The organism is Cupriavidus sp. CPT47-8839-RL05A (assembly GCF_058792255.1).
Genome location: NZ_JBYTEG010000033.1, coordinates 1 through 53693, shown reverse-complemented (window position 1 = coordinate 53693; position 53693 = coordinate 1). Strand labels below are relative to the sequence as shown.

The following is a 53693-nucleotide window of genomic DNA, read 5'->3' as shown; positions in this document are numbered from 1 at the left end:
GTGGACGTGCTGACCGGCACCGCGGCGTTGTACAAGTCGCTCGGCGGCGGCTGGCCGTCGGTGCCGCAGGATGTGCGCGACGCGGGGATGCAGGGGGATGCGAAGGTGTTGAGGCGGTAGCAGGGGCGGCTGGCGCCTGCCAGCCGCATCGCACTTACCGCGCCGACCATTCCCCTTGCCGCACCCCCAGCGCCGTGACCACGCCATAGGCCGTAATCCCCAGCGCCACCCCCAGGAAGTGTCCGTCAAGCCCCATCCCGAACACGTTCGCCAGCAGCCAGCCCCCGCCCACCGCCAGCGCGATACGGCACAGCCCCGCGGCCACCGGCCAGCGCATGCGGCCCGCGCCCATCGAGGCAAAGTACAGCGCCATGCCCAGGCCGAAGCCGCCGAAGGCCGGCCCTACCCATGACAGCGCGCGCGCGGCGATGGTGATCACTTCGGCGTCATGGGTGAACAGGCCGGCAAAGCGCACCGGCGCCAGGCCCACGGCGGTGCCGGCGGTGCCGGCGATAGCCAGCGCCAGGAACGCGCCGACCCATGCCGTGCGGCGGGCGGTATGCCAGTCGCCGGCGCCCACGGCGCGGCCGACCAGCGCGGTCAGCGCCGAACCCACGCCAAAGGCCAGCGGGATCATCAGGAATTCCAGCCGCGCCGAGATGCCATAGGCCGCCACTGCCGCAGTGCCGTGGTGGCGCAATTGCGCGGTGACCAGGATGGTGGTCAGGTTGGCCACCGAGGCCAGCGCGCACGCCACCAGCCCGACCGACAGGATGCGCGCGAACAGCTCCCACGACGGCCGCACCCGCAGCACCGGCACGAAGCCCGCGCCGCCGCGCGCCACCACGATCGCCATGGCCAGCGCCGCGGCCCACGACACCGCCGCCAGCGCGGCGCCGATGCCGGCCAGCCCCATGCCGGCAGGCTCGGCCAGCAGCCACGACAGTGCGGGGAAAGCGACCCACATCAGCGCCAGCACGCGTGCGGCCAGCGCATGGCGGCCGCCGCCGCGCAGCACCGAGGCCAGCGTATTGGCCAGCCACGCCGGAATCGCGCCGGCACCGAACAACCAGATCGCATAGTTGGCAGCGGCCTCCGCCGCCGTGGCGCCGGCCACCGCGCCCAGCACGCTGCGCGGGAAGCCCGCCAGCACCACCGCAAAGGCCAGCCCGGCGGTCACTGCGATCAGCAGCGCGTGCATGACCAGCGAAGATGCTTCCTCGCGCTTGTTGGCGCCGAGCGCGCGGGCGATGGCCGCGACCACGCCGCCGCCCATCGCTCCGGTCGACATCTGCTGCAGCAGCAGCGCAAACGGCAGCACCACCGCCCAGCCGGCCAGCGCCGCCGTGCCCTGGCGCGCGGCCAGCCAGGTTTCGATCAACTGGGCCGCGGCCTGCAGCACGGCGATCAGCGCGGTCGGTCCGGCCAGCTTGCCGATGCGGCGCGCAATTTCAGTGGCCGGTACCGCCTCGGCGGGCAGGGCGCCCGCGGGCAATGCGCGCGTGTCAGTCATGGCGGGCCTCCCCTGGCTCGCCAACGGTCCCGGCCTCGCCAAAGCGCTGCCGCAGGAAGCGGCCGGCACCCGGGCCGGGCAGGACACGCACATCGTCCAGCGTGATCGCGCTGCCGTCGGCGCGCGCCAGCGCCGGCTCGGCAATCTCGGCGCCGGTGCGGCGGTCCTGCAGCAGCGTCAGCGGACCCTTTTCATCGGTCATCCAGCGGTCGGCCCAGGCCTTGAGCGCGACATAGGCCGGAAAGAAGTCGCGGCCCTTGTCGGTCAGCTGATAGATGTGGCGAGCACCGCCCTCGGGCGTGACGCGGGCCAGCAGCCCGTGCGCCACCAGCGTCTTCAGGCGCGCGCTGAGGATATTGGGGGCGATGCCAAGGTTGCGTTCGAACTCGTCGAAGCGCGTGCTGCCGTAGAAGGCCTCGCGCAGCACAAGGATGGCCCAGCGTTCGCCCAGCACGGCCATGGAGCGGGCCACGGGGCAGGGCATCGAGGTGAAATCGGTAGGGGGCATGGTCTCCGCCGTTCTGGTCCTGTCGGCTTGCTTGCAAAGTGCAAGTTTTCTGGAGCATAGCTTGCAAAACGAAAGTTTGCAGGGCGGGCTGCCACCCTAGGTCCGGAAAGCGTTCGTTCACCGGCCGGCGGTGCCGGCTACGCCACTGCGTCGCGGAACACCTCAAGCTTGTCCAGTTCCTCGCGCAGGAACCCGATCAGCGCGCGGGTGGCCATCGACGGGTGCAGGTTGGGCGTGGTGATGATGAAGAGCTTGTTGCCCAGCCCCTCCGGGCGCCAGTCGGGCAGCACCGGCACCAGCCGGCCGGCGCGCACTTCCTCCCAGCCGATGTAGACCGGCAGCATGCCGATGCCGTGGCCCTCGCGCACGGCGCGCGCCAGGAACAGGAAGTGTTCGGACTGCAGCTTTGGCGTCAGGGCCACGTCCACGCGCTGGCCGTCGCGGTACAGCGACAGCGGGAACTGGCGCGGCGGGTACGGCGGGCACAGGAAGTTGCAGCCGGTCAGGTCGGGCGGCGCTTTTACCGGCGGGATGCCTGCGAGGTACTCCGGTGATGCATACAGTTGCCAGCGGATGTCGCAGATTTCACGTGCCACGTGATCCAGCGGCGGCGCCGAGGTGACCTTCAGCGCAACATCGATCTCGGCCGCGATCAGGTCGTTGACGCGGTTGGCGAAGAACACGCGCAACGTAATGCCGGGGTGCTTCCGCGCAAACTGCAGCAGCAGCGGCGCGATATAGGCATCGCCCAGCCCGGTGGGCACGCTCACGCGCACATGGCCGCGCAGGGTCCGGCCCAGGCTGTCGATCTCGGCCTGCGCCGAGGCCACTTCCTGCAGGATGCGCACGCCATGCTGGTACAGCGCATGGCCGGGCCCGGTCAACTCCAGCCGGCGCGTGGTCCGGCGCAGCAGCTGGGCGCCGGCCTGGTGCTCCAGCTCACGCAGCTGGCGGCTGACCTGCGAGCGCGTCACGCCGCGGCGCCGGCCGGCTTCGGCCAGGTTGCCCGCGTCGACGATGTCGACGAAGGCCTGGATCAGGTTGAGGTCCATCGGGGATTGCCTGCAGGATTGTCGCGTCTGGTGCAACATTGTGATTCCGATGCGCGTGATTGTCGATGCACGGCTACGCCGATACAGTGGTCGGCTGACAGAACGGATCGCATACAGGAGACAACAGATGGCCACGGACCTCTGGTTTGAAGACATGCACCGCAGCGGCGAAGAACTGCTGGCGCGCGGCGCCCGCCTGGCCGGCGGCCTGCGCGCGCTGGGCGTGCAGGAGGGCGACGTGGTCGCCGTGCTGCTGCGCAACGATCCGGCCTATGCCGACGTGGTCCATGCCTGCCGCACCGCGGGCTGCTACTACTGCCCGATCAACTGGCACTTCACCGCCGAGGAGGTGCGCTTCCTGCTGACCGACAGCGGCGCCAGGGTGCTGCTGGTGCAGGCCGACCTGCTGCCCGTCGTGCGCGACGCCGTTCCGGCCGGCATGACGGTGTTGTCGGTGGGCGGCCCCGCCGAAGGCGCCATCGACTATGAAAGCTGGCTGGCGCAGCAGCCGGCCTACGACGGCCCGCGCGTGGCGCCGCGCGGCCATATGGCCTACACCTCCGGCACCACCGGCCGGCCCAAGGGCGTGGTGCGCCTACCGCTGCCGCTGGACCGGCTGGAGGAACAGCTCGCGCGCATGCGCTCGGTGGTGAGGCAAACCTATGGCATCGAGCCGGGCTGCCGCACGCTGATGTCGGCGCCGCTGTACCACAGCGCGCCGGGCTCGTTTATCCAGAACGCGCTGCAGATGGCCGAACGCCTGGTGCTCACGCCGCGCTTTGACGCCGAGCAGGTGCTGGCGCTGGTGGAAAAGCACCGCATCGACGTGCTCTACCTGGTGCCGATCATGTACGTGCGCCTGCTCAAGCTGCCGCCCGAGGTGCGCGCGAAGTACGACCTGTCTTCGATCCGCTTCGTCGCCTCCACCGGCTCGCCGTGCTCGCCCGAAGTAAAGCGCGCGATGCTGGAATGGCTGGGCCCGGTCATCCATGAAACCTACGCCTCCAGCGAAGCCGGCATGATCACCGTGGCCACGCCGGCCGATGCCGCCGCGCGCCCGGGGACCGCCGGCAAGCCGGTCGATGACGCCCAGTTGCGCATCCTCGACGAGAACGGCCGCCAGTGCGCGCCGGGCGAGGTCGGCCTGGTCTACGTGCGCCAGCCGGCTTACCCCGACTTCAGCTACCGCAACAATGACGCCGCGCGCGCCGCCATCGACCGCGACGGGCTGGTGACGCTGGGCGACATGGGCTATGTCGATGCCGACGGCTACCTGTTTATCTGCGACCGCGCCTCGGACATGGTGATCTCCGGCGGCGTGAACATCTACCCGGCCGAGATCGAGCATGAGCTGGTGCGCTACCCCGGCGTGGCCGACTGCGTGGTGTTCGGCATCCCCGACGACGAGTACGGCGAGCGCCTGCTGGGCATGGTGCAGCCGATGCCGGGCGTGGAGATCCGCGAGGCCGAGGTGATCGACTGGCTGCGCCAGCGGCTGTCCGGCTTCAAGGTGCCGCGCAGCATCGTGGTCGAGGCGCAGCTGCCGCGCGATGAAACCGGCAAGCTCGCCAAGCGCCGGCTGCGTGACCGATACTGGGAAGGCCGCCAGCGCCGCGTCTGAGCGCGTGCCCGGCCTGGATCGATCACGACCGATAACAACAGGAGGAGACGCGATGCAGAACAAACCAAGCGGACGGCGCGCCTGGCTCGCCGCGATGGCAGCCGGCGCGGGGTGCGCGCTGGCCATGTGGGGCGGGGCCGCGCAGGCCGCCTATCCCGATCGTCCGATCAAGCTGGTCGTGCCCTACACCCCCGGCGGCTCGACCGACCAGTTCGGCCGCGCGCTGGCCGACGGCATGTCGCGCCAGCTGGGCCAGACCGTGGTGGTGGAAAACCGCCCCGGCGCGGCCACCATGATCGGCACCACCAGCGTGGCGCGTGCGCCCGCAGACGGATACACCATGGTGCTGGCCACCAACGGCAGCATGGTGCTCAACCCGATGCTGTACAAGAAGATCAACTACGATCCGCCCAAGGACTTCAAGATCTTCAGCATCGGCGCCGAGGTGCCGCTGGTGGTGGTGACCAACAGCAAGGTGCCGGCCAGCAATATCCGCGAGTTCGCGGCCTACGCCAAGGCCGCGGGCGGCAAGCTCAACTATGGCTCGGTCGGCCTGGGCAACGCGCTCCAGCTGGCCACCGAAATGCTCAAGACCGAGCTGGGCATCAGCGTCACCCACGTGCCCTACAACGGCAGCGCCCCGGCGCTGTCGGCGCTGCTGGCCAACGACGTGCAGCTGATGGTGGATGTGGTCAGCACCTCGCTGCCGCATATCAAGGCAGGCAAGCTCAAGGCGCTGGCGGTCACCGGCCGCACCCGGCTGGACGTGCTGCCCGACGTGCCGACCGTGGCGGAAGGCGGCTATCCCAACTTCCAGGCCGCCACCTGGTTCGGCCTGGCCGTGCCCGCGCAGACGCCGCCCGATGCGGTGGCCAGGCTGCAGGCCGCCGCTGCCCACGTGCTCAAGGACGCGCAGTTCCGTTCCACCTTCAGCGCGCTGGGCTTGGTCGTGCAGGCCCCGCGCACGCAGGCCGAGATCGACCGATATATCGAAGCCGACCGCGAGCATTGGGGCAAGGTCATCAAGGCCAATAACATTTCGTTGGACTGACTGGAAGTGCGGGAGCCGCCAGGGCCATGGGGTAAGCTACTGCTCGCCCCTGGCCCGGCAGGCCGCCGGTGACTTTCCCGTCACCGCCCGCGCCCAGCAGGAACAACCCGGCCGGGGCGGGCTCCAACCCGGAGCCGTTCATCAGGAGTCCGATTTGAAATTCCCCGTTGCCGGGCTGGCGTTTGCCGGCCTGCTGGGCGCCGCTGCCGGCGCCATTGCCGCGCCCGCTTCCGCCCCTGCCGCCAAACCAGCCCCCGCACCGGCCAAGGCCCAGGCCAAGGTCGAGAACAGCGCGCTGTCGCCGCTGCTGGCCATGCTGGAAATCGGCAACCCGCTGCCGGCCTTGCCGGATTGCGCCGACAAGCGCACGCCCGATGGCCGCGACGTCACCGGATTCTGTGTCGAACTGAAGGGCGATGGCCTGATGCGCCAGGTCGGCGTGCCGCGCGCGCAGCGCCCGTCATTCATGGACGGCCCCTTTGTGCTGGCCTTTGTCGACCGCAATGCGCTGGTCGGCCTGGTAGTGCCGACCGCCGGCGCCAACTCGCAGCAGGCCGCGGCCGACAGCGTCAGCGCGCTGTACGGCAAGCCGTTCCGGCAGGAGCAGGTCGACATGCCCGACAAGGCTGGCAAGAGCGTCAAGACGCTGCACGCCGGCTGGATGCACAAGCCGCTGACGGTTGAGCTCTACGCCATGCCGGAGGACCCCAACACCGGCACCATCGAAATGCTGCTGCCGCAGGCGCGCGTGCTGATGGCGGACAAGGATGCCGAGGTGGACAAGCAGCTCAATCCGGCCTCGGCACCCGCGGCCAAGGGCGGCAAGGCTGCCGCCGCCAAGCCCGCGCCGAAGCCAGCCGCCAAGCCGGAGAAGCCTGGCAGCTGGTAACACCCGCAGCAGGCGGCCTGGCCGCCTGCGCACCTGGCCTCAGAGCCCTTCCATCACCTTGTCCAGCCCCCGCACCACGCCGCGCACGGTGTTGACCTTGCGGATCGCCAGCAGCGCGCCGGCGACATAGGGCGTGGAGCCGTCGCCGGCCTCGTGCTTCAGGTGCAGGCGCTGGCCGTCGGCGCCGAAGATCACTTCCACGCCAAGCTGGTAGCCCGGCAGCCGCACCGCGTGCACCTGCGTGCCCGACATGGTGGCGCCGCGGGTTTCCTTCGGGCCCTTGACCTGGTCGACCGGCACCGCCTGCGCGGCGGCCTTGACCTGGCCGAGCCGGTAGGCCAGCTCGCGCACGGTGCCGGAGGGCACGTCGATCTTGCCGGCCTTGGCGTAGTCGATGATCTCCCAGTGCTCCAGGTGGCGCGCGGCCATCTCGGCAAACTTCTGCAGCAGCACCACCGTGATGGCGAAATTGCCGCAGGCGAGCACGCCGCGGTCGGCCTGGCGCGCGGCCGCGTCGATCTCGGCATAGTCCTCGTCGGTCAGCCCCGAGGTGCCCACCACCACGTGCGCGCCGTGCGCCAGCGCCTGCAGGATGTTGTGCTTGGCGATGCCCGGCTTGGTGTATTCGACATAGACGTCGTAGGGCGTTTCCCCCAGGGCCTCGATGCTGGCGGCCGCCACGCCCGGCGTATCGGCATGGCCGGTCAGCTGCGCCAGAGGTTGCCCGGCGGCGCCGCGCGACAGGCCGGCCACCAGGGTCATGTCGGCCGCATGGGCCACGCCGCGCGCCAGTTCGCCGCCGGCCCAGCCGGTCACGCCGCCCACGGCGACACGGATCGGGTTGTTCATGTTCTGTTTCTCCGCAAAGGCTGATGGGTTTGGCAGCATACCGCGTCAGCCGGCGGCGCGCCGGCGGTCGAGCTTGCGCGCCAGCACGATCGAGGTGGTGGTGTGGTTGACGCCGTCGAGCATGCCGATCTCGTCGAGCAGCCGGTCCAGCCGGTCATGCGTGTCGCAGCGGATCGCCACCAGGTAGTCGACCGGGCCGCTGACGGAATTGACCTCTTCGATCTCGGGCAGGCGCTGCAGCGCGCGCAGGATGGCGGGCGCGGCCTTGGGCTGCACCGACAGGCCGCAGTAGGCCAGGATGGCGTTGTCTTCCATGCGCTGCCCCAGCCGCACGCCGTAGCCGGCGATCACCCCGCTGCGCTCCAGCCGCGCAATGCGCGCGACCACGGTGGTGCGGGCGATACCCAGGTGCCGGGCGAGGTTGGCGGCGCTTTCACGGGCATTGGCCTGCAGCAGCGACAGCAGGTGCCGGTCGGTGGTGTCGAGTTCGGTCATTGCGTCGGGATGATTCGTCGTTTCGTTCGATTATGGCGGTTTTTCGTCGTTATTGCGGCTTCATTGTGTCGCGCGCGCTATCCATACTCCAGTCAACGGGACAACCTTTTCTTGTGGACGGAGACACCATGCAAGCCTCGAACCTGGGCCGGCAGGCCCCGCGCGACCTGCCCAAGGCGACCCGCCCGCTGCACGTGGCGGTACTGGGCGCGGGCAAGATCGGGCGCACCATTGCCACCATGCTGCATGACAGCGGCGACTACCGCGTCAGCGTGGTCGACCATGACGCACGCCGCCTCGACGGCCTGCCGCGCGGCGTGCTGGCGCGCGCCGGCGACCCCACCGAGCCCGGCACCTGCGCCGCGCTGCTGGCCGGCGCCGATGCCGTGCTCAACGCGCTGCCGTTCCATGCCGCGATCAGCGTGGCTTCGGTGGCGGCGCGCCTGGGCGTGCATTACTTCGACCTGACCGAGGACGTGGCCGCGACCCAGGCCATCCGCCAGCTGGCGCAAAGCGCGCGCTCGGTGCTGATGCCGCAGTGCGGGCTGGCGCCGGGCTTTATCGGCGTGGTCGGGCATGACCTGGCGCAGCGCTTCCTGCGCGGCGGGGGGGAACTGCTGGACCTGCAGATGCGGGTCGGCGCGCTGCCGCGCTACCCCAGCAATGCGCTCAAGTACAACCTGACCTGGAGCACCGAGGGACTGATCAACGAGTACTGCAACCCGTGCGAGGCCATCGTCGATGGCCGTCGCGTGGAACTGACGGCGCTGGAGGGGCTGGAAAGCTTTGCGCTGGACGGCATCGAATACGAAGCCTTTAATACATCTGGCGGCCTGGGCACGCTGCCCGAGACGCTGGCCGGCCGCGCGCGCCATGTCGACTACAAGTCCATCCGCTATCCCGGCCATTGCGCGCTGATGAAACTGCTGCTCAACGACCTGCGCCTGCGCGAACGCCGCGAATGGCTGCGCGATATCTTTGATCGCGCCATTCCGGTGACCGACCAGGACGTGGTGATCGTGTTCGCCACCGCCACCGGCTACCCGGCCGGGGGCGAACGCGGGCGCGGGCCGCTGACGCAGGCTTCGTTCTCGGCGCGCATCGGCGGGGTGGATGGCAAGGGTGGCCATGTCAACGCGATCCAGCTGACCACTGCCGCGGGCATCTGCACCGCGCTGGACCTGGTGGCCACCGGCGCGCTGCCGCAATCCGGCTTCGTGCGGCAGGAGTCGATGCCGCTGGACGCCTTCCTTGCCAATCGCTTCGGCCGCCATTACACGCAGCATCCGCTCCAGGAGACCGTCATATGAAAGCGCAAGAGTTCGCTGCCTGCTGGGATTCGCTGGGTCTGCCGCGGCCGTGGCGGGAGGGCACGCCGGCCGGCGCCGTGACGGTCCGCTCGCCGGTCGATGGCGAGGCCATCGGCCATGTCCCGGCCTGCACGCCGGCGCAGGCCGATGCGCTGATCGCCCGCGCCCACGCGGCCCAGACAACCTGGGCGCTGCTGCCCGCGCCCGCGCGCGGCGAGATCGTGCGGCGCTTCGGCGAGGTGCTGCGCGAACACAAGCCGGCGCTGGGCCGGCTGGTCTCGCTGGAGTCCGGCAAGATCCTGCAGGAAGGCCTGGGCGAGGTGCAGGAGATGATCGACATCTGCGACTTCGCGGTCGGGCTGTCGCGCCAGCTGCACGGACTGACCATTGCCTCCGAGCGCCCGCAGCATGCGATGCGCGAGACCTGGCATCCGTATGGGCTGTGCGGCGTGATCTCGGCCTTCAACTTCCCGGTGGCGGTGTGGGCGTGGAATGCAGCGCTGGCGCTGGTGTGCGGCAACGGCGTGATCTGGAAACCCTCGGAAAAGGTCTCCCTGTGCGCGCTGGCCGCGCATAGTCTGCTGGAGCGCGTGCTGGCCGCGGCGGCGCCGCAGCACGCCGGCATCTCGGCGGTGCTGCCGGGCGGGCGCATGCTTGGCACCCACCTGGTGTCGCACCCGGCGGTGCGGCTGGTCAGCGCCACCGGCTCGACCCGCATGGGGCGCGAGGTCGGCATTGCCTGCGCCGGGCACTTCAAGCGCAGCATCCTGGAGCTGGGCGGCAACAATGCCGCCATCGTCGCACCCTCGGCCGACATCGAGCTGGCGGTGCGCGCCATCACCTTTGCCGCGGCCGGCACGGCGGGCCAGCGCTGCACCACGCTGCGTCGCTGCTTTATCCACGCCGACCTGATGGACACCATGGCGAGCCGGCTGATCACGGTGTTCGACCGCCTGCCCGTCGGCGACCCGCTCGCCGACGGCACCCTGGTCGGCCCGCTGATCGACACCGCCGCGGGCGATGCCATGGCCAATGCGCTGGCCGCCTGCCGCGCGCAGGGCAATATCGTCACCGGCGGCGAACGGCTGCTGGCCGACCGCTACCCGCATGCCTGTTACGTGCGGCCCGCGCTGGTGATGACCGACGCCCAGCACGACACCATGCTGACCGAGACCTTCGCGCCGATCCTGTACCTGATGCCGTACACCACGCTGGATGAGGCCATCGCGCTGAACAATGCCGCGGCGCACGGGCTATCGTCGTGCATCTTCACGGAATCGATGCGCGAGGCCGAGCGCTTCCTGTCCTCGGCAGGCAGCGACTGCGGCATTGCCAACGTCAACATCGGCACCAGCGGCGCGGAGATCGGCGGCGCCTTCGGCGGGGAAAAGGCAACCGGCGGGGGCCGCGAGTCGGGATCGGATGCGTGGAAGGGCTATATGCGCCGCGCCACCAACACCATCAACTATGGCGATTCGCTGCCGCTGGCGCAGGGGATACGGTTCGAGATCTGATGGCATCCCTGGATGTGTTACAGGGCGCGTAGGGAACGGTAACAAGCCTTACACGCCTTTGACGCCGTATTACGGCTTCTGCCCGTATAACGTCAGCAGGGCAGGCACATGCCCGTTCCGACCCAAGGACGAAAGATGAGAATGCTGACGATTGGACTGGCTGCCGCTGCGGCATCCGTCACCCTGCTGGGCGGCTGCGCCGTCTATCCCACGCCTGCCGGCCCCGCGGTCGGCCCTGCGCCGGTGTACGTGGCGCCCGCGCCGGTGGTGGTGGCGCCGCGGCCGTATTACTACGGTGGCTATGGCTATGGCTATTACGGGCGGGGCTATCGCCGCTGGTAATGAGCGCGGTTGGCACGACAATGCGGGAGGATGCCGGCGCGTAGAGAGAGGCCGCGCGCCGGCCGCAGTTCAGTTGCCGGCCGCGTCGCCGGTGCGGGTATTCAGCCCGCCCCAGCTGGGCGCGAGCGTCTGCCCGATCTCCGGCAAATCCACCAGGTCGAGCACGCGCCCGACCGTATGGTCGACCAGTTCGGCAATGCTTTGTGGCTTCTGGTAGAAGCCCGGCACCGGCGGGAACACGATCCCGCCCATTTCCGTCACCGCCGTCATATTGCGCAGGTGCGCAAGGTTCAGCGGCGTTTCCCGCACCATCAGCACCAGCTTGCGCCGCTCCTTGAGCGTGACGTCGGCGGCGCGCGTGATCAGGTTGTCGGACAGGCCGTGCGCAATCGCCGCCAGCGTGCGCATGGAGCAGGGGGCCACCACCATCGCCTGTGCGCGGAACGAGCCGCTGGCAATGGTCGCGCCGATGTCGCGCACGTTGTGCACGACGCCGGCGAGCGCCTCCACCTCGGCACGGCTGATGTCCAGCTCGTGCTGCAGGTTCATCACGCCGGCCGGCGAAATCAGCAGATGGGTTTCCACCGAGGGCGCCGCGCGCAGCACCTGCAGCAGGCGCACGCCGTAGATGGCGCCGGTGGCGCCCGTGATGGCGACGATCAGCCGTTTGGGTGTGCCGCCAGTCACGGACATACCGGAACTCAGCCCTTCAGCAGGGTTTGCAGTTCGCCGTTCTGGTACATCTCCATCATGATGTCCGAGCCGCCGATGAATTCGCCGTTCACGTAGAGCTGCGGGATGGTCGGCCAGTTGGCGTATTCCTTGATGCCCTGGCGGACGCCTTCGTCATCCAGCACGTTGACCGTGGTCGGCGCGTCCACGCCGCAGGCCTTCAGGATCTGGATGGCGCGGCCCGAGAAGCCGCACATCGGGAATTGCGCGGTGCCCTTCATGAACAGGACTACCGGGTTGCCCTTGACGATCTGATCGATCTTTTGCTGCACGTCGCTCATGGTTTGCTTTTCAGTGGGGCGATGCCGTGTCGCGGGCGCCGCCTGGGGAGAATGGGACACCACGCGGCCTGGCCGCGTGGCGGGGATCTGACGGCGATTTTACCGGAATCGCCGCCGGGCTTCAGTGGGCGGCAGTGGTGCCGCCGGGCCGGGCGCCTGGCCAGCGTCCGCCGGTGCAGCGTTCCAGGCCGGCCAGGTCGCGGGCGGTGAAGACCTCGGTGAAACCGGCGGCTTCCAGCAACTGGCGGGTGGCCTGCGCCTGGTCGTAGCCATGCTCCATCAGCAGCCAGCCGCCAGGCAGCAGCCGCGCGCCGGCACCGCCGACGATGGCCCGCAGGTCGGACAGGCCGTCGTCGTGGTCGGTCAGTGCGTCGATCGGTTCGAAGCGCAGGTCGCCTTCGGCCAGGTGCGGGTCGCCCGCGGCGATGTAGGGCGGATTGCTGACGACCAGGTGAAAGCGCAGGCCCGGCGGCAGCGCCGCGTACCAGTCAGACACCAGGAAGTGGATGCGGTCGGCGCCGAGCGCGCTGGCGTTGTCCTGCGCCACCATCAGCGCGCCGGGCGAGATGTCGGTGGCCCAGACTTGCGCATCCCGGCGCTCGCGCGCCAGCGTCACGGCCAGGATGCCCGAGCCCGTGCCCAGGTCCAGCACGTTCGGCTGCGGCACCTCGGCCAGCCGCGCCAGCGAGGCTTCGGCGGCGACCTCGGTATCGGGTCGCGGGATCAGCACATCAGGCGTGACCCGGAACTTGCGGCCGAAGAACTCGCGCTCGCCGATCAGGTAGGCCATCGGCTCGCCCGCCAGCCGCCGTGCCAGCAGCGTGGCATAGGCGTCGCGCTGGGCGATGGTGAGGGTGTCGGTGTCGCGCGTGATCAGCTGGGTGCGGCTCAGGCCGGTGACATGCGTCAGCAGCATGCGCACTTCCAGGGCAGGCAGCCCGGCCATGGCGGCGAGGGTCTGGGCTTCGCGCAGCGTGGGGGTCGCCGGCAGCGCGGCAGAGTTTGGGGAAGACATCGAAAGGGCGGGGACGGTTCTTTTGCCGGCTACAAAAAACCCCACCGGCGCAAAGGCCTGGCGGGGCTTTGGGGCGGGACTTCCAGCTTGCCGCCAGTGTACCGCTCATCGACAGCGGGCGGCGCAATGCCCCCGCCGGGACGATTACTTATTGACGGCGTCCTTGGCGGCCTGCTTGGCATTTGCCATGGCACTGGCGGCGTCTTCCTTGGCCTTGTCGGCGGCAGCCGAGACGTCGGCCGCAGCACCGCTGGCGGCGGACTTGGCGGCGTCTGCGGCGCTGCTGGCGGCAGCGGCGGCATCGCTCGCGGCGGCCTTGGCGGATTCAGCGGCGCTTTGCATGGCGCTCTCGGCGTTCGAGGCGGCAGGCGGGGCTTCTTCCTTCTTGCTGCACGCGGCCATGGCCGCGGTGATCATCAACAGCGCGAGCAGTTTTTTCATGATTTCGTCCTAGGTATGTTCTCGGGAGTGACTACCCGGCACCATTCTCCGTTTGCCGGTCGAAATCGATTATAGACAGCGGGCTTACCCCTACCAGTGCTGTTTCAAGCATTTACAAGAAATACAAAGATATCGGCGACTTTACGCGGTGTTCGGGGCGGAAGGCCGGCTGCATGACATTTTGTGGTGCTTACGACTCTTCGCCAAGTGCGGCAAGCTGATCAGCCTGGTGTTCTGAGGCCAGCGCCGACAGCAGCTCATCCATGTCGCCGTCCATGATCATGTCGATCTTGTACAGCGTCAGGTTGATGCGGTGGTCGGTGACCCGCCCTTGCGGGAAGTTGTAGGTGCGGATGCGGTCGCTGCGGTCCCCCGAGCCGATCAGGTTGCGCCGCGTGCTGGCCTCCTTGGCCTGGGCGGCGCGCGTCTGCATGTCCTTGATGCGGGCCGCCAGCACCTTCATCGCTTTGTCCTTGTTGCGGTGCTGGCTGCGGTCGTCCTGGCACTCGACCACGATGCCGGTCGGCAGGTGGGTCAGGCGCACCGCGGAATCGGTCTTGTTGACGTGCTGCCCGCCTGCGCCCGAGGCGCGGAAGGTGTCGATGCGCAGGTCGGCCGGGTTGATCTCGACCTCGCCCACTTCATCGGCTTCTGGCATCACCGCGACCGTGCAGGCCGAAGTGTGGATGCGCCCCTGTGCCTCGGTCGCCGGCACGCGCTGCACGCGGTGGCCGCCGGATTCGAACTTCAGCCTGGAAAATGCAGCATCGCCGGCGATGCGCACAATCACTTCCTTGTAGCCGCCCAGGTCTGATTCCGATTCGCTCATCACTTCGACCTGCCAGCGCTGGCGTTCGGCGTAGCGCGTGTACATGCGCAGCAGGTCGCCGGCGAACAGCGCGCTTTCCTCGCCGCCGGTGCCGGCACGGATTTCCAGCAGCAGGTTGCGGTCGTCGTTGGGGTCCTTGGGCAGCAGCAGGCGCTGCAGGCTGGCTTCCAGGGCTTCCAGCCGCGCGCGCGCGCTGGCGATCTCGTCGGCGGCAAAGTCCTTCATCTCCGGATCGTCCAGCAGCGCCTGCGCGGTGGCCAGGTCGTCCTGCGCCTGGCGGTACTGGCCGTACTGCTCGGCCACCGGCGACAACTCGGCATGTTCGCGGCTGAGCTTGCGGTACTGGTCGATCTTCGCGGTCGCGTCTTCGCGCGCGAGCAGGGCGTTGACTTCATCGAGTCGCTCGGCCAGTTGGTCGAGCTTGGCAAGCATGCTGGCTTTCATCGGGTGCGGGGGGAAAGAGGTGGGCCAGGGGCCGGGGCTACCCGCGGGCGGGCGGCGGCGTGCCGGCGCGGCAGGGCGCGCGCGGCGCAAGGGCAGAGCGGCTAGCGCTCGGAGTGGCTGCTGTGGCGGAACAGGCCCGGCACCAGGCGCAGCAGCGCCTCGCGGTCCTCGCCCTGGGTGTGGTTCAGTGCGTGGGTGGGGCCATGCAGGAACTTGCGGGTCAGCGCACCGGAGAGGGCCTCCAATACGGCTTCGGGGTCGTCGCCGCGTGCCAGCATGCGGCGCGCGCGTTCCAGTTCAGCCTGGCGGATGGCTTCGCCGCTGGTCTGCAGTTCGCGGATGACCGGCACCACGCTGCGGGTTTCCAGCCAGTGCATGAAGTTCTGCACCCGGCTTTCGATGATGGCCTCGGCCTGCGCCACCGCGGCCTGGCGCATCGCATTGCCTTCACGCACGATCGCGCCGAGATCGTCGACGGTGTACAGGAAGACGTCGTCCAGGCGCGCGACTTCGGGCTCGACGTCGCGCGGCACGGCCAGGTCGACCATCATGATGGGGCGGTGCTTGCGGCGCTTGACCGCGCGCTCCACCGCGCCCAGGCCGATGATCGGCAGCGAGCTGGCGGTGCAGGACACCACGATATCGAATTCATGCAGGCGCTCGCCCAGGTCGGTCAGGCGGATCGCGTTGGCGGTCAGGCCCTGGCCGGAGAGCTGCTCGGCGAGCTTTTCGCCGCGCTCGACGGTGCGGTTGGCCACCACGATCTGGCGCGGCTGCTGCGCGGCGAAGTGCGTGGCGCACAGTTCGATCATCTCGCCCGCGCCGATAAACAGCACGCGCTGGGTCGAGACGCTTTCAAAGATCCGCTGCGCCAGCCGCACCGCGGCCGCGGCCATCGATACGGAATGCGCGCCGATCTCGGTCTGGCCGCGCACTTCCTTGGCCACCGCGAAGGTGCGCTGGAACAGCTGGTTCAGGTACGTGCCCAGCGAGCCGGCCTCGCCGGCGGTGCGCACGGCGTCCTTGAGCTGGCCCAGGATCTGGGTCTCGCCCAGCACCATCGAATCCAGGCCGCTGGCCACGCGGAAGGCATGACGCACGGCTTCGGACTGCGGCAGCGCGTACAGGTGCGGCGCCAGTTCGCCGGCGGGCACGTTGTGGTGCTGCGACAGCCAGCGCAGGGTGTGCTCGAAACCATCCGTGCCCGGCGTCAGGACGTCGGTCGCGCAGTAGATCTCGGTGCGGTTGCAGGTGGACAGGATGGCGGCTTCGGTGCCGCTGCGCCCCGACAGGTGGGAGCGCAGCGCACCCAGCGCGGGCTTGATCTGCTCGAGCGGAAACGCCACCCGCTCGCGCAGCGAGACGGGTGCCGTTGTGTGATTGATGCCGATCGCGAGCAGTTGCATTTGTAGGGGACGGGTACGGTCCGGAGCGTGGCCGGACCGGATGCCATTATACCGCCGGGATCGCTAATTGCAGGGTGCTGGGCCATCCGGGCCGGGCGGGGGCATGGCAGCGGCCCCGGATTGCAGTATCGTTACGCCGCAGCCCTTGCGGCTGTGATGCTGACAACACAGGAGAAGCGGATGCTGGGCACCTTGATCGTGGGTTTGCTGGTGGGGCTGGCGGCGCGCCGGCTGCATCCGGCAGGGCGCGTGGTGACCCTGCCGGCCGCGCTGGTGCTGGGTGCGGCGGGTGCGGCGGGCGCTTTCTACGGCGGCCGGGCCTTGCACCTGTTTATCGACGGGCAGCTCAGCAGCTGGCTGGCGGTGATCGCCGGCTCGGCGCTGCTGGTGGGGGCCTGGGGCGCGCTGCGGCCGCGCGGGCGGTAAGAACAGAACTGACCGCGGCGGCGGGAATCCGCTCGCCGCTTGACTTCGATCAGAAGCGGACCGGCGTTTGAACAGTGTCGGCTTTGGCTCTTCCCGCCAGCAGCCGGCGCAGCACGCCGCTGGAATAGTGACTGGCCACATCCTTCAGGAATGCCGCGAAGTCCACATGGGCGCTATCGTCGGCCCGGTCCGAAATGGTCCGCATCACGGCATACGGCACGCCGTATTCGTGGCAGACCTGCGCCACCGCGGCGCCTTCCATTTCCACCGCCAGCAATCCGGGCAGCCGCTCACGCAACTCCGTCACCGCCGCCGGTGAGCCGATGAACTGGTCGCCGCTGGCGATCATGCCGTGGTGCAGCGCCGGCGCGGCTACGCCGAATCGTTCCAGCACCTCGCGCGGCACCTCGGCAGGCAGGTCCAGCTGCAGAAATTCGCGCGCGGCGGCTTCCAGCTCGGCGGTCAGCGCCGGGTCGGCCGGGAACTCGGCACGGTCCAGCAGCGGCACTTCATGGCGGCCGAAGAACGGACGTGCGTCGAGGTCATGCTGGATGGTGCGGTCGGCGATGACGATGTCGCCGACATTGGTGCCGGCGCCAATGCCCCCGGCCAGCCCGGTGAAGACGATCTGCGTCGCGCCGAACTCGCGGATCAGGGTGACCGTGGTCGCCGACGCCGCCACCTTGCCCATGCGCGCCAGCACCAGCACGCACGGCTGCCCGAGCAGCTGGCCGGCATAGTAGTCGCGCATGCCGATGGTACGCACCGTGGCGCGGCTGTCGTCATGGCGCATGGCGGCCACCAGGCCATCGACTTCATCATGGATGGCGGCAAGGATTCCGAGAGTCATGGAGCGGGCGCAGGACGAAAAAACCACAGCATACCGGCCCGCGCAGGCCGGGCATAGATCAGAGCGCGACCGCAACGCACCCTCCCACGGAACAGGTGCGGCCCCCGCGCCGCTTTGCTAAAGTCCCCGTCATCTCAGCACGTAAGGACACTTACATGCAAGGCACACCCACCGTAGCCACCGGCGAACGGCGCGCCATCCGCCGGGCACTGGCCGACTGGCGCGCACTGGGGCGCCTGGACGCGGCCGGCGTCCCTGCGCCGTGGGCGCGCACCGAGCCCGTCGCCACCGACTGGCGCCGCTGGCTGGACACGGCGCTGATGGCGCTGGGCACCGCGCTGCTGTGCGCGGGCGTGATCGTGTTCTTCGCCTTCAACTGGCAGGATCTCCACAAGTTTTCCAAGTTCGGCCTGCTGGCCGGCGCGCTCACGCTGCTCGCCGCATTTGCCTGGCTGCGCCCGGCTGGCGACACCGCGGGCCGGGCCGCGCTGGGCGGCGCGCAGGTCGTCGCCGGCGTGCTGCTCGCGGTGATCGGGCAGACCTACCAGACCGGCGCCGACGCCTGGCAGCTGTTTGCGCTATGGGCGTTGTTGGCGGTGCCCTGGGCGCTGGCGGCGCGCGCCGCACCGCACTGGTGGCTGGTGATCGTGGTCGGCAACGTGGCGTTGCTGCGCTACTTCAGCATCCGCTTCGGTGTCGAAGGCGTGTTCGCGCTGTTGTTCGATACCCGCCATATGCGCACCGCCACGCTGGCGCTGCTGGGCGCGGTGGTACTGCAACTGGTGCTGTGGCAGCTGCTGTGCGCCCGCGCGCCGGCGCTGGGCTTCCGTGGGCAGACCGGCAGCCGCATGCTGGCCGCGCTGGCCTGCGTGCACGCCGGCTCGCTGGGGCTGGCCAGCCTGCTGGACAGCCATTTCGACGGTGCAGCATTCGCGCTGGCCTTGGTGGTACTAGCCGCCCTGGTCTGGTGGTTCTGCCAGCGTGCCTTCGACATCATGGTGCTGAGCCTGGCCTGCCTGACCGGCATCGTGCTGGCGGTGGCCGGCATTGCCAAGGTGCTGTTCGAGGGCAAGGACGATTTCGGCGCCTTCCTGCTGCTCGGGCTGGTAACCATCGGCCTTGCCGCCGGCGCGGCCACCTGGCTGATGCGTGCCTGGCGCGGCCAACTGGAGCAGGCATGACGACCGAACGGCAGACCGGGCAACGGCTCTGGCAGGACCTCGCCGCACGCGGCGAGGTACAGGGCGAGCGGCCCGACCATACCCACACCCCCTGGGCCGTGCGCTGCCTGATGGGCGCGGCGGGCTGGCTCGGTGCCTTGTTCTTCCAGCTCTTCCTGGTCGGCACGGTCTTCGTCGCCGCGCGCGAGAACGGCATCGCCATGGCGGTGACCGGCCTGGCCATGATCGCGCTGGCCGCGCTGCTGTACTGGCGTGGCGGCGGCATTGCCGCGGGGCAGTTCGCGCTGGCCGTGAGCCTGAGCGGGCAGGGCATGGCCGTGTTCGGGCTGGTCGAGGCCCTGGGCTTCACGCGCGTCACCGAGAGCGCAGGCTTCTGGGCCGGGCTGGCGCTGTTCGAGGCCGCGCTCGCCTTGCTGGTCCCGAACCGGCTGCACCGGCTGCTGTGCGCGGTGGGCGCATGGATCGGGCTGGCAGGCGCCGTGCATCTCGTCCTGGCCGGCAGCGAGCCGGACGACTGGCTGTTGCTGACGTGGTCCCTCGGCTGGCTGGTGCCGCTCGGCTGCGCGCTGGTGACGGGTTTCGCGCTGGCCGAAGCACGCCTGTGCGCGGCCGGCCGCCACACGCTGCTGGAACCGCTGGCCGACGCGACGCTGCTGTTCACGCTGGCCGTCGCACTGGTCGTCACCGGCATGAGCCATCCGCTGGCCTGGCTGGGCGGCCCGGAAGCCGGACGCATCCCGCTCGCGCACTGGGTCGCGGGCGGGCTGGCCACAGTGGTGCTGGCCGGCTTCGCGCTCGTCGAATGCCGCCGGCTGGCGCTCAGCCCCGCCCTGCAGGGCGCCGTCCTTGCCGGCGTGGCGGCCTTCGGCGCGCTGATGGCGGCCGCGCCCGCGGTCGTGGCAGGAGTTCTCGCGCTCGGCCTGGCGCTGCGCCGCGCGTCGATGCCGTGGCTGGGCCTGGGCATCGCCAGCATCGCTGTCGGCTTTATCTGGTACTACAGCGCGCTGCACTGGACCCTTGTGGCCAAGTCCGCCACGCTCGCCGCGGCCGGCGCACTGTTGCTGGCCGGCCGCTACTGGCTGCTGCGCACCCGCACCGGCAAGGAGGCCGCATGAAACGCTGGATCCTGATTGCCTGGGCCCTGACGCTGGCACTCGCCGCCGCCGGCATCGCCGGCAAGGAGCGCCTGCTGGCACGCGGCGATACCGTCTACCTCAAGCTCGCCCCGGTCGACCCGCGCTCGCTGATGCAGGGCGACTACATGGCGCTGAACTTTGACATCGGCAACCAGATCCGCACCGCTCAGACGCAGGACGACCGGCCATCCCGCGACGGCGTGGCCGTGATCCGCCGCGATGAACAGGGCGTGGCCAGCTTTGTGCGCGTACACGGCGGCGAGCCGCTGGCGGCAGGGGAGCAGTTGCTGCGCTACCAGGTCGCCCGCTCGCGCTGGGGCGGCACGCAGGTGCAGGTGTCGACCGATGCGTATTTCTTCCAGGAGGGGCAGGGCGAGCGGTTTGCGCAGGCGCAGTATGGGGAATTTCGCGTAGGGGCGGACGGGCAGGCGCTGCTGCTGGGGTTGCGGGGGAAGGGGATGGAGAGGTTGTGAGGCGAAAGTGATAATCGCCCGGCCCAAAGAAAAAAGCCACCGCATGCGGTACCGCATGCGGTGGCTTTTTCATGACGTCTGGCGGTCTTAGACGTTAAACCGCAATACTTGCTTGTGTGGCTTGTTCTTATTGGGAGTGTGGCCTGCAAGGCGCGTTTTGTACCCGGTTACATACCCGGTTTCTTTACTGTTGTAGGGTGGAGACCGGCCGTAGCCTAAGTTGCCTTCTTCCCCACGTAGTCTTTGAGAACTGCAAGCGCTTCCCGGCCCAGTGCGTGAACTACTCCCAGAGCATCCGGCGATTCGTCCTTCTCTTTGCCATCCATCGGGCGGAAAGCAAAGCGCAGCAGCGCCAATACGAGCAGAGCCGCGAATGAAGCCAGAACAATGAGGGGAGTGATAAACAGCGCTGTCTGATAGTTCGTGGCGGAAAAAGGGTCGGCCACTTTGCGCCCGACGCACCAAATCCAAGCCAGCAATGCACCGACAGTGCAAACCACCAGTGCCGCTACCCCATAGAAAGCAAAGAGGCGGAATTGTCGGAACTGCCTACGATCGGCTATTTGCTCGGAAAGCAGCCCGCCCACGTCTTGGGACAATTGGCCGCTGCTAGAGAGATCTTCTTCCCAAGCCAAACCGTCTACGCGCGACGGCCTACCTACGGTGGTAGCGTCGCTTCCACCAAGCGTCTGATTGCCGTTTCCCATCAAAGCTATAGCCAACCGAGATTTTTTAGCCGGTACTTCATCGCTACTGGCGACACATTGAACATTTGAGCCAGTGTGTTGAAGTCCGTTATGTTTCGGTTTGAAATCAACCCATTGACCACTGCGGCTGGCATCAACAACTCCGCTGCAAACTTGTTTGCGGCCGATTCGACTGGGTCATAGTGCGACAGTGAGAAGCTTTGCGTAGAGTCGCGAAACCGCGCCCCATGCAAAAGTGCGAAATGGCCCAGCTCGTGCGCGATCGTGAAGCGCTGACGAACGAGTGGGTCAAACAAATTGTACGTAATGAGGGGGCCGCCTGGGTATCCCTCCACCACATCGAATTTGCCAGAGAGAGTCCCCAGCGGCTCCCCGATGACTCGCACTCCTGCGGCGGTCGCGATTGCAACCGGATCAACAGGAAGAGTCCTGTTCCAGTAGCGATCTAGGAACGCTTGTGCGGTTCTAATGGGCATGGGAAGGCCTTAGCCAAGGTGTAACGCATGTTTGCAGCCGAAGTATAAGCGAAACGCGAAAAAGTGCCGCAAAGTGCAGCAGATTGAAGCAAAGTGTTGCAGAACGCGACCACGAATGGGGTTGCGCCCGGGTCCTCTTTGGGCCACTTTTTGGTCGGCCTGGCCCGGCACCAAGGTGGCACAGCCCTCGCTCCAACTTGGCCGGCGCGTCGCGCACCAGCGCGGTGCTTGTTCGTGCAGCGCTGCCGCTGGCAAACTTAATCGTAGAGGCTTAGCTCAAAGGAATTCTTTCTGTGATGAAGGTCTTGGATGCGCTCCCAAACGTCAGAGGTGCGTTCCGCCAAGGCTGCTGCTGTGACGCAGATAGCCGCCAAGCCGATCTCCGCACAAGCCAGTAGCGCCCACCGCGCAACAGGCGAATCCTCACCCATGATCGCATGAAGGTTTACCTCCCAGTTGTCGCCGGCATCGTTCACGCTGACTGTGCGGTAAATGGACTGTTGATTGGGATGCGCGCCAGAATCGATGGTTGCCTGGTAGAGTCCCACGATCCAGTCGCTCAGACCTTCCACCTTCGTGCTGGTTGACTTTGCTGCATCAGACACGGCGCTGGAAAACCTTCTTCTGCACTCCCGCATCGCGTCGTCACTATCATGGCGGGCATCCCATACAGAACCCAGTTCAGGATCCTGGACGATTAGGTACCCGTAACATGCGGACTCCATACAGGTCCTTAGGACGGGAAACATTGCTGCTTGGTGGCTACTTACACCAATCCGCACAGCCGCGCTATACAGCAGTCTGGCATTGAGGAAGAGCATCAAAGCCCTCGGCCCGTGCTTCGTGATACTGGGCAACACATCTTGGAAAGCGTCGTCGATCTCTACGACGAACTGGAAGATCCGCGGGGGATTCTGCAGAAGGCGCTTCTCGACTTCCGCGGCGGCTTCTAGATAGTTGCGCAACGCCATAGTGCCTCCTGAATTGAGCTTGGGACGGGTGGTCTGTTCCATTGCCCTTCCAGCCGTCCCGGCGTCGCGGCCGACTGCTGGCCAATTCCTCTGGCAAGAAATCGCGAGCCGACTATAGCCCATGACGGGCGACACTGTCCCAAAATTCCCGACTCTCCGGCAGGTGCGCCAGGTAGTCACGTAACCCTTGCGACGAATACGGATGATCGGCCTCTGGCCAGAGCGAAAGCAGCGTGGCCACTGAGATCCAATGGGCCGTTTGTTCGCCGGGCTGTCTGCTGACACGGTGAGCAAGAACGTCGTCACCCGGCCGGCGTTCCCGGTGCCCATCCAGCCGACGGCGAGCCGGCACGCGCAGAAGCGCTGGTTCGCCGGCGAGGTGATCGCCTGGGCGAAGCAGAACCGCGGCGGCCTGCCCAAGGGCCGGGGGCGCCCGCGCGATTCAGCGTGACGACTATGGGCTGCGAAATCGAAGGGCCGCGATGGTGACAAAGCCGATTTTTGTGGACTTGCCAACCCTGGCGACGCTCCTATCCCTTTCGGATAGCAGCATTCAGAAGCTCATACGGGAAGGGGAGTTTCCGAAGCCACGGATGCTTTCGGCGCGACGTGTCGCCTGGCTCATGCGCGAGGTAGAGGAATGGGCGGAGTCGCGCCCCGTTTCTGACCTGCCGCCCCCACCGAATACCGGAAGCCGAAATGCCACCCCGCAATAGTTGCCTGCCGATGGATCGGTTTGCCGTCCGTACAACAAGAACGCAGTCGCCAGGTAATTCACTGGGGGGGTAGTACGAGCGTTCATGCCTGTATGGGTGCTTGGGATCCCTGCTTCGTCGCTCTTCCAGTTCCTCTTGTAGTTGATAAATCGTTCCGTTCCAATCCTCGACGAAAGCGCCGTCAATTGAGATGAGCTCGATGCCGGGCCCGTGGGTTCGCTGCTGGTATTCGGTTTTCACGCTAAGCTGTTCCCCCCCGATCATTGGCAAATCCCAAACGCCGCTCAGCGTTGTGATGTCGTCATCTATCTCGAGTACTTCTTCCTCGCTGATGCGAATGCCAAGGACAACCTCGCCGCCCGCAATACCAGGCACTACGGTGGCCTTTCCGATGGGAACGCGCCTGCATGGCTTGGCCATTGTGTGATTGACGAAGCGGGCAGATATTTTCAGATGTCCGTCTAGCGCAAGTTGCAGGATGTCTGCGTCACTGATGACTTCCCCGAGAAGGGCGGAGAGATGGCGAACGGCGTCTTCAATAGATACCCATTGCTTCAATTCAAGTAGCTTACTCATGCACCCCCTAAGCGCACGCCCTACTGTTGGGAAACCACGCCAGCCGGGCACGGTGCCCGGTTTTCAGCTCGTCAGCCTAGGTGTGGCTCGTTAGCAATCAGGCCGATTTGGCGCCGATCGGCAAAATCTTTGCCCCTTCTTTCCATGAATCCAGCATGTCGGCCCATTGCTGCATCATCGTCGTGCGATCAGCCAGATAGTCGGCGTGGTTGTACGTCCGCCGGACTGTATTTGGTTCAGTGTGGGCAAGCTGCCGCTCGATCCAATCGGCGGAATAGCCCAATTCGTTCAGGCGCGTGCTGCCAGTGGTCCGAGTCGCATGTGGGCTGTACTTACCCGACCAGCCCAGGTATTTGAGTGCCTGGCGTAACGTCGCATCGGTCATGGGCAATGTGCGATCGTCCCGGTTGGGGAACACGTGCATATGGCGGCCAGTGAACGCCTGCTGGGCGCGCAGTATTTCAACTGCTTGCCGCGGCAGCGGAACGACGTGCTCCTTGCGCTTTTTCATACGCTCGGCGGTGATGCGCCAGACTCCGGCGTCGAGATCCATCTCACCCCAGCGGGCGCCGACCACCTCGTTTGGCCGGCAGAGGGTCATCCACATCAGGCGGAAGGCTGCTACGGTCTGGAAATTTCGTTCGTAACCATCCAGATCGCGGAGCAGCCCCCCGATTTCATTGGTATCCAAGGGGCGCTTGTGCTGGGTTTTGTTGGCAGGAAGCGCCTTTCGAACGGGGTACACCGGGTCAGCCTCGGCCCGCAGCGTGGACACCGCGAGCTCGAATACGCCTGACATAGTGCGCTTGGCTTCGGCCGCTACGGTGGGGCCGTTCTTCTCGGCTGAGGCTTTCAGGACATCCAGGATGTGCGCCGGCTTGATCGAGTCGACAGGCAAGCGCCCGATCTTCGGAAACACCACCCTGGCAAGCATGTCTAGGCGCCGATCCTTTGTGTTCTGTTCCCAATCCTTCAACGCCAGCCACTCGTGTGCTACCGCTTCAAAGGTCATGGCGGATGCTTGGACTCGCTGAATGCGCTCCAGTTGTCGGTGATGCGCCGGGTTGATCCCTTGCTTAACTAGGGCTCGAGCTTTGGTGCGTTCCTCCCTGGCTTCTGCCAGGGTGAAACGTGCGCCGCCGCGGCGAGCTTGCGCCTGCGCCGGACTTTCCCCAGTCGGTGCGTACACATACTCGCCAATGGCAAATAGGTTTTCCTTGCGGGCGCCATCTGAGACCAGTTCGAAGCGGTACCGCCAGGCTTTGACGCCATTCGGCTTGACCTCGAGGTAGAGGCCGTTCCCGTCGGTCAGCTTATAGGGCTTGTCCTTGGGTTTGGCGTTACGGCACTGCGTATCGGTGAGCATGGCGGCCTCGAAATCTAGGCGGGGCGCGGTACTCGACAGGAAACCGGGTATGGGTTTCTAGTGGCGACCGGGTACGGCGATCCTATACCCGCCTTTGTACCCGGTTTTCTATGATGTGACAAGAAGTCACATGAGACGGCAGGAAACAAAAAAGCCCAGCAAATGCTGGGCTTTCTGGTGGGTTGCGAGATGTCGTGATACATCCCGAAACGATAGCTTTGGCTTAGACGTTGAACAGGAAGTTCATCACATCCCCATCCTTCACCACATACTCCTTGCCTTCCGCCCGCATCTTGCCGGCTTCCTTCGCGCCGGTCTCACCCTTGAAGCTGATGAAGTCTTCATAGGCGATGGTCTGCGCGCGGATAAAGCCGCGTTCGAAGTCGGTGTGGATCACGCCGGCTGCCTTGGGGGCGGTGTCGCCGACGTGGATGGTCCAGGCGCGCACTTCCTTGACGCCGGCGGTGAAGTAGGTCTGCAGGCCGAGCAGCTTGAAGCCGGCACGGATCACACGGTCCAGGCCGGGTTCTTCCATGCCCAGGTCGGCCAGGAATTCGGCCTTGTCGGCGTCGTCCAGGTCGGCGATCTCGGCTTCGATGGCGGCGCAGACGGACACCACGGGGGAATTGGTCAGCTTGGCGTGCTCGCGCACGGCGTCCAGGTGCGGGTTGTTCTCGAAGCCGTCTTCACGCACGTTGGCGACGTACATGGTCGGCTTGGCGGTGATCAGGCAGAACGGCCGGATGGCTTCCCACTCTTCGGGCGCCAGGTCCAGGGTGCGCACGGCCTTGGCCTGGTCCAGCACGGCTTGCGCCTTTTCCAGCACGGCGACCAGGCGCAGGGCTTCCTTGTCGCCGGCGCGGGCCGGCTTGATGTAGCGGGCCAGGGCCTTCTCGACGGTGGCCAGGTCGGCCAGCGCGAGTTCGGTGTTGATCACTTCGATGTCCGACAGCGGGTCCACCTTGCCGGCCACGTGGATCACGTTATCGTCCTCGAAGCAGCGCACCACGTGGGTGATGGCGTCGCATTCGCGGATATTGGCCAGGAACTGGTTGCCCAGGCCTTCACCCTTGGAGGCGCCCGCCACCAGGCCGGCGATATCGACGAACTCGACCGTGGCCGGCAGCACGCGCTCCGGCTTGACGATCTCCGCCAGCTTGGCGAGCCTCGGATCCGGCACTTCGACCACGCCCACATTGGGTTCGATGGTGCAGAACGGGTAGTTTTCGGCGGCGATGCCGGCCTTGGTCAGGGCATTGAACAGCGTGGACTTGCCGACGTTGGGCAGGCCGACGATGCCGCATTGGAGGCTCATGGTAGAAGGCGGGAAATTGCAAAACCCGTATTCTAGCGGATGGGGGCCTCGCCATCGGCCGGCTTGAGCCGGCGTGGGGCGGGGCCAGGAGTGACGTGGCTATAATCCAGCCATGACCCGATCCCACGCGTCCGCGCGCCCGTCTGCGCGCAACTCCTCCGCTTTCCAGGTTGCTGTCGTCGGCGGCGGCATCGTCGGCAAGTCCTGCGCGCTGCTGCTGGCCCAGCAGGGCATGGACGTGGCGCTGGTCGCGCCCAGGCCGCCCCGCGCCAGCGGCCGCACGGCGGCGGGGCCGGATGACTGGGACAGCCGCATCTACGCCTTCTCGGCCAGCTCGCAGGCGCTGCTGGAGCGCATGCGGGTGTGGGAGGCGCTGGACCCGGCGCGGATCCAGCCGGTGCGCGACATGCGCGTGTTCGGCGATGTCAGCGCGGCCGAGACCTCGCCCAGCCTGGACGGGGACCTGCATTTCTCGGCCTACGCGGCCGCGGTACCGCAGCTGGCGTGGATCATCGAATCCAGCCACGTCGAGCGCGCGCTCGACACGGCGCTGGGCTTCCAGCACCAGGTGACCTGGCACGACGCCACGGCGAGCGCGTTCGAGCGCGATCCTGACGGCGTCACGCTGACCCTGGGCAATGGCGAGAAGCTGCGCACGGCCTGCGTGGTCGGTGCCGACGGCGCGCGCTCCTGGCTGCGCCAGCAATGCCACATCGGCGTCAGCACGCGCAAGTACCGCCAGCTGGGCGTGGTCGCCAATTTCGCCTGCGAGCGCCCGCACCAGGAAACCGCGTGGCAGTGGTTCCTGGGCGCGCCCGAAAAGCTGATGGCCGACGAGGAACCCGCCAACGGAGAAGTGCTGGCGATACTGCCGCTGCCGGACAACCATGTGTCGATGGTCTGGGCCGCCGAAGACGCCCACGCGCGCGAGCTGCTGGCGCTGTCGCCCGAGGCGCTCGCCGCCACGGTGATGCAGGGCGCCAGCGGCGCGGTCGGCGCGCAGTTCGGCGCGCTGCGCTGCGTGACCCCGGCGCAGGGCTTCCCGCTGGTGCTGCAGCGTGCCGACCAGTTCGTGCAGCCGCACGTGGCGCTGGTGGGCGACGCCGCCCACGTGTTGCATCCGCTGGCCGGCCAGGGCATGAACCTGGGCCTGCGCGATGTCGCGGAACTTGGCCGCGTGATGGCCGACAAAGAACCTTTCCGCAGCGAGGGCGACCTGCGCTTGCTGCGCCGCTACGAGCGCGCCCGCGCCACCGATTTGCTTGCGCTGACCGCGGCCACCGACGGGCTGCACCGGTTGTTCTCGTTGCCGGGCGGCGTCGCGCGCGTGGTGCGCAACACCGGCATGCGCGCGGTCGGCGGCCAGTCCTTGCTCAAGCGCTTCCTGATCGCGCGCGCGCTTGGCTGACCGCGGCCGCACCAACGTTCCGATCCCTTTACCGAATACTCTGGAGTCCACATGTTCCCATTCCTGCGCCGCCGCCCCGCCATGAGCGCCGCGATCACCGCCATCGCCGGCGGGCTGGCCGCGGCGGGCTTCGCGCTGCATGCCATGGCCGCGGGCGAGCCCGGCACCGACCGCATCAAGGAGTCGCTGCAGAAGATGGTGGGCGGCCGTGCGGAGGTGAAGAGCGTGAGCAAGACCCCGGTGCCGGGCCTGTTCGAGGCCAATATCGGCGGGCAGGTGGTCTACACCGACGCCTCGGGCCGCTACATCCTGAACGGCGAGATGATCGACACCCGCACCGGCACCAACCTGACCGAGGAGCGGCTGGCCGAGATCAACCGCATCAAGTGGTCGGACCTGCCGCTGGCGCGCGCGATCAAGTGGACCAAGGGCGATGGCAGCCGCCAGGTGGCGGTGTTCTCCGACCCCAACTGCGGCTATTGCAAGCGCATCGAGCAAACCTTCCAGCAAATGGACAACATCACCGTGTACACCTTCCTGTACCCGGTGCTGTCGCCGGATTCCGAAACCAAGGCCAAGCAGGTCTGGTGCGCGTCCGACCGCACCAAGGCCTGGCGCGACTGGATGCTCAAGCAGGTGGCGCTGACCGGCAACGGCAGCTGCAAGACCCCGCTGGAAGAGAACCTGGCATTGGGCCACAGCATGAACGTGACCGGCACTCCGGCGGTGTTCTTCACCGACGGCACCCGCATCCCCGGCGCGGCAGACGTCGCCACGCTGGAACGCAAGCTCGCCAGCATCAAGAAATAAGCGCGCGCCGGACCTGTACCGGCCCGATCGACGGCCGGACTTGTCCGGCCGTTCTGCTTTCTGCCTATCCCCTTATCCCATGCGATCGCCGACAGGCGACAAAGGAGACACCATGACCTTCCAGGCATTGCTGCTGACCCAGGCCGACGGCGCCACCCAGGCCAGTATCGCCACGCTCGACGACGCGCAACTGCCCGCCGACGGCGACGTGCTGGTTGCCGTCGACTACTCCACCATCAACTTCAAGGACGGACTGGCGATCACCGGCCGCTCGCCGGTGGTGCGCAAGTGGCCGATGGTGGCGGGCATCGACGGCGCCGGCACGGTGCTGGAATCCGCGCACCCGCGCTGGAAGGCTGGCGACAAGGTAGTGCTCAACGGCTACGGCGTGGGCGAGACGCATTGGGGCTGCCTGGCGCAGCGCGCGCGCCTGAAGGGCGACTGGCTGGTGCGCCTGCCCGACGCCTTCACCACGCGCCAGGCCATGGCGATCGGCACCGCGGGCTATACCGCGATGCTGTCGGTGCTGGCGCTGGAGCGCGGCGGCGTCAACGGCCCGGTGCGCCCCGGCGATGGCGAGGTGCTGGTGACCGGCGCCTCGGGCGGAGTGGGGACGGTGGCGATCTCGCTGCTGAGCAAGCTCGGCTACAAGGTGGTGGCCTCGACCGGCAAGACCCGGGAGGCGGATTTCCTGAAGGCGCTGGGCGCCGATGATGTGATCGACCGTGCTGAGCTGGGCGTACCCGGCAAGCCGCTGCAAAAGGAGCGCTGGGCCGCGGTGGTCGACTCGGTCGGCTCGCACACGCTGGTCAATGCCTGCGCCCAGGTGCGCTACGGCGGCGTGGTGACGGCGTGCGGGCTGGCGCAGGGCCTGGACTTCCCGGGGTCGGTGGCGCCGTTCATCCTGCGCGGCATCACCTTGCACGGCATCGACAGCGTGATGGCGGCGATGCCGCTGCGCGAGCAGGCCTGGCAGCGCCTGGCCGGCGACCTGGAGCCGGACCGGCTCAATGCGCTGACGCGCGAGATCGGCCTGGGCGATGCGATCGAGGCGGGCCGCAAGATCATGGAAGGCGGCATGCGCGGGCGCGTGGTGGTGGATGTGAATCGCGGCTGATCGCGCACCGTCGCCCTGATGCACCACCGCGTCGGCGCTGCATCCGTGTCCTAGCGCCGACGTTACAATCCTGCCCATGACGCCGATCCGCTATGCCATCGCCCCGCTTCAGCCTGAAGCGCACCTGTTTGCCGTCACCGTCACCGTGAGCGAGCCCGATCCCGCCGGCCAGTGTTTCTCGCTGCCGGCCTGGATCCCTGGCAGCTACATGATCCGGGACTTCGCGCGCAATATCGTGCGCATCCGCGCCGATGCGGGCGGGCGCGAGGTCAGGCTGACCAAGCTCGACAAGCAGCGCTGGCAGGCCGCGCCAGTCAGCCTGGCCGACGGCCCGCTGACGCTCAGCTACGAGGTCTATGCCTGGGACCTGTCGGTGCGCGCGGCGCACCTGGACAGCACCCACGGCTTCTTCAACGGCAGCTCGGTGTTCCTGGGCGTGGACGGGCAGGCCGAGCGGCCATGCACCGTCGATATCCATGCGCCCGCCGGCGAGGCCTATCGCGGCTGGCGCGTCGCCACCGCCATGCGCGAAGCGCCGGGCCGCGCAGGCGCCAAGCGCTACGGCTTCGGCCGCTACCAGGTGGCCGACTACGATGAGCTGGTCGACCATCCGGTCGAGATGGGCACCTTCCAGCTGGCCAGCTTCCGCGCCTGCGGCGCGCAGCACGACGTGGTCTTCACCGGGCGCGTGCCGCAGCTCGACCTCGAGCGCGTGTGCCGCGACCTGAAGCGCATCTGCGAACAGCAGATCCGGCTGTTCGAGCCCAAGACCGCGCAGGCGCCGTTCCTGGACAGCAACCGCCGCTACGTCTTCATGACGATGGTCACCAGCGACGGCTACGGCGGCCTGGAACACCGCGCCAGCACCGCGCTGATATGCGCGCGCAATGACCTGCCGGTGCGCGGCGACAGCGATACCAGCGAGGGCTACCGCACCTTCCTCGGGCTGTGCAGCCACGAGTATTTCCACACCTGGAACGTCAAGCGCATCAAGCCGGCCGCGTTCGTGCCGTACCGGCTGGCCGAGGAAACCTACACGCCGCTGCTGTGGCTGTTCGAGGGTTTCACCAGCTATTACGACGACCTGGTGCTGGTGCGCTCCGGCTGCATCACCGACGAGCAATACATCGAGATGCTGGCCAAGACCTGGAACGGCGTGCTGCGCGGCAGCGGCCGCACCAAGCAGAGTGTGGCGGAAAGCTCCTTCGATGCCTGGACCAAGTACTACCGCCAGGACGAGAATGCCCCCAACGCCATCGTCAGCTACTACACCAAGGGTTCGCTGGTGGCGCTGGCGCTGGACCTGACCATTCGCGACAAGACCCGCGGGCGACGCTCGCTGGACGATGTCATGCGCGCGCTGTGGCGCCGCTACGGCCGCGGCTTCTACGCGCCGGGCGCGGTGCAGCGCGGCGTGACCGAGGCCGAGGTCCATGCGCTGTTCGATGAAGTCACCGGCCTGCGCATGGGGCCGCTGCTGCGCTCGCTGACCGAAGGCACCGGCGAGCTGCCGCTGCCGGCGCTGTTCAAGGTGTTCGGCATCAAGGCCGAGGCGCAGAAGCCGGCGCGCACCGCGGCGCTGGGTATCAAGGTCAAGAGCGATGAGGGCTGGGTGCGCGTGGCGCAGGTGTTCGACGGCGGCGCCGCGCAGGCCGCGGGCCTGTCCGCCGGCGACCTGCTGGTGGCGATCGACGGCCTGCGCGTGGCGCCGGGCCAGATCGACAAGCTGCTGGCGCGCTACCGTAGCGGCGACCGCATCGAGCTGCACGCCTTCCGCCGCGACGAGCTGCAGGTGCTGCCGGTGACGCTGGCACGCGAGCCGGTTGCGCAGTTCAAGGTGAAGCTCGAGAGCGGACGGCACGCGGCGCGCTCGCGCTGGCTGGGCCAGTGAACTAGTTTTCCGCTGCCACACCCGCCACCGCACGCCATCGCCCCCGCTGCATGCAATACGCGCACGATCCCCGCACCTTCCTGTATTCGCACTACATCTACCGGGGGCTGCGCTCGGCCACCGGGGTGATCGGCGCCACGCTGATCGCGCTGCACTTCAGCGACCTGCCCACCGCGATGGTGGTGTCGATGGGGGCGCTGTGCACCAGCCTGATGGACCTGCCCAGCCCGCTGAACCACAAGTTCAACGAGATGATGGCCAGCGTGCTGCTGTGCAGCGTGGTCACGCTGGTGGTGGCGCTGGCCACGCCGTTCCCGCGCGTGATGCCGTTCCTGCTGGTGCTGGTGACGTTCCTGGCCGGCATGATGACGGTGTACGGCAACAAGACGCTGCCGCTGCAGTTCGCGGCGCTGTTCGTGATGACGCTGACCATCAACGAAGACTTCCTGGTGCGGCGCGCGCTGGAGCACGCGGCGCTGTTCAGCATCGGCGCGGTCGCTTATCTCGGCTATGCGATGCTGGTGAGCTGGATCACCGAGCGCCGCACCAAGCAGCAGGTGCTGGCCGAATCGTTGTATGAGCTGGCCGGCTATCTCGAGATCAAGGCCGGCTTCTACGATGCCGGCAACGACTACGAGGCCCAGTTCAACCAGCTGGTGCGCCAGCAGATCGTGGTGGCCGAGCGCCAGCAGGCCGCGCGCGACCTGGTGCTGCGCGGCAACCGCACCCCGCACGACGGGCTGCTGGTGCAGGTGCACCTGCGCATGCTCGACCTGTACGAGTACATCCTGTCGACCAACACCGACTATCCGCTGCTGCGCCAGACTTTTGCCGGCACGCCGGTGCTGGACCACCTGCGCGGGCTGGTGCTGCAGATGTGCAAGGACGTGGAAGAGATCGCCTACGAGGTCACGCGCGGCCGCGCCTCGTACGCCACGGTGGAATATCGCCAGGGCCTGCGCGCGGTCGAGGCCGAGATCGAGCAATTTCGCCACCACCATATCAACCCGGCGGCGATGACGGCGCTGGTTGATACGCTCGACATGATGCGCGGCGCGATCACGCTGGTCGGCCAGCTGCACGAAGCGTCGCGCACGCCGGTGGAGCCGGCCAGGGTGCTGCCCGGCTCGGACATGACGCCGTTCCTGACGCGCCAGAAGTATGAGTTCAGCGTGCTGCGCGACAACCTGAAGTGGAGTTCGCCGGCGTTCCGCTTCTCGCTGCGGATCTCGATGGCGGTGTCGCTGGGGCTGTGGATTGCCGAGCACCTGCCCTATGTGTCGCACAGCTACTGGATCCTGCTGACCATCATCGTCATCCTGAAGCCCAACTTCAGCATGACCAAGCAGCGCTACAACGACCGCCTGATCGGCACGCTGATTGGCTGCGTGGTCTCGGTCGCGATCCTGAAGGTGGTGCACCAGCCGCTGATCCTGCTGGGCGTGCTGTTCCTGTCGCTGGTGGCCAGCGCAGCGTTCGTGACCATCAAGTACCGCTACACCGCGATTGCCGCCTGCATCCAGGTGCTGATCCAGATTCACCTGCTGATGCCGGGGAGTCCCACGGTGGCGGGCGAGCGGCTGGTGGATACCGTGATCGGCGGCATCATCGCCTCGCTGTTCAGCTTTGTGCTGCCGAGCTGGGAATACCGCGCCATCCCCAAGCTGGTGGAGGGCGTGCTGCAGGCCAACCGCCGCTATATCGGCGCCACGCGCGACCTGCTGCTGCGCCGGACCAAGGATGACTTTGCCTACCGCGTGCAGCGCAAGCAGTTCATGGACAACCTGTCGGCGCTGATCTCGTCGTTCCAGCGCATGCTGGACGAGCCCAAGAGCCGGCACCGCGCGGTGGACAACCTGAACCGCTTTATCGTGCAGAACTACCTGGTGGCCGCGCACGTGGCGGCGGCGCGCATCCAGGTGCGCCAGCACTATGACGAACTCGATATCCCGGCCGCGGAAGCCGCGATCGAGCAGGCCACCGAGGCCGCCAGCCACAGCCTGCAGGTGGCCAGCGAGCGGCTGCATGCCGATGAGCGGGGCGGCGGCCGTGGCGCGGGCTTTGTCCGCAGCGGGAAAACGCCGGTGGAACGCAAGGAGGCAGCGCCTGCCGCCGCGGACAAGGCGGACGAAACCCCCGCTGAAGCTGTCGCCGGTGCCGAACCAGTGGCGGCCACCGTCAGCGCCGAAGTCGCCGAGGCCGCCGAGGATGCCGTTGCCGAACGCCGCGCCCGCCTGGCCGATTCCGCCGACAAGCGCCGCACCGACGTGCTGGTGCACGCGGCCGCCGCCGGCGAATCCAGCCATGAGGCTGGTCCCACCGCCAGCTCCACCGGCCGTCCGGCCAATGCGGTGCTGGACCGCCGCCTGCGCGCGTTGCGCGAGGATGCGGCCAAGATCGCGCTGCGCACGGGGGCCATCGGGCGCGCCATACGGGCGCGCGTCTGAGCCTGGTGGCTTACGGCGCCTCGGGCAGCTCTTCCTCGGGCAGTGTCAGCATGCCGCTGTTGTAGCGGTACTCGTAGATCTCGCCGTAGCGCCCCCAGCCGATCGCCACGCTGAGCACGCGCTCGGCCTCGGCGGGCTTCAGGAACTGCTCCAGTTCGTGCAGCACCTGTTCCTCGCGGATCTCGCCGGCCTCGCTCGCCACCAGTTCGCGGCGGATATGCGCGGCCAGTGCGACGTTGCCCAGCAACTGCTGGCCGAACATCGCCTTGCGTTGCTGCGGCCCGGCGGCGTACCAGGCGCGGCCGGCCTCGGTGGCGGCGATGTCGCCGCGCTCGATCGACACCAGTTGCACCAGCTGCAGCGCTTCGCACGCAGGCAGCAGTTCGTCGTCGGTGAGGCCGGCTTCGTCGGCCAGGTGGGGCAGGTCGGCGCGGCAGTTGAAGGGTGCCTCGCACAGCAGGTCGAGGATGGCTTCCATCTGGCTGATGTCGGCGTCCGGCAGCCGGTAGGCGATCTGGCGCGCGGGCGCTTGCGCGGGCAGGCGCGCTTCCGCCGCGGGGGCGGTCATCAGCGCGTAGATCTCGTCGACCAGCGCGCGCACCTGCGCGCTGTCGCGGTTGCGCGGGCGCGGCAGCGCAACCGGCACTTCGGCGCGGATGCGGCCCGGGTCGCTCGACAGGATCACGATGCGGTCGGCCATCATCACCGCCTCTTCGATATTGTGCGAGACGATCAGGATGCTCCTGATATTGGCACGGCCGCTTTCCCACAGCGCCAGCATCTCGTCGCGCAGGGTCTCGCCGGTCAGCACGTCCAGGGCCGAGAAGGCTTCGTCCATCAGCAGCAGGTCCGGCTCGGTCACCAGCGCGCGCGCAATGCCCACGCGCTGGCGCATGCCGCCCGACAGCTCGCGCGGCAGCGCGCTGTTGAAGCCGGCCAGCCCGATCATGTCGATCGCGGCCTCGGCGCGGCGCTCGCGCTCGGCCCTGGGCACGCCCTGGGCTTCGAGCCCCAGCTCGACGTTCTGCTGCACCGTCAGCCACGGGAACAGCGCGAACGACTGGAACACCATGGCGATGCCCTCGGCGGTGCCGGCCAGCCGTTCGCCGCGAAAGTGCACCTCGCCGCGGTCGGCGCCGACCAGCCCGGCCATGATGCGCAACAGCGTGGACTTGCCCGAGCCGGACTTGCCCAGCATGGCGACGATCTCGCCCTCGCGCAGCGTCAGGTCCACGCCTTCGAGCACGGCGCGGTCGCTCTGGCTGGCGGTGCGGAAGATCTTGCCGACGCCGCGCAGCTCGATCACGGCGGGGGCGGCGGTGGATGCAATGTTCTCTGCCATCGTTGCCTTACAAGCGAGTGCGCTCTTGCGCGAGTTGATACAGGCGGTTCCACAGCAGCCGGTTGAAGCCGACCACGAACAGCGCCATCACGACTATGCCCAGCGCAATGCGCGGGAAGTCGCCGCGCGCGGTGGTCTCGGCGATATAGCTGCCGAGCCCGGTGGCAACGATGGTGCGGTCGCCCCAGGTCACGTACTCGGACACGATGCTGGCGTTCCACGAGCCGCCGGCGGCCGTCACCAGCCCGGTCAGCAGGCTCGGGAACACCGCGGGGATCAGGAAGCGCTTCCACAGCAGCCAGCCACGCAGGCCGAGATTGCGCGCGGCGAGCTTCAGTTCGGTGGGAATGCCCGACGCCCCCGCGACCACGTTGAACAGGATGTACCACTGCGTGCCGAAGATCAGCAGCGGGCTCAGCCAGATCTCCGGGTTCAGCCCGAAGCGCACGATCAGCATCACCGCCAGCGGGAACATCAGGTTGGCCGGGAAGGCGGCCAGGAACTGCGCAATCGGCTGGGCAATGCGCGCCAGTTCCGGGTTCAGGCCGATGCGGATGCCGATCGGCACCCACACCAGCGCCGCCAGCGCGATCAGCACCACCACGCGCACCATCGTGATCGTGCCGAGCCACAGCACATGGCCGACTTCGGCCCAGCCCACCTCGCTGTGCACGAAGTAGCCCACGCGCAGCAACGCGGCCAATGCCACCAGCACGATCACGGCGTCGCGCACGCGGCAGAACCACAGCGCGCGCCGCGGATTGTCCGGCTGCGCCGGGGCCTGCCCGCGGCGCGCGCCCCACGCCAGCGTGCGCCCGGCCAGCGCCGCCGTCTGTGCCAGCACTGCACCCACCCACGCCGAGCGGCGCAGCAGGTCCAGCAGCCACGACTGCGGCAGCTTGTCCTGCGCCAGGGTCTCGAAGCGGAAGCGGTCGGCCCATGCCACCAGCGGGCGGAACAGCAGCTGGTCGTACAGCAGGATGCCCGCCAGCATCGCCAGGATGGCCCAGCCGATCGCGGCCAGGTCCTGCTGCTGGATCGCCAGCGCGATATAGGAGCCGATCCCAGGCAGGCGGATGTCGTGGCCCGATACCGAGATCGCCTCGGACGCCACCACGAAGAACCAGCCGCCGGACATCGACATCATCATGTTCCACAGCAGCCCCGGCATGGCGAACGGCACTTCCAGGCGCCAGAAGCGCTGCCACGGCGACAGCCGGAACATGGCCGCCGCTTCCAGCAAATCGCCCGGGATGGTGCGGAACGACTGGTACAGGCTGAACGCCATGTTCCACGCCTGCGAGGTGAAGATGGCGAAGATGGCCGCGCACTCCACCCCTGCGATATTGCCGGGAAAGAGGGCGATAAAGCCGGTCACGGTGATCGACAGGAAGCCCAGCACGGGTATCGACTGCAGGATGTCCAGCGCCGGCACCAGCACCTTCTCCGCTGTGCGGCTCTTTGACGCCAGCGCGGCAAACGCCAGCGAGAACAGCAGCGACGCCGCCAGCGCCGCCAGCATGCGGATGCTGGTGCGCATCAGGTAGTAGGGCAGGTAGGCCACGTCCAGGTGCACCGCCAGCTGCTGGTCGGGCTGGAACGGGGCGTTCATCTGCTGCGCGGCGAACGCGATCATCACGATCACGGCCAGGATGATCGGCAGCAGGGCCAGGTCGAAGCGGTTGGGCGGGGCGCGCAGCAGCTGGCTGTCAAAGCCAGGGGCGGGCGGGGCCGCGCGGCGGTCGGCGGGTGGCATCATGGGCGCTTCTCGGGCTGTATCGAGCTTGGATGGCAAGGCTTGTGGCCCAGCCCTGATTCGCGGCCCCGGTGGACAATGGCAAAGCCCGCATGCCGCCGGCTTCACGCCGGGCGGCGCGCATCCCTTTGTAACGCCCGGCATGGCGGTCTAGTTTACTTGGTGTGGATGACAGATCGCGCACGCTGCAGGCGTGCGCCCAAAGGGAAAAGCCATGAAGAAGGAAACCTGGCGCCTGGTCGCGCATGGGCGCGTGCAAGGCGTGGGCTACCGCGCCGCCTGCGCCGACGCGGCGGACGACCTTGAGCTTGGCGGCTGGGTGCGCAACCGGCTCGACGGCACCGTCGAGGTGATGGCGCACGGCACGGTCAGGCAGCTCGAAGCCCTGCAGGCGTGGATGGAACAGGGCCCGCCGGCCGCGCAGGTGACGCTGGTCGAGGTCGGGCCTGGGGAAGGGGAGTTTGCCGGTTTCGAATTCCGGCCGACGATCTGACGGACTAGGCCGCGGTCCAGTCGACCGGCGTGCGGCCGTTCGCTTCCAGCCAGCGGTTGGCCTCGCGGAAGTGCCCGCAGCCCAGGAAGCCCCGGTGCGCCGACAGCGGCGACGGATGCGGCGCTTCCAGCACGCAGTGGCCGGCGCCCAGCAACGGCTTCTTGGCCTGCGCGTGGCTGCCCCACAGCATGAACACAAGACTCGGGCGGCTGGCGGCGAGGTTCTGGATCAGGCAATCGGTGACGGCTTCCCAGCCTCGCCGCGCATGGCTGGCGGCCTGGCCCTGTTCCACCGTCAGCACGGTGTTGAGCAGCAGCACGCCCTGGCGCGCCCAGCCTTCCAGGTTGCCGGAGGTGCGCGGCGCGCCGTTGCCGTTGGCGCCGAACTCGGCGGCGATTTCCTTGAAGATGTTGCGCAGGCTGGGTGGCACCTTGATGCCTTCCGGCACCGAGAACGCCAGCCCGTGCGCCTGCGGCAGCTCAACGCCGCCGACCGTGCCGGTGCCGTGGTAGGGGTCCTGGCCCAGGATCACCACCTTGACCGCGTCGGGCGGGGTCAGGTGCAGCGCGTGGAAGACATGGTGCGGGAATACCGGCTTGCCGGCGGCACGTTCGCCGTCGACAAAGGCGGCCAGGTCCTGCCACGCCGGCACGCGGATGCACGGATCCATCAAGGTGCGCCAGGCGGCGGGCAGGGCGTCGGCCTGGGCCTGCAGGCTGGCGGCAGGGGACGGTTCGCCGGGGGCGCGGGGGGCTTCGGCGGCGAAGAGATCGGCTTGCATGCGTGAGGAAAGCTCGGCGGGAAAACCGCGATTATGAGGCCTTGCCTTCGGCGATTCCCGCCAGGCGGTAGCCGCGGGCGGCCTTGCTGAGGTCCGAGGGTGCCAGCGCGGCAACGGTGGCCAGCCGCGCGGCAAAGGCGCGCAGGGCATCGGCCGCGTGCGCGGCGTCGCCATCGAGCCATTCCAGTTCGAGTTCCTGGATGGGTTCCTGCGCGGCGCTGGCCGGCGCGGTGATGGTGCCGGTGTCGAGCGCGGCCTCGATGCGGGCGCCGTGCTGCGTGACCAGCCAGGTGCGGCGGACGAAGTCGGTGCGGAACACCGGTGCCAGCCGGCCGATCAGTGGCGCGAGCACGGTTTGCGCTTCCGCGGGAAAGGTTTGCAGCTCGATGGCCTCGCCGGCGATCTCTGTCTCCCATTCATGGCGCGTGGCCAGGCCGCCCTGGCTGCTGCCTGCGGTCTTCAGCGTCTGCAGCCATTGCGCGCCCTTGCGGCGCAGCCGCAGCGCGGCGCGCGCCTGTGCCAGGTCGCATTCCGGGGTATCGAGGTAGACGTTGAGCAGCGTGGCTTCGCCCTGCGGGGCGCCGTTGGCGTCGAGCCAGGCGGCCAGCGGGGCCAGGGCGTCGTCGGGGATGGCCAGCTTGAGTTCGATTTCCTGGGCCATGGCTCAGGCAAACAGCCGTGCCAGCTCCACGCCCGGATCCGGCGCCCGCATGAACGCCTCACCCACCAGGAACGCATGCACGTTGGCATCGCGCATGCGCTTTACGTCCGCCTGGCCGAGGATGCCGGACTCGGTCACCACCAGCTTGTCGGCCGGCATATGCGGCAGGAGGTCGAGCGTGTTGTCCAGCGACACCTCGAAGGTGCGCAGGTTGCGGTTGTTCACGCCGAGCAGCGGAGTCTTCAGGCGCAGCGCCGCGTCGAGCTCGTCGTCGCCGTGCACTTCCACCAGCACATCCATGCCGAGCTCAAGCGCACAGGCTTCCAGTTCGGCCATCAGGCCCGGGTCCAGCGCGGCGACGATCAGCAGGATGCAGTCGGCGCCCCAGGTGCGCGCTTCATAGACCTGGTACAGGTCGACCATGAAGTCCTTGCGCAGGGCCGGCAGCGGACAGGCGCTACGGGCGCGCTTCAGGTAGTCGGCGTGTCCCTGGAAGAAGTTCACGTCGGTCAGCACCGACAGGCAGGCGGCGCCATGGCTGGCGTAGCTTTCGGCAATGGCCTCGGGCACGAAGTGCTCGCGCAGCACGCCCTTGGACGGCGATGCCTTCTTGACCTCGGCGATCACGCCGGCCTGGCCGGCGGCGATCTTCTCGCGCAGCGCGCGCTCAAAGCCGCGCGGTGCCAGGCCCGGCTCAGTGCGCAGGCTTTCGGCCTCGGCGCGCAGGCTGGGCAGGTCGCGCTTCTTGCGCGCGGCGGCGACTTCGTCGGCCTTTACGGCCAGGATCTTTTGCAGGATGTCGGACATATTCGCGTCTCTTACTTGAACTGCTGGGTGGCGCGCACGAACTGGTCGAGCTTCTCGTGCGCCGCGCCGCTGGCAATCGCCTCGCGCGCGCGGCGGATGCCGTCTTCGACGGAGTCGGCCACGTTGGCGGCGTACAGCGCGGTGCCGGCGTTCAGCGAGACGATCTCGCGCGGCGTGCCCGGTACGTTGGTCAGCGCTTCAAGCAGCATTTCCTTCGACTCCGTCGCATCGGCCACCTTCAGGCCGCGGTTGGAGATCATCTGCAGGCCGAAGTCCTCGGGGTGGATCTCATATTCGCGCACCTCGCCGTCCTTCAGTTCGCCCACCAGCGTGGCGGCGCCCAGCGAGACCTCGTCCATGCCGTCCTTGCCGTACACCACGATGGCGTGCTTGGCGCCCAGGCGCTGCATCACGCGCACCTGGATGCCGACCAGGTCGGGGTGGAACACGCCCATCAGGATGTTGGGCGCATCGGCCGGGTTGGTCAGCGGGCCCAGGATATTGAAGATGGTGCGCACGCCCATCTCCTTGCGGATCGGCGCGACGTTCTTCATCGCCGGGTGGTGCGTGGGCGCGAACATGAAGCCGATGCCGGTCTCTTCGATGCACTGGCCGACCTGCTCGGGCGTCAGCATGATGTTCACGCCCAGCGCTTCCAGCACGTCCGCGCTGCCCGACTTGGAACTGACGCCGCGGTTGCCATGCTTGGCGATCCTGGCGCCGGCGGCGGCGGCGACGAACATCGATGCGGTCGAGATATTGAAGGTGTGCGAGCCGTCGCCGCCGGTGCCGACGATATCGACGAAGTTCTCGCGATCGGCCACCGGCACCTTGTTGGCGAACTCGCGCATCACCTGCGCGGCGGCGGAGATCTCGCCGATGGTTTCCTTCTTGACGCGCAGGCCGGTCAGGATCGCGGCGGCCATCACCGGCGAGATCTGCCCCTGCATGATCTGCCGCATCAGGTGCAGCATCTCGTCATGGAAGATTTCGCGGTGCTCGATGCAGCGCGTCAGGGCTTCTTGCGGCGTGATCATGGCGTTCTCGTTGACAGTCTGGATGGCGTGGTGCGGGCTGGAAGGTGCGGAATCGAGCAGTCTCATCGCGGCGCCTTGACGAAGTTGGCCAGCAGCGCATGGCCATGCTCGGACAGGATCGACTCGGGATGGAACTGCACGCCTTCAACGGCGAGCGTCTTGTGGCGCACGCCCATGATCTCGCCGTCCGGGGTCCAGGCGGTGATCTCCAGGCAATCGGGCAGGGTTTCGCGCTCGATCGCCAGTGAATGATAGCGCGTCACGTCGAAGTGCCTGGGCAGTCCGGCGAACACGCCTTGCTGGGTGGTCTCGATGGTGCTGACCTTGCCGTGCATCACCTGCTTGGCGCGGATCACCTTGCCGCCAAAGGCCTCGCCGATGGCCTGGTGGCCCAGGCACACGCCCAGCAGCGGGATCTTGCCGGCAAAGTGCTGCAGCGCCGCCACCGAGATGCCGGCTTCCTTCGGGCTGCACGGCCCGGGCGAGACGCAGATGTGGTCGGGCTTGAGCGCCTCGATCTCCTCGATGGTGATCTCGTCGTTGCGGTAGGTGCGCACGTCTTCGCCCAGTTCGCCGAAATACTGGACCAGGTTATAGGTGAACGAATCGTAGTTGTCGATCATCAGCAGCATGGCGTCTGTCTCCTGTTCTCTCAGATGTCGGAGTCCAGGCCATCCTGGACCTGCTCGGCGGCGCGGATCACGGCGCGCGCCTTGGCTTCGGTTTCCCTCCATTCGGCTTCGGGGTCCGAGTCGGCAACGATGCCGGCGGCGGCCTGCACGTAGAGGTTGCCGTCCTTGACGATGCCGGTGCGGATCGCGATCGCCAGGTCCATCTCGCCGCCGAACGACAGGTAGCCCACCGCGCCGCCATAGATGCCACGCTTGCGCGGTTCCAGCTCGTCGATGATCTCCATCGCATGGACCTTGGGCGCGCCCGACAGCGTGCCGGCCGGGAAGGTCGCGCGCAGCACGTCCAGGTTGCTGATGCCCTCGCGCAGCGTGCCTTCGACCGAGCTGACGATGTGCTGCACGTGCGAGTACTTCTCGATCACCATCTTGTCGGTGACCTTGACCGAGCCAGTCTCGGCGATGCGGCCGATATCGTTGCGCGCCAGGTCGATCAGCATCACGTGCTCGGCGATCTCCTTCGGATCCTGCAGCAGCTCGGTGGCCAGCTGGGCGTCCTTCTCCGGCGTATTGCCGCGCGGGCGCGTGCCGGCCAACGGGCGGATGGTGACGATGTGTTCGCTGCGCATGTCGCCGTTGGTGCCGACCTTGCGCTCTTCCTGGCGCACCAGGATCTCCGGCGAGGCGCCCACCACCTGGAAGTCGCCGAAGTTGTAGAAGTACATGTACGGCGACGGGTTCAGCGAACGCAGCGCGCGGTACAGCGACAGCGGCGCGTCGCGGTAAGGCTTGACCAGGCGCTGGCCGATCTGCACCTGCATCATGTCGCCGGCCATGATGTATTCCTTGGCCTTGTGCACCGCGGCCAGGTAGTCGGCCTTGGCGAATTCGCGGTAGACCTCGGTCTGCACCGACGGGCTGGTGACCGGCACGTCCACCGGCTGGCGCAGCTTCATGCGCAGCTCGCGCAGGCGCTGGCGCGCGCGCGAATAGGCTTCCGGCGTGGTCGGGTCGGCGTAGACGATCAGGTAGAGCTTGCCCGACAGGTTGTCGATGACGGCCAGTTCCTCGCACAGCAGCAGCTGGATGTCCGGCAGGTTCAGGTCATCGGGCTTGTGCGTGTCGGCGAGCTTCTTCTCGATATAGCGCACCGCGTCATAGCCGAAGTAGCCGGCCAGGCCGCCGCAGAAGCGCGGCAGTCCGGGGCGCAGCGCCACCTTGAAGCGCTGTTCGAACTCGGCGATGAAGTCGAGCGGGTTGCCTTCGTGGGTTTCCACCACCTTGCCGTCGGTCACCACCTCGGTGCGGTTGCCGAAGGCGCGCAGCAGGGTGCGGGCATGCAGGCCGATAAACGAAAAGCGCCCGAAGCGCTCGCCGCCCACCACCGATTCCAGCAGGAAGGTGTTGACGCCGCGCGTCTGTGACTGGGCCAGCTTCAGGTACAGCGACAGCGGCGTTTCCAGGTCGGCAAAGGCCTCGGCGATCAGCGGGATGCGGTTGTAGCCCTGGTCGGCCAGCGATTTGAATTCCAGTTCGGTCATGTCGGTCCTCTTGTGCGGCGCGCGCTGCGCGGTGGAGGGGCGCGGCGCCGCTTATCGGCAATCAGGCTGGAGCGAATGGATACCCGCCCCGTTGGCGGGCCGTGGTGCAAGCGGCTTGCGGACAAGACTGCACACGGCCGGGGAAGGGCGTGCGGCGCGTTCTTGAGCTAAACGTAGCACACGAATATGGCGGCTACGCTGGCTTGCGGCGGGTTTTGGTGGGAATGCCCGGCAGCTAGGCCGGTGTGGCGAGGCCCTCGGGTCGAGGGCTCGTCAGCAGACTCGCGAACGCACTTTACGCCTGTTGGGAGGCGCGCCAGCGACGCCAGGGCCAAGCCTGCCGATCACTGCCAGAAGAGATGCGTTTGCGGTTGAGAAACATGAAATGTTTGGGATTTGGTCGGGATCGACGAAATTCGGACTATCGATGACCTGCCCAGTGTGCTGCAAACAGCGCTGCGGCGTGGGCAATGGAGTCGACTATACCATCGGCGTCAACGCCTTGTACAGGGTTGCCATGGTTGTAGCCATAGGGCACCAGCAGCACGCCCATGCCGGCCGCGCGGGCCGCCTGCGCGTCGTTTTCCGAGTCGCCGAGCGCCGCCATTGCCGACGGCTCCAGACCGAAGGCGTCGGCCACTTTCAGCAGCGGGAAGGGGTCGGGCTTGCGCAGCGGGAAGGCGTCGCCACCGTAGACCAGCTCGAAGTACTGGGCGAGGCCGGTCTTGGCCAGCAGCGGCTCGGTGAAGCTGTAGGGCTTGTTGGTCACGCAGGCCAGGCGCAGCCCGGCCGCCTTCATCGCCGCCAGGCCTTCGCGCACGCCGGGGTAGACCTGCGAGAACTGGCCGTTGATGCGGATGTACTCGCGGTCGTACAGCGCATAGGCGTCGGCGAACAGGCTGTTGGCGTGCAGTGGCGAGAAGCGCGCGTCCAGCACGCGCCGGATCAGGTTTTCCGAGCCCTTGCCGACATAGCTGACGATCTCCGCCTCCGACATCGGCGCTGCCGGCCCCAGGTTGGGGTGCTGGCGGCCCAGCGCCAGCAGCATGGCGTTGATCGAGGCGTGGAAGTCGCCCGCGGTGTCGACCATGGTGCCGTCGAGGTCGACGATCACGCCTTCGATGCCGCGCCAGTCGTTGCGGCGCAGGAACACGCCCTCGGTCATTGCCCGGCCTTGGCCAGTTCGCCGCGCAGCGCCGAGATGATGCCGCGGTAGCCGCCGTCCGCATCCGGCTTGCCGAACACGGCCGAGCCCGCCACGAAGGTGTCGGCGCCGGCCGCCGCGATCTCGGCGATGTTGTCGACCTTCACGCCGCCGTCCACTTCCAGCAGGATGGTGCGGCCGGTGCGGGCGGTGTACTCATCGATGCGCTGGCGCACGGCGCGCAGCTTGTTGAGCGTCTCGGGGATGAACGACTGGCCGCCGAAGCCCGGGTTGACCGACATCAGCAGGATCACGTCCAGGCGGTCCATCACGTGGTCCAGGTGGTGCAGCGGCGTGGCCGGGTTGAACACCAGGCCGGCCTGGCAGCCGTGGTCGCGGATCAGCGCGAGCGAGCGGTCCACGTGCTCGCTGGCTTCCGGGTGGAAGGTGATGATATTGGCGCCCGCCTTGGCAAAGTCCGGGATGATCCGGTCCACCGGGCGCACCATCAGGTGCACGTCGATCGGCGCGGTCACGTGCGGGCGGATCGCCTCGCACACCAGCGGGCCCACGGTCAGGTTGGGCACGTAATGGTTGTCCATCACGTCGAAGTGGATCCAGTCGGCGCCGGCCTCGGTCACGCGGCGCACTTCCTCGCCCAGGCGGGCAAAGTCGGCGGACAGGATGGACGGGGCGATGCGGTAGGTGGGCGTGCTCATGTCGGCGGCTAGGATGTGGGGTGCTGGGGAATGCTGTTTGCGTCTCCGGCGCGCCCAGGGGCGGGCGCCAGAGGGGATCAGGCGTGGGCGTCCGGCACGGCCCGGCCCTGAAAGGGCTATATTCTACCGCTGCCCCGGCGCGCGGTGATCTTGCCGGTGCTCTTGCCCGTGCCGCGGCCATCCCGCACAATGCGGCTACCCACTTCCCTGCCTGGCGCCTCAAGCCGGCCCTGCCCACGATGAGCGAGTACGCTTTCTCCGTCTCGGTACGCACCCAGTACCTGCCGGACCAGTCAGAACCTGAGCGCGGGCGCCATGCCTTCGCCTACACCATCACCATCCACAATACCGGCGAGGTGGCGGCGCAGCTGATCTCGCGCCACTGGGTCATCACCGACAGCGACAACGGCACGCAGGAAGTGGCGGGCCTGGGCGTGGTCGGCCACCAGCCGCTGCTCAAGCCGGGCGAGCATTTCGAATACACCAGCTGGGCCACCATCTCGACCCCGGTGGGCTCGATGAAGGGCGAATACTTCTGCGTGGCCGAGGACGGCCACCGCTTCGAGGTGCCGATCCCTGAATTCGCGCTGGTGCTGCCGCGCATGCTGCACTGACCCTGCCGGGAACCTATTGGCGCGATGCGCTGTCCTGATCCTGCGGCGGCGCTTCAGCGGCGCCCTGCGCCGGCTGGCGCGACGGATGCCCGGACGGGGCGCGCGTGGGACGCGGGTTCTTTTTCGCCGTGCCCATGGTCCAGACCACGATAAAGATCAGCAGGAACAGCGCCACGCCGGCTTCCAGGGCGAACAGCAGCATGGGATGGGCTTCGAAGAACTTGCTCATGGCGGATGCGGCGCAGGCCCACGGGGGCGCAGGCGGTGGTTGAAGGATGACGGTGGGATTGTAGGGGCAATCGGCCCCGCAAGCTGCGCCGGCCCGGACTTTGAACAATAGCAAGATGGCATACGCAGACTCTTTCCCGATTTCCCGGATTTCCCCGGTTTCCCCCTGGCGCTCGCTGCGCATGCGCGGCTGGCTGGCGCTGTCCGGCGCGGCCGTGCTGCTGGCCGGCTGCATGAGCGGCCCGCCGCCGCGCATCGAGACCGGCCCGGCCGGCACCACGCCGCCGACGGCCTCGTCGCAGAAGGGCAGTCTGCAGGCCGCCAGCTGGACCGAAATCGGCGGCTGGGCCCAGGACGACGTGCGCGCCGCCTGGCCCGCGCTGCAGGCCAGTTGCCAGGCGCTGAAGAAGCGCGCCGAGTGGAGCCGCGCCTGTGCCGCCGGCATGATGGTCGATGCCGGCAACCTCAACGCCATGCGCGCCTATTTCGAAAGCAACTTCCAGCCGTACCGCGTGGTCAACGGCGATGGCACTGACTACGGCCTGATCACCGGCTACTACGAACCGATCCTGCACGGCTCGCGCACGCGCCAGGGCAAGTTCCAGGTGCCGCTGTACCGCAAGCCGGCACAGTTCGGCAACCGCCCGCTGCCGGCCCGCGCCGAGCTGCTGCAGAACCCGGCCATGCGCGGCAGCGAGCTGGTCTGGGTGGATGACGCGGTCGAGGCCGCCTTCCTGCAGATCCAGGGCTCGGGCCGCATCCGCATGGCCGATGGCAGCATCATGCGGGTGGGCTTCGGCGGCACCAACGACCAGCCGTTCCGCTCGTTCGGCAAATGGCTGCTGGACCGCGGCGAGATCACGCCGGCACAGGCCACCATGCAGGGCATCAAGGCGTGGGCGCGCGCCAACCCGGGCCGCGTCGACGAGATGCTCAACATCAACCCGCGCTTTGTCTTCTTCCGCGAGCTGCCGGCCAACAACGACGGCCCGGTGGGCGCGCTGGGCGTGCCGCTGACCGCGGAGCGCTCGATCGCGGTCGACCCGGCCACCATCCCGCTGGGGGTGCCGGTATTCCTGTCGACCACGCGCCCGCTGTCGACCGAGCCGATCCAGCGGCTGATGTTCGCGCAGGACACCGGCAGCGCCATCAAGGGCGGGGTGCGCGCGGACTTCTTCTGGGGTGCGGGCGATGCCGCCGGCGAGACCGCGGGCCGCATGAAGCAGGGCGGCCGCATGTGGGTGCTGATGCCGCGCAGCTGACCTCGGCAACGCAAAAAGGGCGCCATCGCGGCGCCCTTTCTTCATGGTGGACGGCCCTCAGCGCGGGCGCTGGTCGACGATCCGCCGCGCCTTGCCCACCGAGCGCTCGACGCCGCCCTCGGGCAGCACCTCGATGCCGGCGGTGACGCCGATATAGGCCTTGATCTCCTGCGCCAGCCGCGCGCGCGCGCCCAGCGCCAGCGCCGGCTCGCTGCCGTGGGCGCATTCCACGCGCACGGTCAGCGTGTCCATGTGGCCGTCCTTGGTCAGCACGCACTGGTAGTGCGGCGCCAGCTCGGCGTGCTTGAGGATCAGTTCCTCGATCTGCGACGGGAACACGTTGACCCCGCGCACGATCATCATGTCGTCGGTGCGGCCGGTGATCTTCTCCATGCGGCGGAATGCCGGGCGCGCCGTGCCGGGCAGCAGCCTGGTCAGGTCGCGGGTGCGGTAGCGCACCACAGGCATCGCCTCCTTGGTCAGCGAGGTGAACACCAGCTCGCCGAACTCCCCGTCGGGCAGCACTGCGCCGGTGTCGGGATCAATGATCTCGGGGTAGAAATGGTCTTCCCAGATGGTCGGCCCGTCCTTGGTCTCGGCGCACTCATTGGCCACGCCCGGGCCCATCACCTCTGACAGGCCATAGATATCGACTGCCGAGATGCCCATGCGCTTCTCGATCGCCAGCCGCATTTCCGGTGTCCACGGCTCCGCGCCGAAGATGCCCACGCGCAGCGAGCTGCCGGCCGGGTCGATGCCCTGGCGCTCGAACTCGTCGGCGATCGCCAGCATATAGCTGGGCGTCACCATGATGACCTCGGGCTTGAAGTCCTGGATCAGCTGCACCTGGCGCTCGGTCTGGCCGCCGCCGAAGGGGATCGCGGTCAGGCCGGCCTTTTCCACGCCGTAGTGGGCGCCCAGGCCGCCGGTAAAGAGCCCGTAGCCGTAGCTGATGTGCACCTTGTCGCCGCGCCGCGCACCCGAGGCGCGGATCGAGCGCGCCATCACCGTGGCCCAGTTGTCGATGTCCTGGAGCGTGTAGCCGACCACGGTGGGCTTGCCGGTGGTGCCGGACGAGGCGTGGATGCGCGCCACGCGGTCCTGCGGTACGGCGAACATGCCGAACGGGTAGTTGTCGCGCAGGTCCTGCTTGCTGGTGAACGGGAAGCGCGCCAGGTCGGCCAGCGAATGCAGCTGGTCGGGGTGGACCCCGGCTTCGTCGAACTTGCGGCGGTACACCGGCGAATTGGCGTAGGCGTGGTTGAGCGACCATCTCAGCCGCTCCAGCTGCAAGGCCTGCAGCTCGGCGCGGCTGGCGGTCTCGATCGCATCCAGGGGCAGATCGGTCAGGCGCGTGCTCATGTCGTCTCCTGCACGGGGGCGTTTATCTTAAGTATCTTGCCGGATTTGCTCAGGTGCCTTCCGTCCCTTCCGCCGGCGGCACCACATGTCCCCTGATCTGCGCCGACTTGCCGCGGAACATCGCCACCACCTGGCCCGCAGCGTTGGTCACGCGGATATCGTAGATGCCGTGCCGGCCGGACAGGACCTGCTCGGTGGCCTCGGCGGTCAGCACGTCGCCGCCGTGCACGGGCTTGAGGAACTCGATGCTGCAACCTGCGGCCACAGTGTTGATGTTATGGCTGTTGCAGGCAAAAGCGAAGGTCGAATCGGCCAGCGTGAACATCAGGCCGCCGTGGCAGATGCTGTGGCCGTTGAGGAATTCCTTGCGCACCGGCATGGTCAGCCGGGCATAGCCGGGCCGCACGGCCTCGACCGTGATGCCCAGCCAGCGGCTGCAGGTGTCGGCATCATACATGGCGGCGGCGGCCGCTTCGGCGAGGGCCTGGGGGTCCTGTTTCAAGCTGGTCTCCTATATAGAGTGGCGGGAAGGCCCGCGCGGCTTACTTGCCGGTGAAGTGCGGTGCGCGCTTTTCGAGGAAGGCGTTGACGCCCTCCGCATAGTCGGCGGACTGGCCGAGTTCGCGCTGCAGGTCACGCTCCAGGTCCAGCTGGGCGTCCAGCGTGGCGGTGGCGCTGGCATGCATGGCGCGCTTGATCGCGGCCAGCGCGCGGGTCGGCTGCCCGGCCAGGTGCGTGGCCAGCGCCAGCGCCTGTTCCGGCAGCAGCGGGTCGTCCATGGTCTCCCAGACCAGGCCCCATTTCTCGGCCTCTTCGGCGCTCAGCCGCTCGCCGGTCATGGCCAGGCCCAGCGCGCGCGCCATGCCGATGCGCTTCGGCAGCAGCCAGGTGCCGCCCGAATCCGGCACCAGTCCGATCTTGACGAAGGCCTGGATAAAGCTGGCCGAGCGCGCCGCCAGCACCATGTCGCAGGCCAGCGCCAGGTTGGCGCCGGCACCGGCCGCGGTGCCGTTGACCGCGGCCACCACCGGCAGCGGCAGGGCCTGCAGCCGGCGGATCAGCGGGTTGAACCAGGTATCGATCAGCTCGCCCAGGTCGGTCATGTGCCCGGGCGTGAAATCCAGGTCGGCCAGGTCCTGGCCGGCGCAGAAGCCGCGGCCCGCCCCGGTCAGCAGCAGGGCGCGCGCGCCGCCGGCCTCGACATGGTCGAGCGCCTGCTGCAGCGCCTGGTGCATCGCGCGGGTGAAGCTGTTGAGCTTGTCGGGGCGGTTCAGGGTGATCACGGCAACCGGGCCCTGCCATTGCAGCAAGACCGGGCCGGCGTCGATGCTGACCGGCTGGCCAGCGGAGGTGGACATCGGGGGCATTGGGTTGTCTCCTGCCGGATATTTTGTCGCGGTCGGCGCGGGCGGCTGTTGTCGACGGCGCCTCTTAAATAAACCGACCAGTCGGTCGGCAAATGTTAGCACTATTTTTGGCTGCCGGTTGGCACGTGGCTTCCGATGCCGGCAGGGTCCGCAATGCCGGGCGCGGGCGTCGCTCTATAATCGCGCTGCCAACAACAATCTGAAACCTGCCGGCCGACATCTCTGTGCGGATCCCGGCATGCTCGCCCATTCGCATTGGAATTCCTATGAAGAAGATCGCTGCATTATTCCTGATTTCGTCCGTGGCGCTGTTTGCGGCATGCGGCAAGAAAGAAGCGGCCCCCGCTGCCGGCGCCGACACGGCCACCAAGATTATTGTCGGCCTGGACGACAACTTCCCGCCCATGGGTTTTCGCGATAACAACAACGAGCTGGTCGGCTTCGATATCGACATGGCCAAGGAGGCCAGCCGCCGTCTCGGCATGACGGTCGAGTTCAAGCCTATCGACTGGAGCGCCAAGGAGGCGGAGCTTAACGGCAAGCGCGTGGATGTGCTGTGGAACGGGCTGACCATCACCGAAGAGCGCAAGAAGAACATCAGCTTCACCGCGCCCTATATGACCAACCACCAGATCGTCATCGTCGGTGCCAGCTCGCCGGTGAAAGCCAAGGCCGACCTGGCCGGCCGCATCGTCGGCGCGCAGGACGGCAGCAGCGCGGTGGATGCGATCAAGAAGGAAAGCCAGGTCGCCGCCAGCCTGAAGGAACTCAAGACCTTCGGCGATAACGTGACGGCGCTGATGGACCTGTCGACCGGCCGCCTCGACGCAATTGTGGTGGATGAAGTGGTGGGCCGCTACCTGATCAGCAAGCGTGCCGGCGAATACAAGGTGCTGGAGGAAAACTTCGGCACGGAAGAATATGGCGTCGGTGTGCGCAAGGATGACGCCGAGCTGCTCGGCAAGCTCGACAAGACCCTGGCCTCGATGAAGCAGGATGGCACGGCAGCCCGCATCGCCACCCAGTGGTTCGGCACTGACATCACCAAGTAATCCAGACGCTGCGTGAGGCCCTGCGCCGTTCAGGCAGGGCGCCGCGCCATGTCCGGACCCAGGGCGCCGTCCCGGCGCCCGGGATCCCACCTCCTTCTGTTTCGCGCGAGCATGGACTACGTCTTATCTCTTCTGGCGCCATTGGCGCAGGGCGCGCAAGTCACGCTCACACTATTCGCCATCACGCTCGCCCTGTCGGTGCCGCTGGGGCTTGCGCTGGCGCTGGCACGCATCTCGTCATGGCCGTGGCTGAGCGGCCTGGTCAATGGCTATATCTGGCTGATGCGCGGCACGCCGCTGATGCTGCAGATGCTGTTTATTTATTTCGCACTGCCGTTCGTGCCGGTCATCGGCGTGCGCCTGCCTGACTTTCCCGCGGCGGTGGTGGCTTTCGCCCTGAACTACGCGGCCTATTTCGCGGAAATCTTCCGCGCCGGGATCAAGTCGGTCGATCGCGGCCAGTATGAGGCCAGCAAGGCGCTGGGCATGACCTATTTCCAGACCATGCGGCGGGTCGTGCTGCCGCAGATGGTCAGCCGGGTGTTGCCGCCGGTCAGCAATGAAACCATTACGCTGATCAAGGACACGTCCCTGATCTACGTGCTGGCCCTCAACGATATTCTTCGCACCGCGCGCGGCATCGTGCAGCGTGATTTCACCACCACGCCTTTCCTGGTCGCTGCGCTCTTCTATCTGGTGATGACGCTGATTCTGACCTGGTTCTTCCAGAATCTCGAAAAACGCTATGCCAAACATGATGACTAGCCCGACCGGCGCCAATTCCCACAATGCGCCCGGCATCATGATCGCGGCGCGGGATCTGTTCAAATCGTTCGGGTCACTGGAGGTCTTGCGCGGTGTCTCCCTGACCTTGCACAAGGGGGATGTCACCGCGGTGATCGGGCCCTCGGGCTCGGGCAAGAGTACCTTGCTGCGCTGCCTGAATCATCTTGAGGTGATTGACCGCGGCACCCTTGAAATCGAAGGCGAGGCGCTGACGGCCGCCGGCCCTGACGGCACAGCCAGATATGTGCCGGACGCGGAAGTGCGGCGCATCTGCCGGAAGATGGGCATGGTGTTCCAGTCGTTCAACCTGTTTCCGCATATGACGGTGCTGCAGAACATCATCGAAGCCCCCATGACCGTCAAGGGACTGGCGCGCGACGCGGTGGTGCCCAAGGCCGAAGAGCTGTTGCGCAAGGTCGGCCTGCTGGCCAAGCGGGACAGCTACCCGGCGCGCCTGTCCGGCGGCCAGAAGCAGCGGGTGGCGATTGCGCGGGCGCTGGCCATGGAGCCCGACATCATGCTGTTCGACGAGCCGACCTCGGCGCTGGACCCGGAACTGACCGGGGAGGTGCTGCGCACCATGCGGCAACTGGCCGAAGAACATATGACCATGCTGGTCGTCACGCATGAGATGGGGTTTGCGCGGGAAGTGGCAAACCACGTCGTGTTCATGGATGAGGGCAGGATTCTTGAGGAAGGGCCGCCTGAGGAAGTGTTCGGGGCACCAGCTCACGCGCGCACCCGCGAATTCCTGGCGCATATGCTCTAGGCGGCGCCGGCGCCGCCACGCCGCAACCGGTGGCAGAATAGCCCGCAGCCGGTGGCGACGGTGCCATCCGCCTGCAAATACATAGGAGAAGACATGCCGTACGAAAACATTCTGGTCGAAACCCGTGGCCGTGTTGGCCTGGTCACGCTGAACCGTCCGAAGGCCCTGAACGCGCTCAATGACGCGCTGATGGACGAGCTTGGCGCCGCGCTGACCGCCTTCGACCAGGATGAGGGCATCGGCGCCATCGTCATTACCGGCAGCGAGCGCGCCTTTGCCGCCGGCGCCGATATCGGCATGATGGCCAAGTATTCCTTCATGGATGTGTACAAGGGCGATTACATCACGCGCAACTGGGAAACCATCCGCAAGATCCGCAAGCCGGTGATTGCCGGCGTGGCCGGCTATGCGCTGGGCGGCGGCTGCGAACTGGCGATGATGTGCGACATCATCATCGCGGCGGATTCGGCCAAGTTCGGCCAGCCCGAGGTGAAGCTGGGCACCATGCCCGGCGCCGGCGGCACCCAGCGCCTGCCGCGCGCGGTGTCCAAGGCCAAGGCCATGGACCTGTGCCTGACCTCGCGCATGATGGACGCCGCCGAAGCCGAGCGCTCGGGCCTGGTATCGCGCGTGGTACCGGCCGACAAGCTGCTGGACGAAGTGCTGGCGGCTGCCGAAACCATCGCCGGGTTCTCGCTGCCGGTGGTCATGATGATCAAGGAGTCGGTCAACGCCGCCTACGAGACCACGCTGGCCGAAGGCGTGCACTTCGAGCGCCGGCTGTTCCATGCCACCTTCGCCAGCGAAGACCAGAAGGAAGGCATGGCGGCTTTCGTCGAGAAGCGCAGCCCGAATTTCCAGCATCGCTGAGGCCGGGATCAGGGAATACCCGAGGGCAGTGCGGGGGTATTATGTTTCTCCCGCACTCGTCTTTCCGGGATTTCCTTTTCCGCTCAACGGCTTACGACATAATGCCCGGAACCCATAGCGGATCGTTGTGACAAAGTTGTTGCAAGGTGCACGAATCCGGCCTACTATTCGCCCCCTCGCAACACACAACGCAGCGCTGCAAAGCAGACGGGGCGCGGGTTGCAGGGTCGACCGGATCGGTTGGCGCAGCGAAGTTGGCGCGCTGGCCGCAGCAAAAAAAGATGCTGAAACGGTTGACGAAACGAGGAAAGCTCT

57 protein-coding genes (1 of these 57 running past the window's edge) are annotated in these 53693 nt (G+C 67.5%); 26 read left to right on the top strand and 31 right to left on the bottom strand.

The window, feature by feature from the left end; all coding sequences use genetic code 11:
• Window positions 1-120 carry the end of an efflux transporter outer membrane subunit gene (locus AC3WVS_RS29620; protein WP_492321483.1) on the top strand. The gene continues 1329 nt to the left of window position 1, outside the view, so only the last 120 of its 1449 coding nucleotides appear in the window; its start codon lies beyond the left edge, outside the window; the stop codon is at window positions 118-120.
• A 34-nt stretch (window positions 121-154) separates the two neighbouring features.
• Here AC3WVS_RS29620 and AC3WVS_RS29615 read toward each other — a convergent pair whose 3' ends face one another.
• From AC3WVS_RS29615 to AC3WVS_RS29605, 3 genes are all read right to left on the bottom strand, one after another.
• Window positions 155-1513: an MATE family efflux transporter gene (locus AC3WVS_RS29615; RefSeq protein ID WP_492321482.1), complete on the bottom strand. Its 1359-nt coding sequence runs from the start codon at window positions 1511-1513 to the stop codon at window positions 155-157.
• A complete protein-coding gene (locus AC3WVS_RS29610; RefSeq protein ID WP_492321481.1) occupies window positions 1506-2021 on the bottom strand; it encodes a winged helix-turn-helix transcriptional regulator in 516 nt (171 codons plus the stop codon). The genes AC3WVS_RS29615 and AC3WVS_RS29610 overlap by 8 nt, the downstream gene beginning before the upstream one ends.
• A gap of 137 nt (window positions 2022-2158) precedes the next feature.
• On the bottom strand, window positions 2159-3073 hold the full coding sequence (locus AC3WVS_RS29605; RefSeq protein WP_492321480.1) for a LysR family transcriptional regulator: 915 nt from the start codon (window positions 3071-3073) through the stop codon (window positions 2159-2161).
• A 127-nt stretch (window positions 3074-3200) separates the two neighbouring features.
• On the opposite strand from AC3WVS_RS29605, the gene AC3WVS_RS29600 reads away from it, so the two are divergent.
• The 3 genes from AC3WVS_RS29600 (at window position 3201) to AC3WVS_RS29590 (ending at window position 6634) form a co-directional block, all read left to right on the top strand.
• Window positions 3201-4694, top strand: coding sequence for an acyl-CoA synthetase (locus AC3WVS_RS29600; RefSeq protein ID WP_492321479.1), 1494 nt, complete (start codon window positions 3201-3203; stop codon window positions 4692-4694).
• A 52-nt stretch (window positions 4695-4746) separates the two neighbouring features.
• Window positions 4747-5745 carry a Bug family tripartite tricarboxylate transporter substrate binding protein gene (locus AC3WVS_RS29595; protein ID WP_010809870.1) on the top strand — a complete coding sequence of 333 codons (999 nt, stop codon included), beginning with the start codon at window positions 4747-4749 and terminating at the stop codon, window positions 5743-5745.
• A gap of 154 nt (window positions 5746-5899) precedes the next feature.
• A complete protein-coding gene (locus AC3WVS_RS29590; RefSeq protein ID WP_492321478.1) occupies window positions 5900-6634 on the top strand; it encodes a hypothetical protein in 735 nt (244 codons plus the stop codon).
• A gap of 39 nt (window positions 6635-6673) precedes the next feature.
• Here AC3WVS_RS29590 and dapB read toward each other — a convergent pair whose 3' ends face one another.
• Window positions 6674-7483 carry a 4-hydroxy-tetrahydrodipicolinate reductase gene (gene dapB, locus AC3WVS_RS29585; RefSeq protein WP_492321477.1) on the bottom strand — a complete coding sequence of 270 codons (810 nt, stop codon included), beginning with the start codon at window positions 7481-7483 and terminating at the stop codon, window positions 6674-6676.
• A 45-nt stretch (window positions 7484-7528) separates the two neighbouring features.
• A complete protein-coding gene (locus AC3WVS_RS29580; RefSeq protein WP_010809873.1) occupies window positions 7529-7978 on the bottom strand; it encodes an Lrp/AsnC family transcriptional regulator in 450 nt (149 codons plus the stop codon).
• 128 nt (window positions 7979-8106) lie between these two features.
• Here AC3WVS_RS29580 and AC3WVS_RS29575 point away from each other — a divergent pair, with 128 nt between their 5' ends.
• The 3 genes from AC3WVS_RS29575 to AC3WVS_RS29565 all read left to right on the top strand — a co-directional run bounded on the left by AC3WVS_RS29575 (window position 8107) and on the right by AC3WVS_RS29565 (window position 11144).
• Window positions 8107-9288, top strand: a complete 1182-nt coding sequence (locus AC3WVS_RS29575) for a saccharopine dehydrogenase family protein (protein ID WP_492321476.1) — start codon at window positions 8107-8109, stop codon at window positions 9286-9288.
• Window positions 9285-10802 (top strand): L-piperidine-6-carboxylate dehydrogenase, encoded by a 1518-nt coding sequence (gene amaB / locus AC3WVS_RS29570; protein ID WP_492321475.1) that lies wholly within the window; start codon window positions 9285-9287, stop codon window positions 10800-10802. The genes AC3WVS_RS29575 and amaB overlap by 4 nt, the downstream gene beginning before the upstream one ends.
• A gap of 141 nt (window positions 10803-10943) precedes the next feature.
• Complete coding sequence (locus tag AC3WVS_RS29565) at window positions 10944-11144, top strand: hypothetical protein (RefSeq protein ID WP_316151651.1); 201 nt, start codon at window positions 10944-10946, stop codon at window positions 11142-11144.
• A 69-nt stretch (window positions 11145-11213) separates the two neighbouring features.
• Here AC3WVS_RS29565 and AC3WVS_RS29560 read toward each other — a convergent pair whose 3' ends face one another.
• The 6 genes from AC3WVS_RS29560 to hemA all read right to left on the bottom strand — a co-directional run bounded on the left by AC3WVS_RS29560 (window position 11214) and on the right by hemA (window position 16292).
• Window positions 11214-11837, bottom strand: a complete 624-nt coding sequence (locus AC3WVS_RS29560) for a UbiX family flavin prenyltransferase (RefSeq protein ID WP_492321474.1) — start codon at window positions 11835-11837, stop codon at window positions 11214-11216.
• Window positions 11838-11845: 8 nt separating this feature from the next.
• A complete protein-coding gene (gene grxD, locus AC3WVS_RS29555) occupies window positions 11846-12157 on the bottom strand; it encodes a Grx4 family monothiol glutaredoxin (RefSeq protein ID WP_041228169.1) in 312 nt (103 codons plus the stop codon).
• Between the two features lie 121 nt (window positions 12158-12278).
• A complete protein-coding gene (gene prmC, locus AC3WVS_RS29550; protein ID WP_492321473.1) occupies window positions 12279-13172 on the bottom strand; it encodes a peptide chain release factor N(5)-glutamine methyltransferase in 894 nt (297 codons plus the stop codon).
• A gap of 144 nt (window positions 13173-13316) precedes the next feature.
• Window positions 13317-13613 (bottom strand): hypothetical protein, encoded by a 297-nt coding sequence (locus AC3WVS_RS29545; protein WP_492321472.1) that lies wholly within the window; start codon window positions 13611-13613, stop codon window positions 13317-13319.
• A gap of 190 nt (window positions 13614-13803) precedes the next feature.
• Window positions 13804-14886 carry a peptide chain release factor 1 gene (gene prfA / locus AC3WVS_RS29540; protein WP_010809881.1) on the bottom strand — a complete coding sequence of 361 codons (1083 nt, stop codon included), beginning with the start codon at window positions 14884-14886 and terminating at the stop codon, window positions 13804-13806.
• 101 nt (window positions 14887-14987) lie between these two features.
• Window positions 14988-16292 (bottom strand): glutamyl-tRNA reductase, encoded by a 1305-nt coding sequence (gene hemA, locus AC3WVS_RS29535; protein WP_010809882.1) that lies wholly within the window; start codon window positions 16290-16292, stop codon window positions 14988-14990.
• 180 nt (window positions 16293-16472) lie between these two features.
• Between hemA and AC3WVS_RS29530 the strand changes: the two genes are divergently transcribed.
• The gene (locus AC3WVS_RS29530; RefSeq protein WP_010809883.1) at window positions 16473-16718 is read left to right on the top strand and encodes a hypothetical protein; all 246 of its coding nucleotides are present in this window, start codon (window positions 16473-16475) and stop codon (window positions 16716-16718) included.
• Window positions 16719-16767: 49 nt separating this feature from the next.
• On the opposite strand, the gene AC3WVS_RS29525 is transcribed toward AC3WVS_RS29530, so the two are convergent.
• On the bottom strand, window positions 16768-17568 hold the full coding sequence (locus AC3WVS_RS29525; RefSeq protein ID WP_010809884.1) for a 5'-methylthioadenosine/adenosylhomocysteine nucleosidase: 801 nt from the start codon (window positions 17566-17568) through the stop codon (window positions 16768-16770).
• A gap of 155 nt (window positions 17569-17723) precedes the next feature.
• On the opposite strand from AC3WVS_RS29525, the gene AC3WVS_RS29520 reads away from it, so the two are divergent.
• Genes AC3WVS_RS29520 through AC3WVS_RS29510 form a run of 3 tightly spaced genes read left to right on the top strand, consistent with a single transcriptional unit; the run spans window position 17724 to window position 20358 of the window.
• A complete protein-coding gene (locus tag AC3WVS_RS29520) occupies window positions 17724-18749 on the top strand; it encodes a DUF2157 domain-containing protein (protein WP_492321471.1) in 1026 nt (341 codons plus the stop codon).
• The gene (locus AC3WVS_RS29515) at window positions 18746-19864 is read left to right on the top strand and encodes a DUF4401 domain-containing protein (protein ID WP_492321470.1); all 1119 of its coding nucleotides are present in this window, start codon (window positions 18746-18748) and stop codon (window positions 19862-19864) included. Before AC3WVS_RS29520 ends, AC3WVS_RS29515 begins: the two co-directional genes overlap by 4 nt.
• Entirely contained in the window at window positions 19861-20358 is a 498-nt protein-coding gene (locus AC3WVS_RS29510) for a GDYXXLXY domain-containing protein (RefSeq protein ID WP_492321469.1), read from the top strand. The genes AC3WVS_RS29515 and AC3WVS_RS29510 overlap by 4 nt, the downstream gene beginning before the upstream one ends.
• Window positions 20359-20573: 215 nt before the next feature.
• On the opposite strand, the gene AC3WVS_RS29505 is transcribed toward AC3WVS_RS29510, so the two are convergent.
• The 3 genes from AC3WVS_RS29505 to AC3WVS_RS29495 all read right to left on the bottom strand — a co-directional run bounded on the left by AC3WVS_RS29505 (window position 20574) and on the right by AC3WVS_RS29495 (window position 22554).
• On the bottom strand, window positions 20574-20957 hold the full coding sequence (locus tag AC3WVS_RS29505; protein ID WP_492321468.1) for a hypothetical protein: 384 nt from the start codon (window positions 20955-20957) through the stop codon (window positions 20574-20576).
• Between the two features lie 113 nt (window positions 20958-21070).
• Window positions 21071-21541 carry an ImmA/IrrE family metallo-endopeptidase gene (locus tag AC3WVS_RS29500; RefSeq protein WP_492321467.1) on the bottom strand — a complete coding sequence of 157 codons (471 nt, stop codon included), beginning with the start codon at window positions 21539-21541 and terminating at the stop codon, window positions 21071-21073.
• 257 nt (window positions 21542-21798) lie between these two features.
• A complete protein-coding gene (locus AC3WVS_RS29495) occupies window positions 21799-22554 on the bottom strand; it encodes a hypothetical protein (protein ID WP_492321466.1) in 756 nt (251 codons plus the stop codon).
• Window positions 22555-22762: 208 nt separating this feature from the next.
• On the opposite strand from AC3WVS_RS29495, the gene AC3WVS_RS29490 reads away from it, so the two are divergent.
• The 3 genes from AC3WVS_RS29490 to AC3WVS_RS29480 all read left to right on the top strand — a co-directional run bounded on the left by AC3WVS_RS29490 (window position 22763) and on the right by AC3WVS_RS29480 (window position 23693).
• Window positions 22763-22963 carry a hypothetical protein gene (locus tag AC3WVS_RS29490; protein ID WP_492321465.1) on the top strand — a complete coding sequence of 67 codons (201 nt, stop codon included), beginning with the start codon at window positions 22763-22765 and terminating at the stop codon, window positions 22961-22963.
• Between the two features lie 31 nt (window positions 22964-22994).
• Entirely contained in the window at window positions 22995-23228 is a 234-nt protein-coding gene (locus AC3WVS_RS29485) for a helix-turn-helix transcriptional regulator (protein ID WP_492321464.1), read from the top strand.
• 210 nt (window positions 23229-23438) lie between these two features.
• Window positions 23439-23693: a hypothetical protein gene (locus AC3WVS_RS29480; RefSeq protein ID WP_492321463.1), complete on the top strand. Its 255-nt coding sequence runs from the start codon at window positions 23439-23441 to the stop codon at window positions 23691-23693.
• Window positions 23694-23901: 208 nt separating this feature from the next.
• Here AC3WVS_RS29480 and AC3WVS_RS29475 read toward each other — a convergent pair whose 3' ends face one another.
• On the bottom strand, window positions 23902-25170 hold the full coding sequence (locus AC3WVS_RS29475) for a tyrosine-type recombinase/integrase (protein ID WP_492321462.1): 1269 nt from the start codon (window positions 25168-25170) through the stop codon (window positions 23902-23904).
• A gap of 223 nt (window positions 25171-25393) precedes the next feature.
• A complete protein-coding gene (gene ychF, locus AC3WVS_RS29470) occupies window positions 25394-26485 on the bottom strand; it encodes a redox-regulated ATPase YchF (RefSeq protein WP_492321461.1) in 1092 nt (363 codons plus the stop codon).
• A gap of 112 nt (window positions 26486-26597) precedes the next feature.
• On the opposite strand from ychF, the gene AC3WVS_RS29465 reads away from it, so the two are divergent.
• From AC3WVS_RS29465 to AC3WVS_RS29445, 5 genes are all read left to right on the top strand, one after another.
• Entirely contained in the window at window positions 26598-27893 is a 1296-nt protein-coding gene (locus AC3WVS_RS29465) for a UbiH/UbiF family hydroxylase (RefSeq protein ID WP_492321460.1), read from the top strand.
• Between the two features lie 51 nt (window positions 27894-27944).
• Window positions 27945-28703 (top strand): DsbC family protein, encoded by a 759-nt coding sequence (locus AC3WVS_RS29460; RefSeq protein ID WP_011616111.1) that lies wholly within the window; start codon window positions 27945-27947, stop codon window positions 28701-28703.
• Window positions 28704-28815: 112 nt separating this feature from the next.
• Entirely contained in the window at window positions 28816-29820 is a 1005-nt protein-coding gene (gene acuI, locus AC3WVS_RS29455) for an acrylyl-CoA reductase (NADPH) (protein WP_492321459.1), read from the top strand.
• A 76-nt stretch (window positions 29821-29896) separates the two neighbouring features.
• Window positions 29897-31711, top strand: a complete 1815-nt coding sequence (locus AC3WVS_RS29450; RefSeq protein WP_492321458.1) for a M61 family metallopeptidase — start codon at window positions 29897-29899, stop codon at window positions 31709-31711.
• A 50-nt stretch (window positions 31712-31761) separates the two neighbouring features.
• Window positions 31762-34158: an FUSC family protein gene (locus AC3WVS_RS29445; RefSeq protein WP_492321457.1), complete on the top strand. Its 2397-nt coding sequence runs from the start codon at window positions 31762-31764 to the stop codon at window positions 34156-34158.
• A gap of 10 nt (window positions 34159-34168) precedes the next feature.
• Here AC3WVS_RS29445 and AC3WVS_RS29440 read toward each other — a convergent pair whose 3' ends face one another.
• Window positions 34169-35500: an ABC transporter ATP-binding protein gene (locus AC3WVS_RS29440; RefSeq protein ID WP_492321456.1), complete on the bottom strand. Its 1332-nt coding sequence runs from the start codon at window positions 35498-35500 to the stop codon at window positions 34169-34171.
• Between the two features lie 7 nt (window positions 35501-35507).
• On the bottom strand, window positions 35508-37259 hold the full coding sequence (locus AC3WVS_RS29435) for an ABC transporter permease (RefSeq protein ID WP_492321455.1): 1752 nt from the start codon (window positions 37257-37259) through the stop codon (window positions 35508-35510).
• Window positions 37260-37470: 211 nt separating this feature from the next.
• Between AC3WVS_RS29435 and AC3WVS_RS29430 the strand changes: the two genes are divergently transcribed.
• Window positions 37471-37749 (top strand): acylphosphatase, encoded by a 279-nt coding sequence (locus tag AC3WVS_RS29430; RefSeq protein ID WP_010809896.1) that lies wholly within the window; start codon window positions 37471-37473, stop codon window positions 37747-37749.
• Between the two features lie 4 nt (window positions 37750-37753).
• Here the strand turns inward: AC3WVS_RS29430 and AC3WVS_RS29425 are convergent, their stop codons facing one another.
• From AC3WVS_RS29425 to rpe, 8 genes are all read right to left on the bottom strand, one after another.
• On the bottom strand, window positions 37754-38530 hold the full coding sequence (locus AC3WVS_RS29425) for a uracil-DNA glycosylase (RefSeq protein WP_492321454.1): 777 nt from the start codon (window positions 38528-38530) through the stop codon (window positions 37754-37756).
• 31 nt (window positions 38531-38561) lie between these two features.
• Complete coding sequence (locus tag AC3WVS_RS29420; protein WP_492321453.1) at window positions 38562-39191, bottom strand: CYTH domain-containing protein; 630 nt, start codon at window positions 39189-39191, stop codon at window positions 38562-38564.
• Between the two features lie 3 nt (window positions 39192-39194).
• Window positions 39195-39998, bottom strand: coding sequence for an indole-3-glycerol phosphate synthase TrpC (trpC, locus tag AC3WVS_RS29415; RefSeq protein WP_492321452.1), 804 nt, complete (start codon window positions 39996-39998; stop codon window positions 39195-39197).
• An 11-nt stretch (window positions 39999-40009) separates the two neighbouring features.
• Complete coding sequence (gene trpD, locus AC3WVS_RS29410; RefSeq protein ID WP_492321489.1) at window positions 40010-41035, bottom strand: anthranilate phosphoribosyltransferase; 1026 nt, start codon at window positions 41033-41035, stop codon at window positions 40010-40012.
• Window positions 41036-41097: 62 nt separating this feature from the next.
• Entirely contained in the window at window positions 41098-41667 is a 570-nt protein-coding gene (locus tag AC3WVS_RS29405; protein WP_010809901.1) for an aminodeoxychorismate/anthranilate synthase component II, read from the bottom strand.
• 20 nt (window positions 41668-41687) lie between these two features.
• Window positions 41688-43205 carry an anthranilate synthase component I gene (trpE, locus tag AC3WVS_RS29400; protein ID WP_010809902.1) on the bottom strand — a complete coding sequence of 506 codons (1518 nt, stop codon included), beginning with the start codon at window positions 43203-43205 and terminating at the stop codon, window positions 41688-41690.
• Window positions 43206-43626: 421 nt separating this feature from the next.
• Complete coding sequence (gene gph, locus AC3WVS_RS29395; protein WP_492321451.1) at window positions 43627-44370, bottom strand: phosphoglycolate phosphatase; 744 nt, start codon at window positions 44368-44370, stop codon at window positions 43627-43629.
• Window positions 44367-45068: a ribulose-phosphate 3-epimerase gene (gene rpe, locus AC3WVS_RS29390; RefSeq protein WP_010809904.1), complete on the bottom strand. Its 702-nt coding sequence runs from the start codon at window positions 45066-45068 to the stop codon at window positions 44367-44369. The genes gph and rpe overlap by 4 nt, the downstream gene beginning before the upstream one ends.
• A 239-nt stretch (window positions 45069-45307) precedes the next feature.
• Here rpe and apaG point away from each other — a divergent pair, with 239 nt between their 5' ends.
• Window positions 45308-45682 carry a Co2+/Mg2+ efflux protein ApaG gene (apaG, locus tag AC3WVS_RS29385; protein WP_010809905.1) on the top strand — a complete coding sequence of 125 codons (375 nt, stop codon included), beginning with the start codon at window positions 45308-45310 and terminating at the stop codon, window positions 45680-45682.
• 13 nt (window positions 45683-45695) lie between these two features.
• Here apaG and AC3WVS_RS29380 read toward each other — a convergent pair whose 3' ends face one another.
• A complete protein-coding gene (locus AC3WVS_RS29380) occupies window positions 45696-45911 on the bottom strand; it encodes a hypothetical protein (protein WP_439671014.1) in 216 nt (71 codons plus the stop codon).
• A gap of 115 nt (window positions 45912-46026) precedes the next feature.
• On the opposite strand from AC3WVS_RS29380, the gene mltA reads away from it, so the two are divergent.
• Window positions 46027-47172, top strand: coding sequence for a murein transglycosylase A (gene mltA, locus AC3WVS_RS29375; protein ID WP_492321450.1), 1146 nt, complete (start codon window positions 46027-46029; stop codon window positions 47170-47172).
• A gap of 57 nt (window positions 47173-47229) precedes the next feature.
• Here mltA and paaK read toward each other — a convergent pair whose 3' ends face one another.
• Genes paaK through paaG form a run of 3 tightly spaced genes read right to left on the bottom strand, consistent with a single transcriptional unit; the run spans window position 47230 to window position 49901 of the window.
• Window positions 47230-48534, bottom strand: a complete 1305-nt coding sequence (gene paaK / locus AC3WVS_RS29370) for a phenylacetate--CoA ligase PaaK (RefSeq protein WP_492321449.1) — start codon at window positions 48532-48534, stop codon at window positions 47230-47232.
• A gap of 49 nt (window positions 48535-48583) precedes the next feature.
• On the bottom strand, window positions 48584-49036 hold the full coding sequence (gene paaI / locus AC3WVS_RS29365) for a hydroxyphenylacetyl-CoA thioesterase PaaI (protein WP_492321448.1): 453 nt from the start codon (window positions 49034-49036) through the stop codon (window positions 48584-48586).
• Between the two features lie 40 nt (window positions 49037-49076).
• Window positions 49077-49901: a 2-(1,2-epoxy-1,2-dihydrophenyl)acetyl-CoA isomerase PaaG gene (paaG, locus tag AC3WVS_RS29360; RefSeq protein ID WP_052181647.1), complete on the bottom strand. Its 825-nt coding sequence runs from the start codon at window positions 49899-49901 to the stop codon at window positions 49077-49079.
• A gap of 266 nt (window positions 49902-50167) precedes the next feature.
• Here paaG and AC3WVS_RS29355 point away from each other — a divergent pair, with 266 nt between their 5' ends.
• The 4 genes from AC3WVS_RS29355 (at window position 50168) to AC3WVS_RS29340 (ending at window position 53378) form a co-directional block, all read left to right on the top strand.
• Complete coding sequence (locus AC3WVS_RS29355) at window positions 50168-50953, top strand: amino acid ABC transporter substrate-binding protein (RefSeq protein WP_492321447.1); 786 nt, start codon at window positions 50168-50170, stop codon at window positions 50951-50953.
• 111 nt (window positions 50954-51064) lie between these two features.
• Window positions 51065-51718, top strand: a complete 654-nt coding sequence (locus AC3WVS_RS29350) for an amino acid ABC transporter permease (RefSeq protein WP_010809912.1) — start codon at window positions 51065-51067, stop codon at window positions 51716-51718.
• 37 nt (window positions 51719-51755) lie between these two features.
• On the top strand, window positions 51756-52508 hold the full coding sequence (locus AC3WVS_RS29345) for an amino acid ABC transporter ATP-binding protein (protein WP_492321488.1): 753 nt from the start codon (window positions 51756-51758) through the stop codon (window positions 52506-52508).
• A 93-nt stretch (window positions 52509-52601) separates the two neighbouring features.
• Window positions 52602-53378 carry an enoyl-CoA hydratase gene (locus AC3WVS_RS29340; protein ID WP_010809914.1) on the top strand — a complete coding sequence of 259 codons (777 nt, stop codon included), beginning with the start codon at window positions 52602-52604 and terminating at the stop codon, window positions 53376-53378.
• The last annotated feature ends 315 nt before the right edge of the window (window positions 53379-53693 follow it).

Bases quoted from the DNA above. Each gene is read 5' to 3' on its own strand.
- gph (WP_492321451.1), bottom strand. From the start codon at position 44,370: ATGACCGAGGGCGTGTTCCTGCGCCGCAACGACTGGCGCGGCATCGAA.
- AC3WVS_RS29610 (WP_492321481.1), bottom strand. From the start codon at position 2,021: ATGCCCCCTACCGATTTCACCTCGATGCCCTGCCCCGTGGCCCGCTCC.
- trpC (WP_492321452.1), bottom strand. From the start codon at position 39,998: ATGTCCGACATCCTGCAAAAGATCCTGGCCGTAAAGGCCGACGAAGTC.
- AC3WVS_RS29560 (WP_492321474.1), bottom strand. From the start codon at position 11,837: ATGTCCGTGACTGGCGGCACACCCAAACGGCTGATCGTCGCCATCACG.
- AC3WVS_RS29345 (WP_492321488.1), top strand. From the start codon at position 51,756: ATGATCGCGGCGCGGGATCTGTTCAAATCGTTCGGGTCACTGGAGGTC.
- paaK (WP_492321449.1), bottom strand. From the start codon at position 48,534: ATGAGCACGCGCCTGACCGATCTGCCCCTGGATGCGATCGAGACCGCC.
- acuI (WP_492321459.1), top strand. From the start codon at position 28,816: ATGACCTTCCAGGCATTGCTGCTGACCCAGGCCGACGGCGCCACCCAG.
- AC3WVS_RS29510 (WP_492321469.1), top strand. From the start codon at position 19,861: ATGAAACGCTGGATCCTGATTGCCTGGGCCCTGACGCTGGCACTCGCC.
- AC3WVS_RS29565 (WP_316151651.1), top strand. From the start codon at position 10,944: ATGCTGACGATTGGACTGGCTGCCGCTGCGGCATCCGTCACCCTGCTG.
- ychF (WP_492321461.1), bottom strand. From the start codon at position 26,485: ATGAGCCTCCAATGCGGCATCGTCGGCCTGCCCAACGTCGGCAAGTCC.
- trpD (WP_492321489.1), bottom strand. From the start codon at position 41,035: ATGATCACGCCGCAAGAAGCCCTGACGCGCTGCATCGAGCACCGCGAA.
- AC3WVS_RS29575 (WP_492321476.1), top strand. From the start codon at position 8,107: ATGCAAGCCTCGAACCTGGGCCGGCAGGCCCCGCGCGACCTGCCCAAG.
- AC3WVS_RS29615 (WP_492321482.1), bottom strand. From the start codon at position 1,513: ATGACTGACACGCGCGCATTGCCCGCGGGCGCCCTGCCCGCCGAGGCG.
- rpe (WP_010809904.1), bottom strand. From the start codon at position 45,068: ATGAGCACGCCCACCTACCGCATCGCCCCGTCCATCCTGTCCGCCGAC.
- mltA (WP_492321450.1), top strand. From the start codon at position 46,027: ATGGCATACGCAGACTCTTTCCCGATTTCCCGGATTTCCCCGGTTTCC.
- amaB (WP_492321475.1), top strand. From the start codon at position 9,285: ATGAAAGCGCAAGAGTTCGCTGCCTGCTGGGATTCGCTGGGTCTGCCG.
- dapB (WP_492321477.1), bottom strand. From the start codon at position 7,483: ATGAACAACCCGATCCGTGTCGCCGTGGGCGGCGTGACCGGCTGGGCC.
- apaG (WP_010809905.1), top strand. From the start codon at position 45,308: ATGAGCGAGTACGCTTTCTCCGTCTCGGTACGCACCCAGTACCTGCCG.
- AC3WVS_RS29440 (WP_492321456.1), bottom strand. From the start codon at position 35,500: ATGGCAGAGAACATTGCATCCACCGCCGCCCCCGCCGTGATCGAGCTG.
- AC3WVS_RS29450 (WP_492321458.1), top strand. From the start codon at position 29,897: ATGACGCCGATCCGCTATGCCATCGCCCCGCTTCAGCCTGAAGCGCAC.
- paaG (WP_052181647.1), bottom strand. From the start codon at position 49,901: ATGCCCCCGATGTCCACCTCCGCTGGCCAGCCGGTCAGCATCGACGCC.
- AC3WVS_RS29525 (WP_010809884.1), bottom strand. From the start codon at position 17,568: ATGACTCTCGGAATCCTTGCCGCCATCCATGATGAAGTCGATGGCCTG.
- AC3WVS_RS29435 (WP_492321455.1), bottom strand. From the start codon at position 37,259: ATGATGCCACCCGCCGACCGCCGCGCGGCCCCGCCCGCCCCTGGCTTT.
- grxD (WP_041228169.1), bottom strand. From the start codon at position 12,157: ATGAGCGACGTGCAGCAAAAGATCGATCAGATCGTCAAGGGCAACCCG.
- AC3WVS_RS29355 (WP_492321447.1), top strand. From the start codon at position 50,168: ATGAAGAAGATCGCTGCATTATTCCTGATTTCGTCCGTGGCGCTGTTT.
- AC3WVS_RS29475 (WP_492321462.1), bottom strand. From the start codon at position 25,170: ATGCTCACCGATACGCAGTGCCGTAACGCCAAACCCAAGGACAAGCCC.
- AC3WVS_RS29595 (WP_010809870.1), top strand. From the start codon at position 4,747: ATGCAGAACAAACCAAGCGGACGGCGCGCCTGGCTCGCCGCGATGGCA.
- AC3WVS_RS29420 (WP_492321453.1), bottom strand. From the start codon at position 39,191: ATGGCCCAGGAAATCGAACTCAAGCTGGCCATCCCCGACGACGCCCTG.
- prmC (WP_492321473.1), bottom strand. From the start codon at position 13,172: ATGTCTTCCCCAAACTCTGCCGCGCTGCCGGCGACCCCCACGCTGCGC.
- AC3WVS_RS29490 (WP_492321465.1), top strand. From the start codon at position 22,763: ATGGGCCGTTTGTTCGCCGGGCTGTCTGCTGACACGGTGAGCAAGAAC.
- AC3WVS_RS29500 (WP_492321467.1), bottom strand. From the start codon at position 21,541: ATGCCCATTAGAACCGCACAAGCGTTCCTAGATCGCTACTGGAACAGG.
- AC3WVS_RS29580 (WP_010809873.1), bottom strand. From the start codon at position 7,978: ATGACCGAACTCGACACCACCGACCGGCACCTGCTGTCGCTGCTGCAG.
- AC3WVS_RS29405 (WP_010809901.1), bottom strand. From the start codon at position 41,667: ATGCTGCTGATGATCGACAACTACGATTCGTTCACCTATAACCTGGTC.
- AC3WVS_RS29605 (WP_492321480.1), bottom strand. From the start codon at position 3,073: ATGGACCTCAACCTGATCCAGGCCTTCGTCGACATCGTCGACGCGGGC.
- AC3WVS_RS29380 (WP_439671014.1), bottom strand. From the start codon at position 45,911: ATGAGCAAGTTCTTCGAAGCCCATCCCATGCTGCTGTTCGCCCTGGAA.
- AC3WVS_RS29425 (WP_492321454.1), bottom strand. From the start codon at position 38,530: ATGCAAGCCGATCTCTTCGCCGCCGAAGCCCCCCGCGCCCCCGGCGAA.
- prfA (WP_010809881.1), bottom strand. From the start codon at position 14,886: ATGAAAGCCAGCATGCTTGCCAAGCTCGACCAACTGGCCGAGCGACTC.
- AC3WVS_RS29460 (WP_011616111.1), top strand. From the start codon at position 27,945: ATGTTCCCATTCCTGCGCCGCCGCCCCGCCATGAGCGCCGCGATCACC.
- AC3WVS_RS29465 (WP_492321460.1), top strand. From the start codon at position 26,598: ATGACCCGATCCCACGCGTCCGCGCGCCCGTCTGCGCGCAACTCCTCC.
- AC3WVS_RS29445 (WP_492321457.1), top strand. From the start codon at position 31,762: ATGCAATACGCGCACGATCCCCGCACCTTCCTGTATTCGCACTACATC.
- AC3WVS_RS29545 (WP_492321472.1), bottom strand. From the start codon at position 13,613: ATGAAAAAACTGCTCGCGCTGTTGATGATCACCGCGGCCATGGCCGCG.
- AC3WVS_RS29430 (WP_010809896.1), top strand. From the start codon at position 37,471: ATGAAGAAGGAAACCTGGCGCCTGGTCGCGCATGGGCGCGTGCAAGGC.
- AC3WVS_RS29520 (WP_492321471.1), top strand. From the start codon at position 17,724: ATGCAAGGCACACCCACCGTAGCCACCGGCGAACGGCGCGCCATCCGC.
- AC3WVS_RS29530 (WP_010809883.1), top strand. From the start codon at position 16,473: ATGCTGGGCACCTTGATCGTGGGTTTGCTGGTGGGGCTGGCGGCGCGC.
- trpE (WP_010809902.1), bottom strand. From the start codon at position 43,205: ATGACCGAACTGGAATTCAAATCGCTGGCCGACCAGGGCTACAACCGC.
- AC3WVS_RS29600 (WP_492321479.1), top strand. From the start codon at position 3,201: ATGGCCACGGACCTCTGGTTTGAAGACATGCACCGCAGCGGCGAAGAA.
- AC3WVS_RS29515 (WP_492321470.1), top strand. From the start codon at position 18,746: ATGACGACCGAACGGCAGACCGGGCAACGGCTCTGGCAGGACCTCGCC.
- AC3WVS_RS29495 (WP_492321466.1), bottom strand. From the start codon at position 22,554: ATGGAACAGACCACCCGTCCCAAGCTCAATTCAGGAGGCACTATGGCG.
- AC3WVS_RS29340 (WP_010809914.1), top strand. From the start codon at position 52,602: ATGCCGTACGAAAACATTCTGGTCGAAACCCGTGGCCGTGTTGGCCTG.
- hemA (WP_010809882.1), bottom strand. From the start codon at position 16,292: ATGCAACTGCTCGCGATCGGCATCAATCACACAACGGCACCCGTCTCG.
- AC3WVS_RS29485 (WP_492321464.1), top strand. From the start codon at position 22,995: ATGGTGACAAAGCCGATTTTTGTGGACTTGCCAACCCTGGCGACGCTC.
- AC3WVS_RS29350 (WP_010809912.1), top strand. From the start codon at position 51,065: ATGGACTACGTCTTATCTCTTCTGGCGCCATTGGCGCAGGGCGCGCAA.